General features: G+C 73.3%; 62 protein-coding genes (1 of these 62 cut by a window edge). 20 read left to right on the top strand and 42 right to left on the bottom strand.

The window, feature by feature from the left end:
- Nucleotides 1–91: 91 nt before the first annotated feature.
- Complete coding sequence (locus tag AB0J40_RS46125; protein ID WP_364466800.1) at nucleotides 92–373, bottom strand: hypothetical protein; 282 nt, start codon at nucleotides 371–373, stop codon at nucleotides 92–94.
- Nucleotides 374–429: 56 nt separating this feature from the next.
- Between AB0J40_RS46125 and AB0J40_RS46130 the strand changes: the two genes are divergently transcribed.
- Nucleotides 430–996: a cysteine hydrolase family protein gene (locus AB0J40_RS46130; protein WP_364466802.1), complete on the top strand. Its 567-nt coding sequence runs from the start codon at nucleotides 430–432 to the stop codon at nucleotides 994–996.
- 250 nt (nucleotides 997–1,246) lie between these two features.
- On the opposite strand, the gene AB0J40_RS46135 is transcribed toward AB0J40_RS46130, so the two are convergent.
- The 3 genes from AB0J40_RS46135 to AB0J40_RS46145 are packed head-to-tail and all read right to left on the bottom strand — an operon-like array spanning nucleotide 1,247 to nucleotide 3,235.
- Nucleotides 1,247–1,426 carry a hypothetical protein gene (locus tag AB0J40_RS46135; RefSeq protein WP_364466804.1) on the bottom strand — a complete coding sequence of 60 codons (180 nt, stop codon included), beginning with the start codon at nucleotides 1,424–1,426 and terminating at the stop codon, nucleotides 1,247–1,249.
- 43 nt (nucleotides 1,427–1,469) lie between these two features.
- Entirely contained in the window at nucleotides 1,470–2,372 is a 903-nt protein-coding gene (locus tag AB0J40_RS46140) for a serine hydrolase (protein WP_364466806.1), read from the bottom strand.
- On the bottom strand, nucleotides 2,369–3,235 hold the full coding sequence (locus AB0J40_RS46145) for a LysR family transcriptional regulator (protein ID WP_364466808.1): 867 nt from the start codon (nucleotides 3,233–3,235) through the stop codon (nucleotides 2,369–2,371). Before AB0J40_RS46145 ends, AB0J40_RS46140 begins: the two co-directional genes overlap by 4 nt.
- 108 nt (nucleotides 3,236–3,343) lie before the next feature.
- Between AB0J40_RS46145 and bla the strand changes: the two genes are divergently transcribed.
- Nucleotides 3,344–4,246: a class A beta-lactamase gene (gene bla, locus AB0J40_RS46150; protein WP_364466810.1), complete on the top strand. Its 903-nt coding sequence runs from the start codon at nucleotides 3,344–3,346 to the stop codon at nucleotides 4,244–4,246.
- Here the strand turns inward: bla and rimO are convergent.
- The 5 genes from rimO to AB0J40_RS46175 all read right to left on the bottom strand — a co-directional run bounded on the left by rimO (nucleotide 4,230) and on the right by AB0J40_RS46175 (nucleotide 8,254).
- The gene (rimO, locus tag AB0J40_RS46155; protein WP_364466911.1) at nucleotides 4,230–5,606 is read right to left on the bottom strand and encodes a 30S ribosomal protein S12 methylthiotransferase RimO; all 1,377 of its coding nucleotides are present in this window, start codon (nucleotides 5,604–5,606) and stop codon (nucleotides 4,230–4,232) included. The two genes, bla and rimO, sit on opposite strands and share 17 nt — an antisense overlap.
- Nucleotides 5,603–5,920, bottom strand: coding sequence for a hypothetical protein (locus AB0J40_RS46160; RefSeq protein ID WP_364466811.1), 318 nt, complete (start codon nucleotides 5,918–5,920; stop codon nucleotides 5,603–5,605). The genes rimO and AB0J40_RS46160 overlap by 4 nt, the downstream gene beginning before the upstream one ends.
- 83 nt (nucleotides 5,921–6,003) lie before the next feature.
- Nucleotides 6,004–6,636 carry an NAD(P)H-dependent oxidoreductase gene (locus tag AB0J40_RS46165; protein ID WP_364466813.1) on the bottom strand — a complete coding sequence of 211 codons (633 nt, stop codon included), beginning with the start codon at nucleotides 6,634–6,636 and terminating at the stop codon, nucleotides 6,004–6,006.
- A gap of 30 nt (nucleotides 6,637–6,666) precedes the next feature.
- Nucleotides 6,667–6,918, bottom strand: a complete 252-nt coding sequence (locus AB0J40_RS46170; RefSeq protein WP_364466815.1) for a hypothetical protein — start codon at nucleotides 6,916–6,918, stop codon at nucleotides 6,667–6,669.
- A gap of 85 nt (nucleotides 6,919–7,003) precedes the next feature.
- Entirely contained in the window at nucleotides 7,004–8,254 is a 1,251-nt protein-coding gene (locus AB0J40_RS46175) for a helix-turn-helix domain-containing protein (RefSeq protein ID WP_364466817.1), read from the bottom strand.
- A gap of 246 nt (nucleotides 8,255–8,500) precedes the next feature.
- Between AB0J40_RS46175 and AB0J40_RS46180 the strand changes: the two genes are divergently transcribed.
- Nucleotides 8,501–8,779 (top strand): hypothetical protein, encoded by a 279-nt coding sequence (locus AB0J40_RS46180; protein ID WP_364466819.1) that lies wholly within the window; start codon nucleotides 8,501–8,503, stop codon nucleotides 8,777–8,779.
- A 282-nt stretch (nucleotides 8,780–9,061) separates the two neighbouring features.
- A complete protein-coding gene (locus AB0J40_RS46185; RefSeq protein ID WP_364466821.1) occupies nucleotides 9,062–9,490 on the top strand; it encodes a DoxX family protein in 429 nt (142 codons plus the stop codon).
- Here the strand turns inward: AB0J40_RS46185 and AB0J40_RS46190 are convergent.
- Entirely contained in the window at nucleotides 9,487–9,993 is a 507-nt protein-coding gene (locus AB0J40_RS46190) for a VOC family protein (protein WP_364466823.1), read from the bottom strand. The two genes, AB0J40_RS46185 and AB0J40_RS46190, sit on opposite strands and share 4 nt — an antisense overlap.
- Nucleotides 9,994–10,025: 32 nt before the next feature.
- Entirely contained in the window at nucleotides 10,026–10,496 is a 471-nt protein-coding gene (locus AB0J40_RS46195) for a helix-turn-helix domain-containing protein (RefSeq protein ID WP_364466825.1), read from the bottom strand.
- A 539-nt stretch (nucleotides 10,497–11,035) separates the two neighbouring features.
- Here AB0J40_RS46195 and AB0J40_RS46200 point away from each other — a divergent pair.
- Entirely contained in the window at nucleotides 11,036–11,905 is an 870-nt protein-coding gene (locus tag AB0J40_RS46200) for an alpha/beta hydrolase (protein ID WP_364466826.1), read from the top strand.
- A gap of 4 nt (nucleotides 11,906–11,909) precedes the next feature.
- A complete protein-coding gene (locus AB0J40_RS46205; protein WP_364466828.1) occupies nucleotides 11,910–12,500 on the top strand; it encodes a TetR/AcrR family transcriptional regulator in 591 nt (196 codons plus the stop codon).
- On the opposite strand, the gene AB0J40_RS46210 is transcribed toward AB0J40_RS46205, so the two are convergent.
- Nucleotides 12,497–13,039: a dihydrofolate reductase family protein gene (locus tag AB0J40_RS46210; protein ID WP_364466830.1), complete on the bottom strand. Its 543-nt coding sequence runs from the start codon at nucleotides 13,037–13,039 to the stop codon at nucleotides 12,497–12,499. The two genes, AB0J40_RS46205 and AB0J40_RS46210, sit on opposite strands and share 4 nt — an antisense overlap.
- Nucleotides 13,040–13,140: 101 nt before the next feature.
- A complete protein-coding gene (locus AB0J40_RS46215) occupies nucleotides 13,141–14,262 on the bottom strand; it encodes a S1 family peptidase (protein WP_364466832.1) in 1,122 nt (373 codons plus the stop codon).
- 386 nt (nucleotides 14,263–14,648) lie between these two features.
- Between AB0J40_RS46215 and AB0J40_RS46220 the strand changes: the two genes are divergently transcribed.
- Nucleotides 14,649–15,728 (top strand): mandelate racemase/muconate lactonizing enzyme family protein, encoded by a 1,080-nt coding sequence (locus tag AB0J40_RS46220; RefSeq protein ID WP_364466833.1) that lies wholly within the window; start codon nucleotides 14,649–14,651, stop codon nucleotides 15,726–15,728.
- Nucleotides 15,729–15,730: 2 nt separating this feature from the next.
- On the opposite strand, the gene AB0J40_RS46225 is transcribed toward AB0J40_RS46220, so the two are convergent.
- From AB0J40_RS46225 to AB0J40_RS46245, 5 genes are all read right to left on the bottom strand, one after another.
- A complete protein-coding gene (locus AB0J40_RS46225) occupies nucleotides 15,731–16,060 on the bottom strand; it encodes a hypothetical protein (protein WP_364466835.1) in 330 nt (109 codons plus the stop codon).
- A gap of 166 nt (nucleotides 16,061–16,226) precedes the next feature.
- Complete coding sequence (locus AB0J40_RS46230; protein WP_364466837.1) at nucleotides 16,227–17,420, bottom strand: GGDEF domain-containing protein; 1,194 nt, start codon at nucleotides 17,418–17,420, stop codon at nucleotides 16,227–16,229.
- 110 nt (nucleotides 17,421–17,530) lie between these two features.
- Nucleotides 17,531–19,204: a sulfatase-like hydrolase/transferase gene (locus tag AB0J40_RS46235; protein WP_364466839.1), complete on the bottom strand. Its 1,674-nt coding sequence runs from the start codon at nucleotides 19,202–19,204 to the stop codon at nucleotides 17,531–17,533.
- A 93-nt stretch (nucleotides 19,205–19,297) separates the two neighbouring features.
- On the bottom strand, nucleotides 19,298–19,690 hold the full coding sequence (locus tag AB0J40_RS46240; protein ID WP_364466841.1) for a PPOX class F420-dependent oxidoreductase: 393 nt from the start codon (nucleotides 19,688–19,690) through the stop codon (nucleotides 19,298–19,300).
- Nucleotides 19,687–20,610, bottom strand: a complete 924-nt coding sequence (locus AB0J40_RS46245) for an NmrA/HSCARG family protein (protein ID WP_364466843.1) — start codon at nucleotides 20,608–20,610, stop codon at nucleotides 19,687–19,689. The genes AB0J40_RS46240 and AB0J40_RS46245 overlap by 4 nt, the downstream gene beginning before the upstream one ends.
- A gap of 204 nt (nucleotides 20,611–20,814) precedes the next feature.
- Between AB0J40_RS46245 and AB0J40_RS46250 the strand changes: the two genes are divergently transcribed.
- The 6 genes from AB0J40_RS46250 (at nucleotide 20,815) to AB0J40_RS46275 (ending at nucleotide 25,720) form a co-directional block, all read left to right on the top strand.
- Entirely contained in the window at nucleotides 20,815–21,009 is a 195-nt protein-coding gene (locus tag AB0J40_RS46250) for an antitoxin (RefSeq protein WP_364466844.1), read from the top strand.
- 132 nt (nucleotides 21,010–21,141) lie between these two features.
- Nucleotides 21,142–22,311, top strand: coding sequence for a VanZ family protein (locus AB0J40_RS46255; RefSeq protein WP_364466846.1), 1,170 nt, complete (start codon nucleotides 21,142–21,144; stop codon nucleotides 22,309–22,311).
- 101 nt (nucleotides 22,312–22,412) lie between these two features.
- Complete coding sequence (locus AB0J40_RS46260) at nucleotides 22,413–22,547, top strand: hypothetical protein (protein WP_364466848.1); 135 nt, start codon at nucleotides 22,413–22,415, stop codon at nucleotides 22,545–22,547.
- 92 nt (nucleotides 22,548–22,639) lie between these two features.
- Nucleotides 22,640–23,035 carry an ATP-binding protein gene (locus AB0J40_RS46265; protein ID WP_364466849.1) on the top strand — a complete coding sequence of 132 codons (396 nt, stop codon included), beginning with the start codon at nucleotides 22,640–22,642 and terminating at the stop codon, nucleotides 23,033–23,035.
- A 58-nt stretch (nucleotides 23,036–23,093) separates the two neighbouring features.
- Nucleotides 23,094–24,653 (top strand): PP2C family protein-serine/threonine phosphatase, encoded by a 1,560-nt coding sequence (locus AB0J40_RS46270; protein ID WP_364466913.1) that lies wholly within the window; start codon nucleotides 23,094–23,096, stop codon nucleotides 24,651–24,653.
- Nucleotides 24,650–25,720, top strand: a complete 1,071-nt coding sequence (locus AB0J40_RS46275; protein WP_364466851.1) for a cobalamin-dependent protein — start codon at nucleotides 24,650–24,652, stop codon at nucleotides 25,718–25,720. Before AB0J40_RS46270 ends, AB0J40_RS46275 begins: the two co-directional genes overlap by 4 nt.
- Before the next feature lie 37 nt (nucleotides 25,721–25,757).
- Here AB0J40_RS46275 and AB0J40_RS46280 read toward each other — a convergent pair whose 3' ends face one another.
- Nucleotides 25,758–26,564 carry an MBL fold metallo-hydrolase gene (locus AB0J40_RS46280; RefSeq protein WP_364466853.1) on the bottom strand — a complete coding sequence of 269 codons (807 nt, stop codon included), beginning with the start codon at nucleotides 26,562–26,564 and terminating at the stop codon, nucleotides 25,758–25,760.
- 48 nt (nucleotides 26,565–26,612) lie between these two features.
- On the opposite strand from AB0J40_RS46280, the gene AB0J40_RS46285 reads away from it, so the two are divergent.
- On the top strand, nucleotides 26,613–26,990 hold the full coding sequence (locus AB0J40_RS46285; RefSeq protein ID WP_364466855.1) for a MerR family transcriptional regulator: 378 nt from the start codon (nucleotides 26,613–26,615) through the stop codon (nucleotides 26,988–26,990).
- Here the strand turns inward: AB0J40_RS46285 and AB0J40_RS46290 are convergent.
- Nucleotides 26,971–29,025, bottom strand: coding sequence for an MMPL family transporter (locus tag AB0J40_RS46290; RefSeq protein WP_364466857.1), 2,055 nt, complete (start codon nucleotides 29,023–29,025; stop codon nucleotides 26,971–26,973). The genes AB0J40_RS46285 and AB0J40_RS46290 overlap by 20 nt on opposite strands.
- A 74-nt stretch (nucleotides 29,026–29,099) precedes the next feature.
- On the opposite strand from AB0J40_RS46290, the gene AB0J40_RS46295 reads away from it, so the two are divergent.
- The 3 genes from AB0J40_RS46295 (at nucleotide 29,100) to AB0J40_RS46305 (ending at nucleotide 30,392) form a co-directional block, all read left to right on the top strand.
- Nucleotides 29,100–29,552, top strand: a complete 453-nt coding sequence (locus tag AB0J40_RS46295; protein ID WP_364466859.1) for a MarR family transcriptional regulator — start codon at nucleotides 29,100–29,102, stop codon at nucleotides 29,550–29,552.
- A 123-nt stretch (nucleotides 29,553–29,675) separates the two neighbouring features.
- Nucleotides 29,676–29,798 carry a hypothetical protein gene (locus AB0J40_RS46300; protein ID WP_364466861.1) on the top strand — a complete coding sequence of 41 codons (123 nt, stop codon included), beginning with the start codon at nucleotides 29,676–29,678 and terminating at the stop codon, nucleotides 29,796–29,798.
- 174 nt (nucleotides 29,799–29,972) lie between these two features.
- On the top strand, nucleotides 29,973–30,392 hold the full coding sequence (locus AB0J40_RS46305; protein WP_364466863.1) for a hypothetical protein: 420 nt from the start codon (nucleotides 29,973–29,975) through the stop codon (nucleotides 30,390–30,392).
- A gap of 57 nt (nucleotides 30,393–30,449) precedes the next feature.
- Here AB0J40_RS46305 and AB0J40_RS46310 read toward each other — a convergent pair whose 3' ends face one another.
- The 6 genes from AB0J40_RS46310 to AB0J40_RS46335 all read right to left on the bottom strand — a co-directional run bounded on the left by AB0J40_RS46310 (nucleotide 30,450) and on the right by AB0J40_RS46335 (nucleotide 36,826).
- Nucleotides 30,450–31,076 carry a DUF4360 domain-containing protein gene (locus tag AB0J40_RS46310; protein WP_364466865.1) on the bottom strand — a complete coding sequence of 209 codons (627 nt, stop codon included), beginning with the start codon at nucleotides 31,074–31,076 and terminating at the stop codon, nucleotides 30,450–30,452.
- A gap of 182 nt (nucleotides 31,077–31,258) precedes the next feature.
- Entirely contained in the window at nucleotides 31,259–32,122 is an 864-nt protein-coding gene (locus AB0J40_RS46315) for a spermidine synthase (protein ID WP_364466867.1), read from the bottom strand.
- The gene (gene speD, locus AB0J40_RS46320) at nucleotides 32,122–32,481 is read right to left on the bottom strand and encodes an adenosylmethionine decarboxylase (RefSeq protein WP_364466869.1); all 360 of its coding nucleotides are present in this window, start codon (nucleotides 32,479–32,481) and stop codon (nucleotides 32,122–32,124) included. The genes AB0J40_RS46315 and speD overlap by 1 nt, the downstream gene beginning before the upstream one ends.
- Entirely contained in the window at nucleotides 32,474–33,616 is a 1,143-nt protein-coding gene (locus tag AB0J40_RS46325; RefSeq protein ID WP_364466871.1) for a type III PLP-dependent enzyme, read from the bottom strand. Before AB0J40_RS46325 ends, speD begins: the two co-directional genes overlap by 8 nt.
- A gap of 22 nt (nucleotides 33,617–33,638) precedes the next feature.
- Nucleotides 33,639–36,179 (bottom strand): DUF5127 domain-containing protein, encoded by a 2,541-nt coding sequence (locus AB0J40_RS46330; protein WP_364466873.1) that lies wholly within the window; start codon nucleotides 36,177–36,179, stop codon nucleotides 33,639–33,641.
- Nucleotides 36,180–36,349: 170 nt separating this feature from the next.
- On the bottom strand, nucleotides 36,350–36,826 hold the full coding sequence (locus AB0J40_RS46335; protein WP_364466875.1) for an MSMEG_6728 family protein: 477 nt from the start codon (nucleotides 36,824–36,826) through the stop codon (nucleotides 36,350–36,352).
- A 49-nt stretch (nucleotides 36,827–36,875) separates the two neighbouring features.
- Here AB0J40_RS46335 and AB0J40_RS46340 point away from each other — a divergent pair, with 49 nt between their 5' ends.
- A complete protein-coding gene (locus tag AB0J40_RS46340) occupies nucleotides 36,876–38,471 on the top strand; it encodes an amidohydrolase (protein ID WP_364466877.1) in 1,596 nt (531 codons plus the stop codon).
- Here the strand turns inward: AB0J40_RS46340 and AB0J40_RS46345 are convergent.
- From AB0J40_RS46345 to AB0J40_RS46355, 3 genes are all read right to left on the bottom strand, one after another.
- On the bottom strand, nucleotides 38,440–38,745 hold the full coding sequence (locus tag AB0J40_RS46345; RefSeq protein WP_086685181.1) for a DUF1883 domain-containing protein: 306 nt from the start codon (nucleotides 38,743–38,745) through the stop codon (nucleotides 38,440–38,442). The two genes, AB0J40_RS46340 and AB0J40_RS46345, sit on opposite strands and share 32 nt — an antisense overlap.
- A 96-nt stretch (nucleotides 38,746–38,841) precedes the next feature.
- On the bottom strand, nucleotides 38,842–40,086 hold the full coding sequence (locus AB0J40_RS46350) for a hypothetical protein (RefSeq protein ID WP_364466879.1): 1,245 nt from the start codon (nucleotides 40,084–40,086) through the stop codon (nucleotides 38,842–38,844).
- 172 nt (nucleotides 40,087–40,258) lie between these two features.
- On the bottom strand, nucleotides 40,259–40,747 hold the full coding sequence (locus AB0J40_RS46355) for a MarR family transcriptional regulator (protein ID WP_364466881.1): 489 nt from the start codon (nucleotides 40,745–40,747) through the stop codon (nucleotides 40,259–40,261).
- Nucleotides 40,748–40,776: 29 nt separating this feature from the next.
- Between AB0J40_RS46355 and AB0J40_RS46360 the strand changes: the two genes are divergently transcribed.
- Nucleotides 40,777–42,222 (top strand): phenylacetate--CoA ligase family protein, encoded by a 1,446-nt coding sequence (locus tag AB0J40_RS46360; protein WP_364466883.1) that lies wholly within the window; start codon nucleotides 40,777–40,779, stop codon nucleotides 42,220–42,222.
- Here AB0J40_RS46360 and AB0J40_RS46365 read toward each other — a convergent pair.
- The 3 genes from AB0J40_RS46365 to AB0J40_RS46375 are packed head-to-tail and all read right to left on the bottom strand — an operon-like array spanning nucleotide 42,219 to nucleotide 45,558.
- Nucleotides 42,219–42,626, bottom strand: a complete 408-nt coding sequence (locus AB0J40_RS46365; RefSeq protein WP_364466884.1) for a hypothetical protein — start codon at nucleotides 42,624–42,626, stop codon at nucleotides 42,219–42,221. The two genes, AB0J40_RS46360 and AB0J40_RS46365, sit on opposite strands and share 4 nt — an antisense overlap.
- A gap of 9 nt (nucleotides 42,627–42,635) precedes the next feature.
- Nucleotides 42,636–45,197, bottom strand: coding sequence for a hypothetical protein (locus AB0J40_RS46370; protein WP_364466886.1), 2,562 nt, complete (start codon nucleotides 45,195–45,197; stop codon nucleotides 42,636–42,638).
- A 52-nt stretch (nucleotides 45,198–45,249) separates the two neighbouring features.
- Complete coding sequence (locus AB0J40_RS46375) at nucleotides 45,250–45,558, bottom strand: DUF4326 domain-containing protein (protein WP_364466888.1); 309 nt, start codon at nucleotides 45,556–45,558, stop codon at nucleotides 45,250–45,252.
- A gap of 251 nt (nucleotides 45,559–45,809) precedes the next feature.
- Here AB0J40_RS46375 and AB0J40_RS46380 point away from each other — a divergent pair, with 251 nt between their 5' ends.
- Nucleotides 45,810–46,202, top strand: coding sequence for an STAS domain-containing protein (locus AB0J40_RS46380; RefSeq protein ID WP_364466890.1), 393 nt, complete (start codon nucleotides 45,810–45,812; stop codon nucleotides 46,200–46,202).
- 4 nt (nucleotides 46,203–46,206) lie between these two features.
- On the opposite strand, the gene AB0J40_RS46385 is transcribed toward AB0J40_RS46380, so the two are convergent.
- The 10 genes from AB0J40_RS46385 to AB0J40_RS46430 form a co-directional block, all read right to left on the bottom strand.
- Nucleotides 46,207–46,581: a response regulator transcription factor gene (locus tag AB0J40_RS46385; protein ID WP_364466892.1), complete on the bottom strand. Its 375-nt coding sequence runs from the start codon at nucleotides 46,579–46,581 to the stop codon at nucleotides 46,207–46,209.
- Nucleotides 46,578–48,011: a PAS domain S-box protein gene (locus tag AB0J40_RS46390; protein ID WP_364466894.1), complete on the bottom strand. Its 1,434-nt coding sequence runs from the start codon at nucleotides 48,009–48,011 to the stop codon at nucleotides 46,578–46,580. The genes AB0J40_RS46385 and AB0J40_RS46390 overlap by 4 nt, the downstream gene beginning before the upstream one ends.
- 41 nt (nucleotides 48,012–48,052) lie before the next feature.
- Nucleotides 48,053–48,451: an ATP-binding protein gene (locus AB0J40_RS46395; RefSeq protein WP_364466896.1), complete on the bottom strand. Its 399-nt coding sequence runs from the start codon at nucleotides 48,449–48,451 to the stop codon at nucleotides 48,053–48,055.
- A 72-nt stretch (nucleotides 48,452–48,523) separates the two neighbouring features.
- Nucleotides 48,524–49,168 (bottom strand): response regulator transcription factor, encoded by a 645-nt coding sequence (locus AB0J40_RS46400; protein WP_364466897.1) that lies wholly within the window; start codon nucleotides 49,166–49,168, stop codon nucleotides 48,524–48,526.
- Between the two features lie 46 nt (nucleotides 49,169–49,214).
- The gene (locus AB0J40_RS46405; protein WP_364466899.1) at nucleotides 49,215–49,679 is read right to left on the bottom strand and encodes a DUF6292 family protein; all 465 of its coding nucleotides are present in this window, start codon (nucleotides 49,677–49,679) and stop codon (nucleotides 49,215–49,217) included.
- A 63-nt stretch (nucleotides 49,680–49,742) separates the two neighbouring features.
- The gene (locus AB0J40_RS46410) at nucleotides 49,743–50,444 is read right to left on the bottom strand and encodes an RraA family protein (RefSeq protein WP_364466901.1); all 702 of its coding nucleotides are present in this window, start codon (nucleotides 50,442–50,444) and stop codon (nucleotides 49,743–49,745) included.
- Nucleotides 50,445–50,454: 10 nt separating this feature from the next.
- Nucleotides 50,455–50,778 (bottom strand): divalent-cation tolerance protein CutA, encoded by a 324-nt coding sequence (gene cutA, locus AB0J40_RS46415; RefSeq protein ID WP_364466903.1) that lies wholly within the window; start codon nucleotides 50,776–50,778, stop codon nucleotides 50,455–50,457.
- A 10-nt stretch (nucleotides 50,779–50,788) separates the two neighbouring features.
- On the bottom strand, nucleotides 50,789–51,931 hold the full coding sequence (locus AB0J40_RS46420; protein ID WP_364466905.1) for an MFS transporter: 1,143 nt from the start codon (nucleotides 51,929–51,931) through the stop codon (nucleotides 50,789–50,791).
- Between the two features lie 525 nt (nucleotides 51,932–52,456).
- A complete protein-coding gene (locus tag AB0J40_RS46425) occupies nucleotides 52,457–54,010 on the bottom strand; it encodes an Hsp70 family protein (protein WP_364466907.1) in 1,554 nt (517 codons plus the stop codon).
- A gap of 3 nt (nucleotides 54,011–54,013) precedes the next feature.
- A protein-coding gene (locus tag AB0J40_RS46430; RefSeq protein ID WP_364466909.1) for a hypothetical protein crosses the window boundary here: on the bottom strand, nucleotides 54,014–54,127 show its 3' portion. 1,140 nt of this gene lie beyond the right edge of the window; 114 of the gene's 1,254 nt are visible here — the last part of the coding sequence; the start codon falls outside the window, past its right edge; it ends in the stop codon at nucleotides 54,014–54,016.

The following is a 54,127-nucleotide window of genomic DNA, read 5'->3' on the forward strand; positions in this document are numbered from 1 at the left end:
TCGCAATCCACACCGAACCCGGAGGCCCTCCCTCACACCAAGATCATCCGATCACGTGTCACCACGATCGCAACCTCCCCGGGCAGTACACCTAGGCGAGCCGCTCCACGGCGTCGCGGGCTTCCTTGAGGTCCGCGCCGGTGTTCTCGCGGTAGAGCTTGATCGCCTGGATCTTCTTCCCTTCGCGCAGCAGCGCGGTGACCTCGGCGAGCCCCGGCTCTTCGACGGTCACCCCGAGCTGGGCGACGATGGCGTCCAGCTTCCGTTCCATCCGGCCGAGCCGGCGGCTGAGCCTGCGTTCGGTGGCCGAGGAGCCCAGCCCGACGACCGCGACGAGCAGGACGACCCCGAGCAGCAGCATCCCGTAGTCCATGGCGGGTCATGCTACGTGCGCCGAAACCGTCGGTGCCCGCGGTTAAGGTGGCCCGCATGACGACTTTGCCGGATCGCCCCAACACCGCCCTGCTCGTGGTCGACGTCCAGAACGGCGTGATGAAGGAGGCCCACGACCGCGCGGCGGTCCTGGCGAACCTCGTCGCGCTGGTGGAGAAGGCCCGCGCTCGCGAGGTTCCGATCGTGTGGGTGCAGCACACGAGCGACGAGCTGCCGCGCGGGAGCGAGGTGTGGGAGTACGTGCCGGAGCTGGTGCGCCGCGAGTCGGAACCCTTGGTGCACAAGGAGTACGGTGACTCGTTCGAGGACACGGACCTGGAGTCGGTGCTGGCCGCGCGGGGCATCGGGAGGTTGGTCGTGGCGGGGGCGCAGACGGACGCTTGCATCAGGTCGACGTTGCATGGGGCGTTCGCTCGGGGTTACGACGCTACTTTGGTGGCGGACGCGCACACGACGGAGGATTTGTCCGCGTACGGGGCTCCCTCGCCTGGGGCGGTTATCGCGCACACCAATTTGTATTGGGAGTACCAGACCGCTCCGGGGCGGACCGCTGGGACCGTCAAGACCGCTGATGTGGACTTTGGGGTGGCTGCTTCGGTTTGAGGTTGGGCCGGGGGGCCGGGGGGCCGGGGGGCCGGGGGGGGAGGTTAGCGGAGCGGGCGTTGGTTGGTCCGGTGTGCCCGGCGGGTGCCTGAACCGTTGCCGGCACCGGCCGAACTCGCGCGCGAGTTGCTTCCCGGCGCGCCGGCGCGGTGCGGCGAGCGCAACCTCGCCTGGACGGCCTTCGGCACTCGCCGAACTCCCGCGCGCGAGTCACTGCCCCTTTGCGCCACCGGACTCACCCGCGGCCGCGTCACTGGGCCTCCAGGTGCTCCGGATGACGCTGCCACCGGGAAATCGACTCGGCGTCGCGGTCGTACCGGACCGTCAGCTCGCGCCCGTCGGCGCCGATCCGGGACTCGCGCCCCAGGTAACCCGGCTGGGCGCGACCGAGCTCGCCGATCCGCGAGTCCACCTCCGCGGAGCCGGACACCGGCGGAGCCCAGGTGCGCCCGGCCGGAAGCCCCAAGCCGATTTCACGCTCCGCGCAGGTGGTCGCGCAGCTCCCGGGCCACCCGGGCCATCAGCACGTCCGCCTCCGGCTGCAGCACCGCCGGGACCCGCGACTCCGTCAGCGCCACCACGCCGAACACCCGGCCGTCCGCGTGCTCGACCACGCCGGCCTCGTGGCGCAGGTTCAGCAGCGTCCCCGTCTTCGACGACCAGCGCGCCGCGTCCGAGGCGAAGTCCGGGGTCAGCCGGTGGCGGATCACGTTGTGCGCCATCAGCTCCCGCACGCCCGCCGCGACCGCCGGGTCGATCCGGGACGGCGTCCACAGCGCCTGCAGCAGGTCGAGCACCGCCCGCGCCGACGCCGCGTTCGCGCGCGTCACGTCCAGCTGGGCCAGCCGGTGCCCGCGGCCGGCCGTGCCCGCGCCGATCGCCAGTGCGTGCGCCAGGTCCACCTCGCCCGCGTCGAAGCGCTCGGCCGGGGTGTCGACGAGGTCCGCCATCAGGTGGCGCACGGCGATCCCGGACAGTCCCCACCCCTCGAGCGTCCGCATGACGGCGGCCGGCGGGGTCAGGCCGAACAGGACGTCGGCCGCCACGCCGTCGCTCAGCGCCGTGCTCAGGTACAGCAGGTCGTCGACGGCGATCCGGGCCGGGTGGCGGAACCGCGTCAGCCCGATCGGCCCGGGCGTGGTGACCCCGCCGGGCGCGACCTCCAGCTGCGTAGCGCCGTCCAGCTCGCCCCGGCGGATGCGCTCCAGGGTCGCCGCCGCCAGCGGGACCTTCACCAGGGACGCGATCGGGTACACCCGGTCCGGGTCGATGCCCAGCTCGTGCCCGGACCGCAGGTCGCGGACCAGGAACGACCCGCGCAGCCCGCCGTCGTCCAGCTCGGCCCGCAGCTGCCGGACCAGCGCTTCCGCGCTCACGCCTCCGCTCCCAGGCACCGGCCGACGGCGGCGGTGAGGCCATGCAGCCGACCGGCGTCCTCTCCCAGCGCCGCCGCGACGGCGAACCCGCGCGCCAATGCGACCTCGCCGACCGGCCGCCAGTGCAGCCCCAGCTCCGCGGCCTGCGCCCGCGAGCACAGCAGGAGGTCCGCCGAGCCGAACACCGCCGCGGCCGCCGCCGTCAGCGATCCGGCCACCGCCACCTGGGCGGGCCGCAGCCCCACGGCGTCGCGGGCCCGCAGCAGCGGATCGCGCACGTGCGGGACGTCGTCCTCCGGCTGGATCCGGACGTGCCGGCGCGGGCCGCCGGTCCGGCCGGTGCGCAGCGTCTCCAGGTGCACGACCCGCGCCTTCGGGGCGACCACCCCGGCCAGGCCCAGCGGCACGGACCACGCGCCCTCCTCGGCCGGGACGGCGACGAGCGCCGCCCGCACCTCCTGCGTGCGGACGAGCTCGGCCCGCTCCCCCGGCGGCGCGACGCGGAATTCCAGGTGGACCTCCAGCGCGCGGGCCTCGGCGGCGAGCTCCGCCAGCTCGCGCACCCCGCAGGTGTCCGGGACGGCGACGCGCATCGGCCGCAGCCGCGCCCGCCGGGCGTCGTGTTCGAGGGTGTCGGCCAGCTGCACCAGCCGTTTCGCCGACGGCAGGACGTCCCGGCCGAACGGCGTCAGCCGCGCCCGCCGGGTCGAGCGGTCGAAGAGCCGCTCGCCGAAGTGCCGTTCCAGCGCGGCGATCCGCCGGCTGGCCACCGGCTGCGGGATGCGCGCGACCGCCGCGCCCGCCGTGAAGCTCCCCGCCTCGCTCACGCTCACGAACGCTCTGCAGCCGCCGACCAGGTCCACGACCGCACTTTATGCGAATCCGGCATCGAATCGCACGTTTCCGTCTTGGACAGCATGAGCGAAGCCGGTGAAACTGCGGAGGTCGTCCAAGATCGGAAAGGGTGTCCCGTGCCGTTGTCCTCCCTCCGCCGGACCGCGCTCGCCGCGCTGGTCCTCGTCACGCTCACCGCCTGCGCCGCCGAAGCACCGGCTCCGGCAGCGACGCCGGCACCGGCACCGGCCACCGCCGCCGCTGCGCAGGCGGACTTCGCGCCGCTGGAGCGGGAGTTCGACGCGCGCCTCGGCGTGTACGCCGTCGACACCGGCTCCGGCCGCGAACTCGTCCACCGCGCCGACGAACGCTTCGGCTACGCCTCGACGCACAAGGCCTTCTCGGCCGCCGCCGTGCTCCAGCGCACGAGCCTCGACGGGCTCGCGAAGGTGCTGAAGTACACCCGCGCCGACCTCCAGGAGAACTCCCCGGTCACCGAAAAGCACGTCGGCACCGGCATTTCCCTGCGCGACGCGATCGACGCCGCCCTGCGCTACAGCGACAACACCGCGGCGAACCTGCTGTTCCGGGAGCTCGGCGGGCCGCAGGGGCTCGCCGCCGCGCTGCGCGGGATCGGCGACACGACCACGCACGTGGACCGGATCGAGCCCGGCCTCAACGACCTGGCGCCGGGCGACATCCGCGACACCAGCACCCCGCGGGCGATGGCCACGACCCTGCGCGCCTTCACCCTCGGGAGCGCGCTGCCGCCGGAGAAGCGGACCGTGCTGACGGACATGATGCGCGCCAACCTGACCGGCGCGGCGCTGATCCGCGCGAGCGCCCCGGCGGGGTGGACAGTCGCCGACAAGACCGGCACCGGCGAATACGCGACGCGCAACGACATCGCCGTCGTCTGGCCGCCCGGGCGCGCGCCGATCGTGCTGGTGATCATGTCCGACCGGAAGACCGAGCACGCCGACCACGACGACCGGCTGATCGCCGCGGCGGCGAAACTCGCGTTCAGCGCTCTTCGGTGAGGACGCGCGCCCGCAGGTCGACGCCGTGGGTGCCGACGATCTCCGCCCGGACGAGCGAGCCCGGTTCGGGTGCCTCGTCCGGGAACGTCACGTGCCCATCGACCTCGGGGCCCTGGTGCGCGGCCCACCCGCGCGCGCCGGTTCCGACGACCACCTCGGCGACGCTGCCGACCCGCTCCGCCGCGCGGCGGGAGACCACTTCGTCGGCCAGCAGCGACAGCTCCTCGACGCGCTCGGCGAGCACCGGGGCCGGCACCTTGTCCGGCAGGCCCGCGGCCTCGGTGCCGTCCTCGTCCGAGTAGCCGAAGACCCCGGCCGCGTCCAGCCGGGCCTGCTCCAGGAACCGCTTGAGCTCGGCGAAGTCGGCGTCGGTCTCGCCGGGGAAGCCGGCGATGAAGTTGGAGCGCACCCCGGCGTCCGGCGCCAGCGCCCGGATCCGGTCGAGCAGCTGCAGGAACCGTTCGCGGTCGCCGAACCGGCGCATCCGGCGCAGCACCGGCCCGCTCGCGTGCTGGAACGACAGGTCGAAGTACGGCGCGACCCCCGGTGTGCCGGCGATCGCCTCGAGCAGCGTCGGGCGCAGCTCGGCGGGCTGCAGGTAGCTGACCCGGACGCGGTCGGCGACGCCGGCGAGTTTGGGCAGCAGCTTCTCCAGCGCCTGCAGGTCGCCGAGGTCCTTGCCGTACGACGTCGAGTTTTCGCTGACCAGCACCAGTTCCCGCACGCCGTGGCCGGCCAGCCACTCGGCTTCGGCGAGGATCTCGGCGGGCGGCCGCGAGACGAACGCCCCGCGAAAGCTCGGGATCGCGCAGAACGTGCACCGCCGGTCGCAGCCCGACGCCAGTTTCAGCGACGCGATCGGGCCGCCGCCGAGCCGGTGCCGCAGCACCCGCGGGCCGCTCGCCGGCCCGTGCCCCGGCACGTGGGCCACGGTCGCGGCCGGCCGCTGCGCCGGGGTGATCGGCAGCAGCGTCCGCCGGTCACGCGGGGTGTGCGCGGGCCGCGTCCGGCCATTGAGGACGTCCTCGATGCGGGCGCCGATCTCGGGGTAGTCGTCGAACGACAGGACGGCGTCGGCCTCCGGGAGCGCGTCGGCGAGTTCGCGGCCGTAGCGCTCGGCCATGCAGCCGACGGCCACGACCTTCGCGCCCTTGCCGGACGCGGCGAGGACCGTGTCGATCGACTCCTTCTTCGCGGCTTCGATGAAGCCGCACGTGTTCACCACGACGACGTCGGCTTCGGCGCCGGGTTCGGCGAGCTGCCAGCCCGAGCCGCCGAGCCGGGCGGCGAGCTCGTCCGAGTCGACCTCGTTGCGCGCGCAGCCCAGGGTGACCAGGGAAACCGTGCGCACGGCGATCAGTACGCGACGATGGCGACGGTCGGCGGGTTCGAGTCCCCGATCGCGGAGACGATGTCGCCCCGGCCGGGCCCCGGGTCGCCGATCGCCCGGGTCTGCACCAGCACCGGCGCGTCGACGGCCGGTGCGACGGCGTTCAGGGGCAGGTAGGCGGTGACGACCAGGCCGCTCGCGAGCAGCACCCGGGCGATCTTGCGGCGCCGGTCGCCGGAGTCCCCGACGCTGACGCAGGTACCCCACTGCTGCCCGGCGGGCGCTTCCGGAGTGCTTTCCTGACGGCGACGGCGTTCTTCGGCCATCCGCTCGAGCATGCTCACGACTTCCCCCTGGAATCCGGTGCCGGGTCGGCCCGAGAATCGCACGCCGCGCGAAACCGCCTCAAGACCTTGGCCGGAAGCGGTCAGTGACCACCGAACAGCTGCCGGACCTCGGTTTCGACGTCGTCGAGCCAGCCGGATCGCTGCTGTTGGTCCGCATCGGCGACCACCCGCAGGACGAGCCGGCGCACGGACGGCTCGCCGAGGTAGGGCGCGAGGCACCGCCGCCAGATCGCGTCGAGCGGGTCGCCGAAGAGCGTCCGCTCGCGCTCTTCGGTCGTGTCCGAGGTGTTCACGACGAGCAGCCGGCGCACCGAGAGCAACGGCTCCGGCGCGCCGCCGGCGTCGTCGAGGCGGTAGGCCACGCCGGGGACGAGGATCCGGTCGAGCCAGCCGCTCAGGATGGCGGGCGGCTTGCCCCACCAGTTCGGGTGGACCGCGACGAGCCCGCCCGCGTCCCGCAGCTCCGCGCGGTGGCGGCGCACCAGCGGGTCCGGTTCGGCGGCGAGGAACTCCTCCGCGCGCGTCCCGCTGGTGTAGGCCTCTTCGGCCCGGAGCACCGGGTCGAAGCCCTCGGCGTACAGGTCGTGGAAGCACACCTTCCGCCCGGCGCGGGCCAGCGTGTCGCGGACCCGTCCGGCGAGCGCGTGGTTGAAGCTCCCTGGCCGGGGGTGGGCCAGCAGGACCACCACCGGCCGGGACTCGTCGTCGATCACCGCGTCAGCTTGCCACGGCGGCCGGGCGGTTCAGCCGGCGTTCGCCAGCAGGCCCGGCCCCGCGGGCGCGCTCTCCATCAGGCAGCGGTGGCACGGCATCCCGCGCAGCCCGTCGAGCACTTCGGCATCGCCGGGGTAGATCGCTTCACCGCACAACGCGGTCAACCGGGCGGGCACCGCGCCCGCGGCGGGAACGGGGATCAGGTGGCAGACGCGTCTGCTCTCGCCGACGACGCCTCGGCGTAGCCGCACCAACGCGAGCATCCCACCGTTCTCACCCATAGCCGAAAGGTAGGCCGAACGGCTCATCCCGGCTTCGTGCCCGCGCACCAACGATCTTCGCGACCGGTGGTCCGGGATACCAAAGTCAGGCCGGCGACAGCACCGCCGCGCCCAGCCGGTGGCTCAGGTTCAGCGCGAGCTCGACGTCCAAGCGGCTCTCCGCGAGCTCGCGCGGCAGCAGCTCCTGCGCCTTGCGGACGCGGTACTGCACCGAGTTCTTGTGCATCGTCAGCTCGCCGGCGGCCGCGGTGTAGCTGCCGCCGGACGCGAGGAACACGCGCAGGGTGTCGCGCAGCCGCCCGCAGTTCTCGTCGTCGGCGCTCAGCGGCCCGAGCGTGCTCGCGACCCACAGCCGGGCCGCGTTGAGATCGGTCGTCATCAGCGCCACCGTGCCGACCTCCCGGAAGGTCAGCACGCGATCGCAGTGCTCGCCGGCGGCCAGCGCCAGCGCGTGCACCCGGCGGGCCTGCTGGTGGGTGTCGCGGAAGCCGGCGACGCCGGTGCCGGGATCGCCGACCGTCACGCGCACGCCCGGGTCGGCCTCCGCGAGCACCGCGTCGAGGTGCTCGCGAGCGACCGACGCGACCGGCAGCCACGCCCAGGCGCCCGCTTCGTCGCGGGGCACGAACAGCGGCCGCCCGTGCCCGCCGGCGCGCTCGAGCACCGCCCCGGCGACCGACTCCAGGTGCGACAGCACGTCGTGGGCTTCGGAGGCGTGCCAGACGACCATCCCGACGTGCGTGCCGCGCAGCCGGTAGCCGATGACCGCCTCCGCCGCGTCGACGTCGGCCGGGCCGCCGTTCTCGCCCAGCAGGTCCAGCACCTTGGCCGCCCGCGCGGCGCTCCGGTTGAGCAGCCACTTGTCGCGTTCGTCCTGGTAGACGCTCACCAGCTGGCGCACCACCCGCGTGATGAACTCGTAGGCGACCTTGAGCAGCCGCCGCATCATGGCCCCGAGCAGGGCGGCGTCGTCGACGTACCGGATGCACTCCTGGAACCCGAAGTCGAGCATCGCGGCCTGCCCGAGGTCGTACGCCCGGATCAGGTCGAACACCGGGGTGCCGCGCTGGGCCAGCCGGCGCGCGTACTCCACGGCCGCGGCCGGCGGCTCGACGTTGGCGGGATCGATGCCGTGCTGGAAGATCTGCAGCGCGGTCTCGATGTTCTGGTAGACGCTCGCCGACAGCAGGCTCACCATGCGCTCGTCGTCGTTGACCAGCTGCGGGAGGTCGGCCGCGTACAGCTGCACCAGCTCCCCGGCCAGCTCGGTCGCCCGCTCCGCCAGGGTGGCCGCGATGTGCCGGATGCGCTCGGAGACGGCTTCTTCGTCCACCATGGAGCCACTCTACGGGGTGATCGATCAAGCTCGGCCGAGGAACTCGTGGATCAAGGCGGACGTTTCGGCCGGGGCCTGAACGTGCGGTCCGGGAGGACGTCATGCACCCGCTTCAGGACGGCGAACGGCTGCTGTGGTCGGGCCGGCCGCAGCGCCCGCGACGCTGGTTTCCCGAGCACACCGTCATGCTGGTCGGCACCGTGCCTGCAGACCCGCCGCGCCCGTGCCTTCGCGACCACCTACCTGGTGACCGATCAGCGGATCATCTTCGCGGCGCAGTGGCCGAGCGGGGCCGAGTACCGCTGGGTGTGGCTCGGCCGGCTCGGCCCACCGCGGGTCGAGGCGGACGACCGGGGCGTTGGGACGATCACCTTCGGCACGAGCCGGTGGACCCGCCGGCAGCCGGCGAACAACCCGCAGACCGGCGCCTGGGCCCCGTTCGCGCCGGACCTGCACGCGATCGCGGACGCGCCGCGGGTCGCCGAGCTGATCGCCGCGGCCCGCAGCGCACTGCCCCGCCATTAATCCGAAAAGAATCGGAAACAATCACGAAACCCGGACCACGGAACCAGCTGGTCTGGACCACCGGTCGAAGATCACCCGGATGGCGGTTTCCGCTTTCCTCGCAGGGCAAATCAATAGGTCCAGACCACTGAGTCAACCCCGGTTCCGCATTTGATTCGGAAAACCGGTTAAGCAACTTTCGGGGGGTGTGTGACCTTCTCACGGGCGGTATATCTGGTGCCACCGAATCCGCACCGGCCGGCCGCACCAGCGGCCGGCTCGATGCCGCCCCCGGAGGCTCCCATGCACCGCCTGGACCCGGCCCGCGACCACGTCATCGGGCTCTACCGGATCGTGATCGGCTTCCTGTTCGCCTGCCACGGCGTGAAAACGCTCTTCGGCGTGCTCGGCGCCAAGGCGCCCGCCGCGGTCGGCGCGTGGCCGGGCTGGTGGGCCGCCCTCATCCAGCTCGTCTGCGGCGCCCTGATCTGCCTCGGCCTCGGCGCCCGCGCGGCGGCGGTGCTCGGCTCCGGCTCGATGGCCTTCGCGTACTTCACCGTGCACCTGCCGACCGGCCTGCTTCCCATCCAGAACGGCGGCGAGGCGGCGACCCTGTTCTGCTGGGGCCTGCTGGTCGTGGCGTTCGTCGGCCCGGGCCGCTTCGCACTGGGCAACCTGCCGGCCCTGCGCCGAACCCCGCCGGAACCGGCGCGAGCCCGCGTCACGGCCTAGGGGCGCGAGATCCCGACGCCGCTGCGCGCGTCGGCGCCGTACTTCGCCAGCTCCCGCGCGAGGTCGAGCGGTCCGCTCTTCGCCCGGTCCTCTTCGGTCAGCAGGTCGCGCGGGATGATCCAGACGACTTCGAACTCGAGCCCGCTGGGATCCTTGGCGTACAACGACTTCGTGGTGCCGTGGTCGGACGAGCCGACCAGCGCGCCCGCCTCCCGGAGGCGGCCGGCGAGCCGCTCGAGGTCGCCGAGGGTGTCGACCTCCCACGCCAGGTGGTACAGCCCCACCGACGTCTGGCCCGCGCCCGAGTCCGCGGCGTGCGCACCGAGCTCGAACAGGCCGAGGTCGTGGTCGTTGGTCGAGCCGGGCGCCCGCAGGAACGCCGCGCCGCGGTGGATGTCGCCGTCCTCGATGTAGTCGAAGCCCAGCACGTCGCGGTAGAAGGCGACGCTTTCGGCGAGGTTCCGGACGTACAGGACCGCGTGGTTGAGACGGAAGATCGACATCGACGGCCCCCGCGCGCAACTCGGTTGAAGTTTCAACCGAAGGGTAGCACGAAGGACGCCACCCAAAGCCGGCCGAGCCAGGCCGCGTACCGCTCGTCGGACCACCCGAGCCGCTCGACGAGCTGGTGCCACAACGTCCCGTCCGTCGTGGCGAACAGCACGTCCCGGCACTCCTGCTCGCCGACGTCCGGCTGCACGGCGGCCGCGGCCTCGCGCGCGTGCCCGCCCATGCTCTCCAGCCGCTGCCGGTCGATCTCGGCGAACAGGGCCCGCGGCTCCGGGCGCTCGAGCATCGGCACGTCCTCGTCGTCGCCGCCGACGGTCACGTCCCAGGTCCGGTGCAGCAGCGCCGGCTTGTGCTTGAAGGCCGAGTAGACGGTCTCCGGCGCGACGCCCGCCTCGGCGGCGACGTCCGCGATGGTCGTCCGGCCGTAACCCTTGGTGACGAACAGGGTGTGCGCGGCGGCCAGGATGCGCCGCCGGGTCTCCCTCGCCTGCGCCATGCCATCACCCACCGAAGAGTTCCTGGCCGAACCGGCGCCCGATGCTCCGCTCAACTCTCGGTAGGTCCGGTGACCGACCGGGCGACAAACCTTCGACACCGGATCGAGGCCCTGGTCAGGCGGGCCGGCGGTTCGTAGGGTGAGTCCACCGCAGGGCACCGTGTCAGCTGTCCCGCGGGCGGTGATGCCCCCGGATCCGACCTTTCCCCGAAGCCAAGTCCCGGGGCATCACCGCAACCACCCCCTTTAGCCCTCCGGTGGCCGAGTCGCGGGCGGACTCGCGACGGCCACCCGCTCCGAGCCGCGCCCGCACTGCCGAGCCTCGAGCAGCCCGGCGCGCCGACGGCCGAGCCAGCCCCCGTACCGCCGAGCGCGAGCAGCCGGGCCACCGCCGGCGAGCCGGCACCGTCCGCCGCCCCGCAAGCCCCCGGCCACCGCCCGAACCGCTTCCGGCAGCCAATCCAGCCCACCGAGCACTTTCGCCCGAACCCACCTCACGCTCATTTACATACATACACCATGTATGTATCCTCACTCGCATGACAACACGCAGCGAATCCCTGGGCCAGGAGCGCCGAATCCGGCTGCCGGCCGGCGAGGTGCGGTACTTCGAGCGGGGCGAAGGCGCCCCCGTCGTGTTCGTCCACGGCGTCCTGACGAACGCCGAACTCTGGCGGAAGGTCGTCCCGGACGTCGCCGCGGCCGGGTTCCGGTGCATTGCCCCGGATCTGCCGCTCGGCTCGCACGACCTGCCGATGCGCGCGGACGCCGACCTGTCCCCCACCGGCGCCGCCGACCTCATCGCGGACTTCCTCGACGCGCTCGGCCTGCGGGACGTCACGCTCGTCGCGAACGACACCGGCGGCGCGCTGACGCAGATCATGCTCAGCCGCCGCCCGGACCGGGTCGCGCGGGTCGTGCTCACGCCGTCCGACTGCTTCGAGTACTTCTTCCCGCCCATCTTCAAGGCGCTGCCGCCGATCGCGCGGATCCCCGGGTCGATGGCGGTGCTCGGGCAGCTGCTGCGGATCCGCGCGCTGTACCCGCTGCCACTGCTGTTCGGCTGGGTGACCAAGCGGCCGCTGCCGGACGCCGTCGCGCGGGCCTACCTCGGGCAGCTGCGGAAGTCGGCCGGGGTGCGCCGGGACCTGCGCAAGCTGCTGCGGGACGTCCACCCGCGCCACACCCTCGCCGCCGCCGGAGCACTGCGGACCTTCGACCGGCCGGTGCTGCTCGCGTGGGCCACCGAGGACAAGCTGTTCCCGATCCGCCTGGCCCACCGGCTCGCGGCGCTGCTGCCGGACGCGAAGCTCGTCGAGATCGCGGACGCCTACACGTTCGTGTCCGAGGACCAGCCCGCCGCGCTGGCCGGGCACATCGTCGAGTTCGCGGGCGTCATGGCAGATTAGGCGGGTGCGACGTACCCAGCAGGACCGTTCCGCCGGCACGAAAGCCGCACTCGTCGCCGCCGCGCGCGAACTGTTCGCCGCCCGCGGTTACCAGGCCGTGCCGGCGGACGAGATCACCCGCGCCGCCGGTGTCACCCGCGGCGCGCTGTACCACCACTACGCCGACAAGCAGGGCTTGTTCCGCGCCGTCGTCGAAGAGCTGGAACGCGAACTGACCGAAGAGATCCGGGCCGCGTTCGCCGGCGGCGCCGACCCGCTGACCGGCATGCTGCAGGGCCTCGGCGTCTTCCTCGACGCGTGCCTGCGCGAAGAGGTCCGCCGCATCTCGCTCACCGACGCGCCCGCCGTGCTCGGCTGGGACGTGTGGCGCGAGATCGAGGCGGAATACGGCCTCGGCCTGATCGTCAGCGTGCTGGAGCAGGCCAGGGCGGACGGGCTGATCGTGGAGCTGCCCGTCCGGGCCCTGGCCCAGCTGGTGCTCAGCGCGGTGATGGAGGCGGCCAGGATGATCGCCGCCTCCGACGACCCTGCCCGGACCCGCGCCGAGGTCCAGCAGGTCCTCGGCGGCTGGCTCGCGAGCCTGCTGCGGACCTAGCGCGTCCGGTAGGTGCTGAGGATCGCGGACCCGACCGGGGTGGTCGACACGAGGTCGAGGTCGGCGGGCGTGTCGAAGAGCCGCCGGCCGGTGCCGGCGACGCTCGGGAAGACGAGCACGCGGTACTCGTCGACGAGGCCGTGGCGGGCGAGGGTCTGGGCGATCCCGACCGAGCCGATGACGACGACGTCCCGTTCCTCGCGCTCGACCGCGTCGACGAGATCTCCCCGCAGCAGCACGGAGTTCTGCCACGCGGACACGTCCTGGAGGGTCCGCGACGCGACCAGCTTGGCCGCGGCGTTGAGGCGGTCGGGGAACTCGCCCGAACGGCCCGGCCACAGCTTCGCGAACAGCTCCCACGTCGTCCGGCCGAGCAGGAGGACGCCGGTGTCGAGCAGCGTCCCGAGCCGGAACTTGTCCCCGGCCACGGCCTCCGGCCCGTGCCGGAAGGCCCAGCCGCCGGTGGCGGTGCCGCCGGAGCCGTCCGGGTCCTCGGCGACGCCGTCCAGGGTGAGGAACTCGGCGACGATCACGCTCATGACTGCTCCCGGTGTTGTGCGCCGCGCCCTGGTGGCGCGGCCTCACCGGTACCTACCGGCGGCGGCCGCCGGATTCATCGGCCGCCGCCGGATCGGTTTCGCTACGCCGTGACGAGGGACAGGCCGTAGGTCTGCAGGATCTCGTTCACCGGCTGGAACCACGTCTCGCCGCCGGAGCCGCAGTTGCCCCAGCCGCCGGAGGTGACGCCCTGGGCCTGGTCGCCCGTGATGAACGAGCCGCCCGAGTCGCCCGGTTCGGCGCAGACGTTGGTGCGGGTCATCTGGTAGACGGCACCCTGGGAGTAGTTGACCGTCTCGTTGAGCCCTTCGACGACACCGCAGTGCCAGTGCGTCGTCGACCCCGAGCGGCACACCGACGTGCCGACCGGCGCGACCCACGAGCCGCGGACGAGCGCGTCGCTCACCGTGCCCCAGCCGAGCACCACCGGGGCGGTCCACCAGCCGTTGCCGATGCGGATGAACGAGTAGTCGTTGCCCGGGAAGGACGAACCGGCGAAGCTGCCCATGGCCGAGCCGTCCCAGCCGACCACCGAGCTGCCCACGCCGCCGCAGTGCCCGGCGCTGACGAAGCCGCCCTGCACGGAGAAGCCGATCGAGCAGCGGGTGTTGCCGTTGATGTAGTACGGGTCGCCGCCGACGGTCCCCGCCGAGAACGGCTCGGCGGCCGGCGCGGTCGCGACGGTCACCGGGCCGGCTTCGCGGGCTTTCGCGAGGAAGGCGTCGACGTCGGCGCCGTGCGCGCCCGGCCGCAGGGTGACGACGACGCTGCCGGCGCGCGGGTCGGTGCGCCAGCCGCTGACGGCCGCCGGGGCGGGGTTCGCCTTGGCGGCGGCGTCGATCGCGGCCTTCGCGGCGTCGAGCTTGGCCGCGCTGACCTTCGCCGGCACGGCTTCGGCACCGGCCTGCCGGACGGCCCGCGCCGCGGCCGGGTCGGTCACGCCGACGACCAGCTTGCCGAGCGCGGGATCGAACCACGCACCGCCGAACGCGGCCCCGGCGGCCCGCTGGGCGGCCGGCATGACCCGGGCGGCGGTGACTTCCTGGCCGAGCCGGGTTTCGGCCTGGGCGGCGGTCAGGCCGAAGTCCCGCTGCATGGCGGCGATCAGCCCGGGCGACGCGACGGCCGGGCTCAGGGAGGAGGAAGCGAGGGACGCGGTCAGGACGGCGGCGCCGCCGAGGGCGAGGGCGATTCTTCGACGCATGAGGTCTCCTTCGGGCAGGGGGAAAGAAACACACCGTGCGCCGAGTGTGCGGGCGCCCGCGGAGGTGGTCCAGAAATGTCCGGTCTTCTGTCCGGAATTCGCGGAGGCGAACGACTGTCCATTGCGGACTACCGACATGGATGCGTTGGGAGGCAAGGGGTTTTCGGCGCGCGAAGGAAGCGCGAACCGGTGTCACCGTCCGCGCCGACGAAGGTCTGGACCAAGTACAGCACGCGACCGGCGGCCGCGAGGGGAACCAGAGTCTGCCGGGCAGCAGACGTGCATGACCGTCCCCCGGCGCCGGCTCGGCGAGGGGCGCCGTTGACAGCCTGGCGCCGCCACCGCCAGAATCGTATTTCCTATAGGATTACGCACCAGGGGGAACGTTGACCGTCGTCACGCACGCCGAAGCCTTTCTCGTCGACGTGGAGGTCGAACAGACCCGGACCGACGCCGTGCAGGCGTTCACCTCGCAGGAGACCGTCTTCGTCGAGCTGACCACCGCCGACGGGAACACCGGGCTCGGCTACTCCTACACGATCGGCACCGGCGGCAGCTCCGTCGTCGCCCTGCTGCGGGACCACCTGCTCCCCCGGCTCACGGGCCGCGATTCACGGCTCGTCGAAGCGCTGTGGCGCGACCTCTTCGCCGCGACGCGGGCGACAGCCGTCGGTGCCATCACCTCGCTCGCCCTCGCCGCCATCGACACCGCACTGTGGGACCTCAAGTGCCGGCGGGCGGGCGAACCCCTGTGGCGCGTCGCCGGCGGGTGCCGGCCGCGCGTTCCCCTCTACGACACCGAAGGCGGCTGGCTGCACCTGAGCACCGAAGAGCTCGTCGCGGGCGCGAAAGCCGCCGCGACCGCGGGCTGGGGCGGAGCCAAGGTGAAGATCGGCAGGCCCGACGACCTCGAGCGGCTCACGGCGGTCCGCGAGGCCGCCGGGCCGCGGTTCGACCTGATGGTGGACGCGAACCAGTCGATGACGGCCGCCGACGCCGTCCGGCGGGCCGCCGCGTTCGCCCCGCTCGGCCTGTTCTGGCTCGAGGAGCCGCTGCCGGCCGACGACGTCAGCGGGCACGCCCGGCTCGCCGCGGCCACCGCGATCCCGGTCGCCGTCGGCGAGTCGCTGTACTCGGTCGCGCAGTTCCGCGAGTACCTGCACCGCGGCGCCGCGTCGGTCGTGCAGCCCGACGTGGCCCGGGTCGGCGGCATCACGCCGTGGCTCAAGGTCGCGCACCTGGCCGAGGCCTTCACCGTCGACGTCTGCCCGCACTTCCTCATGGAACTGCACGTGAGCCTCGCGGCGGCCGTGCCGAACGGCCGGTACGTCGAGCACATCCCGCAGCTGCGCGCGATCACGCGGACCGAGCTGACCGTCGAAAACGGGCACGCGGTTCCTCCGGAAACCCCCGGGCTCGGAATCGACTGGGACCGCGACGCGATGGACGACCGCCGCACCTTCTGAAATCAGATTTCGTCGACCTGGTAGGCCACCACCCGCGCCGGAACCAGCAGCGCGCCCGAGCATTCCGCGACGGCGGGACCGAATCCGTAGGGCACGAAATCACCGGCCACGAACCAGAACGCACTGCCGTTCGCGCAGTGCGCGATCACGCGGTAGCCGTACCCTTCACCGGGCAAGCAGCTGACCGAAACGCCCTGGCCGAAGAGGGTTCCGTACCGCTCGCCGAAACAACCGGGTGGCGCGAAGTCGCCGCCGGCCGCGGCCGCGGGCACGACCGACAACCCGAACAGCGAAAACACCGCAACCCCGAGAACCGCCAATTTCCTTCGCATGAACACTCCTCAGCACACCGGACCTGACATTATGCAGCGTAGAAGCGCGGAAGAATTACCGGCAATTCATCGGGCCAGTGAATACGCGCGCAGCGGAAAGTCACCACACTGCTCCATCCGGGCTAGCCCGCGACCCTGGACGGATGGCGGACGGGGTCGCAATTCCTCAGTGGCTGACGCAAACCCGATCGCGGCCGGCTTTCTTCGCCGCGTAAACGGCCTTGTCCGCGGCGCCGAGCACCTCGTCCACCCCACGACCCGCGGCCGGGTGCACGGCCACCCCGATCGACACCGAAAGCCCGGTGATCCGCGTCCCGTCCGCGGCCACCACGGCCAGCGCCGCCACCGCGTCGCGGATCCGCTCGGCGACCGCGACGGAGTGCACCCGCCCGATGCCCGGCAGCAGCACGACGAACTCCTCCCCGCCGAACCGGCCGACCGAGTCGTAGACCCGCACCTCGTGCCGGACGGCATCGGCGACCGCCCGCAGGACGTCGTCGCCCGCCAGGTGCCCGTACGTGTCGTTGACGCGCTTGAAGTGGTCCAGGTCGAGCATCAGAATCCCGCAGTCGCCACCGGCGCCCGCCGCCCGGCCCAGCTCGGCTTCGGCCCGCGCCCGCCACTCCGCGATCGCCAGCAGGCCGGTCTTGGGGTCGCGGGCCCGCAGCTCCAGCCGCCGTCCCAGCTCGCCGCGGTGCAGCAGCACGACCGGCAGCACCAGCAGCGGGACCAGCCACGGCCGGTCCGGCAGCAGCGCCGCCACCGCCAGGCCGAGGCACAGCGTCGCCGCGTCGAGCAGGTTCTCCGACAGCGACCCCGCGAGGGACAGGAACGGGCGGCCCGGGTCGTGGAGCTTGAACCCGATCATCACGAGCAGCGTGTTGACCAGCGCGAACGCGCCGGCGGCCGCGACCGGCCCGGCCACGGCGGCGACCGAACCGGCCGCGAAGACGGTGATCACGTAGGTCGCGGCCGAGCAGGTCGCCCGGTACACCCTGCTGCCGGGCACCCCGCCCGCCGTGCGCAGCCAAAGGTGCCCGTAGACGAGCACCGTGAGAACGGCGGCCAGCACGGCCGGCAGCACCAGTGCCGCGGCGAAGAACCACACCGACGCGACGCTGACGTGCGGGTTCCGAGCGAGGAACCGGCGCATCCGTTCGGCCTTCGCCGACAGCTCGGTCTGCGCGACCGCCGAAGCGAGCAGGACGGCGAAGAAGCGCCACTCCCGCGGAGCCGGTTCCGTCGCGGGCACGGCCAGGAGCAGCAGCGCGACGGCGGTGACCTCGACCGCCAGGTAGTAGGGCACGACCCCGGGCGGCGCGGCGCGGTAGGCGAAACGAGACTCCCCCTGCTGATCCACTTACCCTCCCGTGACCGTGGATCGGCCGGGCTCCCCCGCCCGGCGGCTCCAGGATAGGCGCACCGGGCGCGTCCCCGGAAGCCTCCGGCCGGAGTGTCCTCAGTGGACGGTCAGCGGGCGAACGCGGTCAGGAAGCGGTCGCGGAAGGAGTCCATCTTCCAGACCGGCGCGTGCGCCGCCGGGTGCAGGCCCTCGGTCCAGCCCCAGCCGGAGATGCGGTCCAGCACCTTCGGGTCCTTGGCGACGATCGTGATCGGCACGTCGTGCACCGCGCCCTGCGGGGTGACGACCGGCGGCTGGTGGTCGCCGAGGAACACCAGGACCGTGTTCTCGTCGCCGTAGTGCTGCATGAACGAGATGAGCGTCTTCAGCGAGTAGTCGGTGGCGTCGCGGTAGGCGTCGCGGATCTTCGCCGGGTCCTTCCAGACCGACTCCGGCGCCTCGCCCGCGGCCGGCTGCGGCGCGAAGACCGAGCCGTCGCCGACCTGGTTCCAGTCCACCAGCCAGGGCCGCGGCGACCAGGGCGCGTGGCTCGAGACGAGGTCCACCTCGGCCATCACCGGCTTCTGCGCGGACTTCGCGAGCTCGGTGCGCTGCAGCATCGAGAGCGTGAACTGGTCGGGCATGGTGGCGTAGGCGTAGCCGGGCCCCTGGTAGCCGACGTGGTGGGCGTCGTAGTAGGCGTCCGGGTGGTAGAACTTCTGGCCCTCCGGCCAGTCCTTGGTGTGCGCCGGGACGTCCCACACGGTCTTCCAGCCGGCTCGCTGGAACGCGCCGCCGAGGGTCAGCCGGTCGCTGCCGAGGAGGTCGTTGTAGCGCTGCTGGTTGTCGATCCACATGCCCGACTGCACCGTCGAGTGGGCCAGCCAGCTGCCGCCGCCGAACGTCGAGGAGGAGAGGAACGCGCTGCGGGCGCCGATGCCCGCGGCGCGCAGTTCGGCCGTTCCCGCGTCGAGCGTCGCGCCGATCTTCGTACCGATGGCGGGGTCGTCCAGCGCGACCCGGCCGTAGCTCTCGACGAAGGTGAGCACGACGTTCTTCCCGCGCAGGCCGCCCAGCAGCCGGTCACCGGGGGTGGTGCGGAACGCGTCCTCGGCGGCGACCTCGCCGAACGGCCGCTGCTCGCGCAGGTCGGCGCCGACCTGGCGCAGGTCGCCGTAAGCCAGCGCGGCGGCGCTCTGCGCGGCGAACGGCTGGCCCGGCGCGATCTCGACCCCGAACACCGCGCACACGATCCAGACCACGCCGAGCACGGCCACCACGCGCGTCGCGCCGGTCCGGCGCCCGGCCGCGAGCCGGCTCAGCCGCAGCATCGCCAGCACCATGAGCACCACGACGGCGACCGCGAGCACCCCGGCGCCGGCGAGCGCGGCCATCGCGCCGGCTTCGCCGATCTGCCCGGCGAGGAACTCGACGCCGGCGCTGAAGAAGCTCCAGTCGTAGACCGGGTCGAACGGCTTCTCCAGCGTCGCGTAGAAGCCCGTGTCCAGCGCCTTGAGCACGACGAGCAGGCCCAGCGCCAGCCCGGTGAGCACCGCCACGACCCGCCGCGGCCGCGGCGGCAGCACCAGCACGAACGCGGCGATGACGATCCCCTCGACCGGCACCCGCACCAGCGCTTCGGCGGAGAAGGAGCTGAGGTCGTCCGGCGCGAGGAGCGCGAACAGCACCAGCAGCGCGGCGAGCGCGGTCACGACCACGCCGGCGACGGCGTGCCGCCGCCCGGTCCGGGGCAACCCGAAGTCGGGCAGCGGCGCGACGGCTGGGACGGACTTTCCAAGCATGCGGGCCTCACGTCGTTCGCGGCGGTGACCGACCGGCCCGTGCGGCGGGACCGGCGATCCTCACCCGGTATACGGGCTCCGGTCCCGCGTGGTTCAAGCGGGCGGCCAGTCGTACAGCTTTTCCGGGACGATCCGGACGATCAGCCGCTGCGCGTCCGGTTCCGGCGGCGGCGTCTTCCCGCCCATGTACCGGTCGTACATTTCGTGCAGCAGCACCTTTTCCGGGTCGTCGGTGATCTCGACGGTCCCCCGGATCTCGGCGTACCGGCCGGGGTGGCTCGACACGAGCAGGCTGACCCGCGGGTCGCGTTCCATGTTCCGGGTCTTCAGCCGCCCCTTGATGGTGCTGAAGACGACGGTGTCGCCGTCGCGCTTGACGAAGATCACCGAGGACTGCGGCCGCCCGTCGGCGTTCGCCGTGGCGAGCACCGCCGTGTGCGGGCCGTCGAGCACTTCGCGGGCGGCGTCGGTCAGGGGCACGCTCATCGGGACGTCCTTTCGGGGGTTTCGGACAGCCACTGCCGGAAGGTCAGCAGGCCGGGGTGCAGTTCGCGGACTTCGGCGGGATCGCGGGCTCCCGCATACGCGGTTTCGAACTCGCGGGTGAACCGGAACATGTTGGCCAGCGCTTCGGGGAAAGCGTCCAGGGGGACGTCCTGGAATCGCACGGGTTCGCCGAGCGATTCGGCGAACCCGGCCGCGAGTTCGGTGCCGGTCAGGTTTTCGCCGGTGATGCTCACCGTTTTCCCGGCCAGTTCCGGGCGCCGGAGGATCGCGTGGGCGCAGCGGCCGATGTCGGCCACCGCGATGCCGGGCAGCCGCGCGGACCCCAGCGGCAGCGCCAGCACGCGGACCCCGTCCTCGCCCCGGCGCGGGCCGCCGCCGTCGAGGAGGTTCTCCCAGTAGAACGCGGTGCGCAGGAACGTGGCCGGCACGCCGGCGAACTCCGCGTCGGCGGCGCCCTTGGCGTCGTAGTGCGGGACCAGATAGCCCCCGGGCAGCACCGGGAAACGCTCGTCGCCGGGTGCCACGAACGTCCGGGTGTCCTCGAACGTCGACCACACCACGTGCGCGACCCCGGCCCGGCGGGCCGCCGCGGCCATCGTGGCGGCGTGGGCGGTCTCCCGTTCCGGTGGGTGTTCCTGGGCGGCGGTGACGCAGAAAGCGCCGTACGCACCGGTGAACGCCGCCTCGACGGAGGCGGGGTCGTCGAGGTCCGCGGTCACGACCTCGGCGCCCAGCCCGGCCAGTTCCTTCGCGCGCGGCGAGCCCGCGTCGCGCGTGAGGGCCCGGACGGTGAAGCGGCTGTCCGGGTCCGCGGCGATCGAGCGGACCAGCCCGCCGCCCTGCCGCCCGGTGGCGCCGACGACGGCGACCACGCGTTTCTCTTTCGGGGAAATGCTCATGCCCGTACCGACCCGGCCCGGGCGGCAAAGGAATCGGTCGCTACCCGAACTCCCCGGTTCCAAACCCGGGCGGGCGGCTTTCACCCGGGAAAGGGGCGGTAATACCCACGACAGGTGAGTGGATACGGCCATTCGGTTGCGGGCCGCCCGGGCCGGTGTTCTCCTCGGGGTGTCCGAAGATCGGATTCCGAACGGAGGCACCCGATGAACCTGTTCGACAAGGCCAAGGAAGCGCTCGGCAAGCACCCGGACCAGGCCGACCAGGGTGTGGACAAGGCCGCCGACGCCGCCAAGCAGCGGTTCGGCGAGCACGCCGACAAGATCGACCAGGGCTCGGAGAAGGTGAAGGACTACCTGCACAACCAGGGCGGCGGGCAGCAGGACGCGCCCCCGCAGTGAGCCGCGCCGGCCGTCGCCGCCGCACCGGACCCGGCGCGGCGGCGGACCGGCCGGACCGGGGCCGGGTGATCCCGCCCAGCCGTCCGGGGGAAGCACGCTTCGCTCCCCGCCCGGCTGGGTACCACCGGCTCCGTGGTCGCCACCTACCTCGTCCCCGTCCGGACGGCCCTCATCCTCTTCCCGTTCCTCGTGCTGGCCGTCATGCTGCCCGCCGCGTTCGTCAGCTACCGCCGGCGCGGCCGCGCGGGCGGGTGGCCGACGTTCGTCTTCTACGCGTTCCTCTTCTACCTGCTGGCGATCGCGACGCAGACGGTGCTGCCGCTGCCCGCCGACCCGGCGTACTGCGCGGGGCACACGTACGCGAGTTCTCCGCAGTTGCGGCCTTTCTACTTCGTCGAAGTCGTCTCGCAACGCGCCCGCGGGCACTGGAGCCCCGGCGCGCTGCTGCACAACCCGGCGGTCTGGACCACCGCGCTCAACGTCGTGATGCTGGCGCCGCTGGGGTTCTACGTCCGCTACGCGCGGCGGATGCGGCTCGTGCCCACGACCCTGATCGGCTTCGGTGTCTCGCTGTTCTTCGAGCTGACGCAGCTGACCGGCCTGTGGTTCGTCTACCCCTGCCCGTACCGGCTCTTCAGCGTCGACGACCTGATCCTCAACACCGCCGGCGTCGTCGTCGGCTGGCTCGTGGCCGGTCCGCTCGGCAGGCTGCTGCCTTCCCCGGAGCCGGAGCACGACCGGCGCCGCTACGCCGCGAGGGTCACGTTCACCCGGCGGCTCTTCGCGCTGGCCACCGACCTGCTCGGGTTCGCCGCGCTGCTCGGCTTCCTGTTCGGCCTGCTCACGCTGTTCGGCGAGGACCTGAACCACCGCGACACGCCGGTCGTGATCCTCGCCCTCGTGTGGTTCGTGGTGCTGCCCGCGGTGACCGGGTCGACGCCCGGGAAGCGGGCGGTGCTGCTGCGCGTGGTGCGGCGGGGACGGCGCCGGGCCGGGCCGATCGCGCTGCTGGTCCGCAACGGGATCCTGCTGTCCCCCCTGTGGCTGGGCTGGCTGGTGCTGGACCTGGACCACTGGGACCTCGGCCACCACCCCGAGCGGCTGCTCCTGCCGGTCGCGCTGGCCGCGTCGGTGTTCGTCGTCGGGGTCTGGACGCCGCTGGCGGTGCTGCTCGACAGCGAGCACCGGGCGCCCTACGAACGGCTCACCCGCACGGTCAACACCGCCATCGTGCCCGCCGGTCCCGAGCCCGGCCCGGCCGCCGAACCGGCCCGGCGGGAAGAAGTCCTTAAAGGACGGTGACGGGGGCACCGGGCTGCCCGGGACCGGCGGCGCTGGTAGATTGCGTCGGGAGCAGGTTGAGCCGCCAGCCCGCGTTCCCGTTCCCCGTTCCTGGAGCCCGCATGACGACCGACGCAACGCGGCCACGGCAGCGGTACTCCGGTGCGGGCCGGTCGCTCCTGCTGCGCCTCGGCGACGTCGTGCCGGTGCACCCGAGCGGCGCCGCGGTCCGCGCTTCCCGGGGCGAAGAATCATGACCTCCTCCGATATCCGTGTCGGCGGGCCCGGATCCGGGCATGAAGAAGGGGAGGGCTTCGCCACGGGGCCCGGCACGGACAGGGAGGCGGACGTGAACCTGAGAACGATCCGGCACGAGCTCGGCATCACCGCCGAGCTCACGGAGCTGGCGAAAGTCCGCCACTGGGTCCGCACCGTCCTGCGGGAGTTCCCGGCCACCGTGGTCAGCACCGCGGTGATGGTGGTCGACGAGCTCACTTCGAACGCGCTGCGCCACGGCCGCGCGCCCTACCACGTGCGCCTGCTGTCCGGTGCCGCGAAGCTGCGCATCGAGGTCGACGACGGCGGCGGCGAACCGGCCCGCCGCCGGGCGCCGTCCGACCAGGGGGGCCGGGGGCTGCTGCTGGTGGAGCGCTGCGCGGCGGCCTGGGGCCAGCTGCGCCGGCCCAGCGGCAAGACCCTGTGGGCCGAGCTGACCACCGACGACCCCGCAGGCGCCCGTGGCTGATCCGGCGCGCACCGCGCCCGCCGTCCCGGACACCGACCGGGACTGGACCGCCGCCCCCGTGGCCGCCATCCGCGCCGACGACGCCGGGGTCGTCCGCTCCCTCAACGAAGCCGCCCACACGCTCTTCCCGGGCGCCGAGCCGGGCCGTCCGCTGTCCGAGTGCGCGCCGGACTGGCTGGTGACCGCACACGACGCCAGTGGCGACGAAGTCGTCCGCGGTGACGTCGGCGCGCGGTCCTTCGCGGCCCACCCCATCCCCCACGGCGAGGCCGTCACGTGGTGGCTGGTCGACGAGACCGACGCCCGGGCCGCCCGGCTCGCCCTGGTCCGCGAGCAGGAGCGGACCGCGTTCCTCGGCGACGCCTCCGCCGCGCTGCTGGGCTCGCTCAACCTCGAACGCTGCATGGAGGTCGCCGCCCGGCTCGCCGCGCAGCACCTCGCCGACGCCGCCCTGGTGCTGGCGCCCGCCGCGGGCGGGGACTACCCCGCCGTCACCTGCGTGCGCGGCGGGGAACCGGCGCGGTCCCGGCTGAACATCGACCCCGACGACCTGCCCGGCCTCGGCGAGGCGCTGCAGGGCTTCCCGCCGGTGCCCTCGCGCTGGCTCGACCCGGACGCGGCACCCGGCTGGGTGCTGCCCGCGGGCTTCGGCCCGGTCGGCTCGATCGTCGTCACGCCGCTGCCCGGCCACGGCGTCCCGGCCGGCGCGCTGGTGCTGCTGCGCCGCGGCGACCGGGCGTCGTTCACCGCCTCCGAAGAGCTCTTCGCCCGGCTGTTCGCGGCGCGCGCCGGCGCGGCGATGTCGGCCGCGCGCGTGTTCGCGCTGCAGGCGTCGATCACCGACACGCTGATGCGCGAGCTGCTCCCGCCGACGCTCGAACAGCTCGGTGGCGTCGAGTTCGCCGGCCGCTACCGCCCGGCGCGCGACGGCGAGCGCATCGGCGGCGACTTCTACGACGTACATTCGGCGATCACGACCGGGAGCGACGAGTCGCTGGCCGTGCTCGGCGACGTCTGCGGCAAGGGCCTCGACGCCGCGGTCCTGACCGGGAAGATCCGCACCACGCTGCGCGCGCTGCTGCCGATGGCCGGCGACCACCGCGCCCTGCTGGAGGTGCTGAACCGCACGCTCGCCGACCGGCGTGACGCGCGGTTCGTCACGCTGGTGCTGGCCTCGGTCCGCCGCGAGGGCGCCACCGTCCGGCTGCGCGTGACCAGCGCGGGCCACCCGCCGCCCCTGATCGTGCGGGCCGACGGCCGGGTGGCGGAGGCCGACACCCACGGGAGCCTGATCGGGGTGCTGCCGGAGATCGAGTCGTCCGGCACGGACGTCACGCTCGACCCGGGCGAGACGTGCCTGCTCTACACCGACGGGATCGTCGAGGCGCGGGGCGGCCCGCTCGGGGACGCGATGTTCGGCGAGGACCGGCTCCGGCAGTCCCTCGCGGAGTGCGCGAACATGCCCGCCGACGCCGTCGTCGAGCGGATCCAGATGCTCGCGTCGCAGTGGATCGGCCGCGGCACCCACGACGACATGGCCGTCCTGGCGATCACCGCGCCGCGCGGCCGGCACCTGGCCGCCGTCGACGGCCCCGGGCACGGGAGGTACCCGGCTTGAGCACCACCACCCACACCGCCGCGGCGGCCGAGCACGCCGACCGGCTTTGGCAGGCCGTCACGACCGGCGACGAGTACGCCGCCGGCGACGTCGTGGTCCAGGCGCTCGGCGACGGCGCCGACCCGGAGAGCCTGCTGCTCGACGTGATCGGCGCGGTGCAGCGCAAGGTCGGCCGGGAATGGGCGGCGAACCGCCTCACCGTGGCGCAGGAGCACGCCGCGACCGCGATCAACGACCGCGTCATCGCGACCTTCGCCTACGTGCTGAAGCGGCCGGAACCGCACCTCGGCCGCGTGACCGTCGCCTGCGTCGACGGCGAGTGGCACGCGATGCCCGCCCGGCTGCTCGCCGAAGTGCTGCGGCTGCGCGGGTTCCGGGTCGACTACCTCGGCGCGCAGGTGCCCGCCCCGCACCTGGTCGCCCACCTGCACCGCACGGGGCCGGACGCGGTCGCGTTGTCCGGATCGATCGCGACCCGGCTCCCGACCGCGCACGCCACGATCACCGCGTGCCAGGCGGCCGCGACGCCGGTCATCGCCGGCGGCGCGGCGTTCGGGCCGGACGGCCGGTACGCCCGGCTGCTCGGCGCCGAGGCGTGGGCGCCGGACGCGCGTGCGGCAGCCGACCGGCTGGCCGAGCCGCTCCCCTCCCCGACCGCCGCGCACCAGCCGCTCGACGACCTGCCGCACCTGGCCGACCAGGAGTACACGCTCGTCACGCGCAACGCCGGCCGGCTGGTCAAGGCGGTGCTGGCCGGGCTGGCGGACCGCATCCCGGCCGTGCGGACCTACACCGAGCCGCAACGCGAGCACACCGCCGAGGACCTCGCGCACATCGTCGAGTTCCTGGCGACGGCGCTGTACGTCGGCGACGAAGAGCTGTTCACCGGCTTCCTGAGCTGGACCGCCGGCATCCTCACCGCGCGCGGCGTCCCGGCCGCCTCGCTGGTTCCCGCCCTCGAACTGCTCGAGGCGGAGCTGCGCGACTTCCCGCGGGCCACCGGCCTGCTCCGCGCGGCACGCACGCACGTGGCGGACCCGGCCGCCGGCTCGGGGCTGTCGGCCTAGCTCGACCTGCACGTGGACCGCGCCGGACGGCGAAGCGTCACGCGCCCGCCGCGACTCGCAGCCGGTCCAGCTCCCACGGGTCGTGGGCGCTGAAGACCGTCACCTCCTCGCCGTGCCGGCGCACCAGCTCCCGAAGCCGCGCCTGCGTGCCCAAGCGCAGGTCGTGGTGGAGTTCCGAGCGGGTCTGGACGACGTCGAGGACCGGGTGCGGCTCGGGGACGACGTCGAGCTCCCGGTGGTAGTAGTACGCGTCGCCGCAGTGCAGGAGCCAGCGGGTGCCGTCGTGGAGCGCGACCCCGGCGTGGCCCGCGGTGTGCCCGCCGAGCGGGACGAGCCGGATGTCGGCCTCGATCCCCCGCAGCGGGATCGACGCGAACCCGAACCAGTCGTCGCCCGACGGCGGCTCGTAGACCTCCCACTTCGGCCCGTGCGCCCAGTGCGCGGGCCGGTAGCGGAAGCTCGGTGCCCCGGCCAGCGCCGCGTCCCGCTCGGCGGTGAGGACGTGGACCCGCGCGTCCGGGAAGTCGGGCAGGCCGCCGCAGTGGTCGACGTCGAGGTGCGTGACGACGACGTGCCGCACGTCTTCGGGCGCGAAGCCGAGCCGCGCGACCTGCCGGACGGCGGTTTCGTCTTCGGACAGCAGCGGCTGGGCCATCGTGACCCAGTCACCACCCAGCGTCGCCGCGGGATCGCGGACGTCGTCGAGGCCGAGGCCGGTTTCGACGAGCACCAGGCCGTCGTGGCCGGTCTCGGCGAGCAGGCAGTGGTTGACCGCGGGCGCGGGCGGCAGGCCGGGGGCTTCGATCTGCCGCACGGACCCGCAGTTGAGGTGGTGGATCTTCATGGCCGCCATCGTCTGACTTGAACTACGCTTCAAGTCAAGGAGGCCACGATGACCCTGCTCGACATCGCCGAAGTCGCCGAGAAGTCCGGGCTGGCCCCGTCGGCGCTGCGGTTCTACGAAAAGCGCGGGCTCGTCGAGCCGGCCGGCCGCAACGGCCTGCGCCGCACGTACCACCCGGACGTCCTGCAGCGCCTCGACCTGGTCGCCTGCGCGCGCGGGGCGGGGTTCACGATCGCGGAGATCGCCCGGTTCCTGGTGGCCACGCCGAGCGACGACGCCCTGCGCGAGCGGATGGCGGTCAAGGCGGCCGAGCTCGACGACACGATCGACCGGCTGACGAGGATGCGTGACAGCCTGCGGCACGCGGCTACCTGCGACCACGTGCCGCTCGTCGAGTGCCCGGACTTCAAGCAGGCGATTTCGTAGCCTTCGCCAGCTTCGACGGCCACCAGACGCGGCGCCCGACGTCGACCGTCAGCGCCGGCACCAGCAGCGACCGCACCAGGAACGTGTCCAGCAGGACGCCGAACGCCACGATGAACGCGATCTGGGCGAGGAACAGGATCGGGATCACCGCGAGCGCGGAGAACGTGGCAGCGAGCACCACCCCTGCCGACGTGATCACCCCGCCGGTCAGCGACAGCCCGCGCAGCGTGCCGTCGCGCGTGCCGCGGGTGAGCGCCTCTTCGCGGACCCGCGTCATCAGGAAGATGTTGTAGTCGATCCCGAGCGCCACCAGGAAGACGAACCCGAACAGCGGCACGACCGGGTCCGCGCCCGGGAAGTCCAGGACGTGGTTGAACACCACGGCGGAGACGCCCATCGTCGCGGCGAACGAGAGCACGACCGTCGCGATCAGCAGCAGCGGCGCGAGCAGCGACCGCAGCAGCAGCGCCAGCACCAGGAAGATGACCAGCAGCACGATCGGGATGATCAGGGCGCGGTCGTGCTCCGACGTCTTCTGCGTGTCGAGCTGGATCGCCGTCGGGCCGCCGACCTTCGCGTTCGCGCCGGGGATCGCGTGCACGGCGTCGCGCAGCCGCCCGACCGTCGCGACCGCCGCCTCGGAGTCGGCCGGGTCGGTCAGCACGGACAGGATCCGGACGCGGCCGTTCACCTCCTTGGGCAACGGCACCGACTGCGCCACTCCGGCCATGGTGGCCGCCTTGAGCACCGCGGGCACCGCGTCCGCGTCGGCGATCGTGACGGCGGGCGCGCCGAGGCCGCCCGGGAAGTGCCTGCCGAGGACGTCCTGCCCGGTCCCGGATTCGACCTGGGTCAGGAAGACGTCGGACTGCGCGGTGCCGGACGCCTTGAGCTGCGGCAGGAACGCGACACCGACGCCGAGGACGAGCGCCGTCACCACCCAGACCACCCGCGGGCGCCGGCCGACCAGGCGGGCCACGCGGCCCCAGACGCCGGACGTCTCGGGGTGCGGCGACCCCAGCGCCGGCTTGAACGGCCAGAACGCGCCGCGGCCGCACAGGGCCAGCACGGCGGGCAGGAACGTGGTGGACGCCAGCAGCGCGGCGCCGATGCCGATCGCCGCGACCGGCCCGAGGCCCTTGTTGGAGTTCAGGTCGCTGAACAGCAGGCACAGCACCCCGAGGATCACGGTGCCCGCCGACGCGGCGATCGGTTCGAGCGTCGCGCGCCACGCGAGTTTCAGCGCCTCGAACCGGCTCGGCGTGTCGCGCAGCTGTTCCCGGAAGCGGGCGACGAGCAGCAGCGCGTAGTCCGTCGCCGCGCCGAACACGAGGATGGAGAGGATGCCCTGGCTCTGGCCGTTGAGCGCGAGGACGTCGTGCTTCGCCAGCAGGTAGACGACGAGGCTGGCGAGCCCGAGCGCGAGCACCGCCGACAACAGGACGAGGAACGGCAGCAGCGGGCTCCGGTAGACGGCGACGAGGATCAGCGCGACGACGCCACCGGCGACGAGCAGCAGGATGCCGTCGATGCCGCCGAAGGCCGTCACCAGGTCCGCGATCTGCCCGGCGGGCCCGGTGACCAGCACGGTGAGCCCCGGCGGCGCGCCGGCGAGCTTCGCGCGGACCTCCTTGACGACGTCGGCGGGGTTGCCGTCGGCGAGGATCGGGACGGCCAGCTGCACGGCCTGGTCGTCGCGGGGCGCCTTCTCGGGTTGCCCGAGCGGGCCGACGACGCCCGGGACGGTGCCCAGCTCCGCGGCCTTGGCGTCGAGGAACCGCCGGTCTTCCGCGGTCAGGCCGGTGGTGCGCTCGGCGACGACGGTCGCGGGCAGCACCTGGCGCGGGGTGAAGGCCTTCTGCTCGTCGGAGACCTCGGTGGCCTCGGCCGAGCGCGGCAGGAAGGCCGCGTTGTCGTTCTTCGCGACCTCGCCGAGCTTCCCGGCGAACGGGCCGCCGAACCCGCCCAGGCCGAGCCAGGCGACCACCAGCAGGGCGGGGATCAGCCAGCGGAGCCGGCGCGGCTTGTCGTTCATGGTCGCTAAGGTCCTTTCGAAGGCGAACACCCCCAATTGTTCAGCAAGCTGAACATTCTGCACGACGACCCGGAGTGACGGTGAGCACAACCCCCGAACCCGACCTGAGCACGTGGCCGACGGGCCGGCTGCTCGCCGTGGCGGCGCGCCTGGTGGAACACCGCTGGACGGCGGTGCTCGAAGGCATGGGGCTCACCCACGCGGGGCTGATCGCGCTGCACACCCTGCGCGACGGGCCGCTCCCCCAGCGGACGCTGGCCCAGCGCTGCCAGGTGACGGACCAGACGATCAGCCGCACGCTGGACCGGCTGGCCAAGTCGGGGTTCGTCACGCGGACCCAGGACCCCGCGGACGCCCGGCGGCACGTCACCCAGCTGACGGCCCAAGGGCGGGCGGTCCACGAACGGGCGGTGCGGGCCGAGCCCGCGGTGCTCGGCGACCTCGGTGCGGACGACGCGTTCCGGGCCGGGTTGCTGCAGGTGATCGCCCGGCTGTCCGCGGCGGATCGAGACCAACCGGTTACCTGACCGGCCGCGCCCAGGCCAGGGCCGGGTTCGCGAGGTGACGGCCGCCGTCGGCGGCCGGAGTCCGGTGAACCGCGCGATTCAGCCGGGGCGAGCCTGGGTAGCTGTTCTGACATGTGGATCGCGGTGAGCACCCCAGTTGCCCTCCTGATCGCCACCGTCCTGATGGAGCGGTTCGAGCGACGATGCACGCTGGCGCCGGCGAAGCGGGAACCGGCCGAGCTGCCGATGTCGGGCGCGCTCGACTGACCTGCCCCATCAGTCCTTTGTGGATGTTCGAGCGGCACCACCCCTCCGGCACGGCCGCCCGGCACTCCCGCATGTGATCCACGTCTCACTCCCCTTCGTCGAGAACCCCGCGCCCACCCCGCGGCGACTGACGAAGCAGATCCGGCCAACCCCGGGTCCAGGGAGGAGAACACCATGCGCAGCAAGACCACCCGCACCGTGACCGGGCTGGCCGCCGCGGCCGGGCTCGTCACGGCGGTGAGCATCGGGATCGCCGGCGGGGCGTCGGCGGACCAAGGGACCACGGAGGGGACCATGACCACTCAGCCGCCCAAGGGCGCACGCGCCACCGTCGAAGTGACACCGAACCCGACGACGCACCGCGGCCAGGAAGTGACCATCACCGGCAGCTGCGGCGGGGGCACCGGCCTGAGGTCCGTGCTCGGCGGCTTCCCGGAGCACCCGGCACTGGAGAACATCCGCATCCTCGACGCGGGGCCGGACCACTACGTCGCCAAGGCGACGGTGGCGCAGCACATCGGCAACGGCGTCGGACCGGTCTTCGTCGACTGCGGCGGCGAAGCGGGAGTGACACTCCTGGTCACCCACGTCTAGCGCGAACCGGCCCGCTCACCGGACGGGTTCCGGTGAGCGGGCCGTGGTTCGCGCAATTCAGCAGGTCTTCCACGCGAAGTGGTAAATCGTGTCCACGCTCGCGTGTTCGGAATCCATTTCGATGTAACTCGTTCCCGCCGATCCGCCCGCGTCCGCCCGCAGTTCCGCATTGATGTTCAGGTTGCGGTCCTCGCCGCACGGGGCGAACACGAGCGCCGCCACGTCGGTGGTGTCCGTCGCCCGCCACACGCCGTGGAACGGACCCGGGTAGGTGTGGCGCACCCGGGCGGTCGGCGCCGTGCCCGTGAAGTAGTAGTTGGCCTGCTCGAGCGCGCTCGCCCCGCTCTCGATGTGCGCGAAACCGCGGTACTCCGCCTCGGCGATCGCGTAGGTGAACCCTTGCGGCACATGGACGAGCACGTTGATCTGGCAGTTCTTCCTGGCGTCGAGCGCGGACGCGCCACCGCCGGCCTTGGCCGTGAAGTTCGTGTAGTGCACCGTGAACGACGTGTTGTCGGACGCGACGTCCGCCGTCGCCGTGGCCGTGCCCGCCGGGCAGCCCGAGCCGTTGATGGTCTTGACGTCGAGCGTGATCTTTTCGGTCGGAGCCGATGTCGCCGGGGAATCGACGGGTGCGGCGAGGGTGGACAGAACCATTCCGGCTACGACCAACATACCGAGCATGACGCTCCTCCAAATGGGCCACGGTGCCTTTTGATCACGATGATCGCGCGCGGAACGGATCGTAGCGCGATCGCAACCTTTTCGACGGCCACTGAACGGAGTAACACGACAACGCGGAGTGCGGGAAATCCATTTCCCGGTTATTCAGTCCTCAATAGTTGCGCACGTCGCACAATCGACGGTTATTTCTGGTCCGGACCACTGGCGTGCCGGAGCGAATACGGCGGGGTCGTCCCGCCGAGCAGCGCTTCGGCGTCCAGTGTGGCCGCGCCGCTCCCCCGCTCCGCGAACCGCCGCGCCACCAGCGCGCCCGGCTCGTCGACGACGTCGGCGCGGCCGGTCAGGAACGCCCACTCGTGCTCGTCGGACCCGAAGTACAGCACCGTCCCGAACACTTCGCGGAACCGCCGCCAGGAGGCGAGCAGCGTCTCGTTGCGCCACAACGTCGGGCAGCCCGCCTGGCAGGTCACCACGCCGCCGGGGGCGAGGACGCGCGCGCACCGGCCGAGGAAGTCCGTTCCGTACAAGCGGTTGTGCTGCGCGGCCGGATCGGTGTTCTCGTCCGGCAGGTCGATCACGACGACGTCGTAGGTGTCGCCGCGGGCTTCGGCCGCGGCCAGGAACGCCCAGCCGTCCTCATAGGACACTCGCACCGGCCCGCCGCCGCGGGCGAGGTCCGCGGTCGTGTAGCCGTAGGGCAGGTGCTCGGCGCAGGCCCGCACGGCCTGCTCGTCGATGTCGACGTGGTCGACGAGCGTGGCGCCCGCCGCGACCGCCAGCTGGGAGGCGACGCCCTCGCTCGCCCCGATGATCAGCACCCGCCGCACCCGCTCCGCCAGCAGGAGCGCCGGCACCATCAGCGCCTCGTGGTAGACGAGCTGGCTCGCCTCGGTGCTTTGGCGTTCGCCGTCGCAGAACAGCGAAACCCCCTGCGCGGTCGTCCCGATCAGCACTTCCTGGTACGGCGTGCGCGCGTGGAACCGCACGTCGCCGATCTCCCACACGCGGGTGAGGCCGGCGCCGACCGGTTCGTGGATCAGGGGCATCAGCGTTCTCCCCGGTGCAGGACGGACAGGTGGACCGAGGCGGCGTCCAGCGATTTCGCCAGCAGCCGCAGCGCGTGCTCGGGGTCGGCCCGCGAGCCGCAGGTGAACACGTCGGCGAACAGCGAGCCGTGCTCGGGGTAGGTGTGCACGGACGCGTGCGACTCGGCCAGCAGCGCGATCACCGTGGCCCCCTGTGGCACGAACCGCTTGGCCACGACGTCGACGACCGTCGCACCGGCCTCCGTCACCGCCGCCCGCAGCAGTTCGCCGAGCCGCGCGGCGTCGTTGAGCAGGCCCGGGTCGACGCCGTGCAGCTCGGCGAGGACGTGGCGCCCGGTGAACCGGCCGATCTCAGGCATCGCCCCACCGCCCGACGCAGCAGGTGCGCAGCGGCTCGATGCCGTTGAACCCGACCGACGCATAGCTCGCGGTGTAGGCGCCGGTGCCCGGCAGGTCGAGCCGGTCGCCGGGGGTCAGCGACAGCGGCAGCTCGTACGGCGTCCGCTGGTAGAGGACGTCGTCGCCGTCGCAGGTCGGCCCGGCGAGCACCACCGGCCCGCTCGGCCCGCCGTGCGCCGCCACCGGCTCGAACCGGTACGCGATGGCCTCGTTCTCGGCCTCGGCGAGCCCGTTGTAGCGCCCGATGTCGAGGTAGACCCAGCGCCGATCGCCGCGCCACGCGACGAGCACCACCTCGGTCCGGAGCAGGCCGGCGTCGGCGACGAGCACCCGGCCCGGCTCCAGCATCAGCTCGGGCCGCTCGCCGGGGAAGTGCGTGTCGAGGGCGGACGCGATCGTCGCCGCGTACGCGGCCAACGCCGGCACCGCGGTCCGGTGGGCGGTCGCGAAGCCGCCGCCCAGGTTGAGCCGCGTCATCGCGACGCCCTGCGCCGCGGCTTCGGCGAACAGCTTCGCCGCCGTGGCGATCCCGATCTCCCACGCGCCGGCGTCCGGCTGCTGCGATCCCACGTGGAACGCGATGCCCGGCCGCAGCCCCAGCGCGGCCGCGCGCAGCACGAGGTCGAGGGCCTCGGCGGGCTCGCAGCCGAACTTCCGGCCGAACGGCGTCACCGAGTCCGGCGCGTCGAGCAGCACGCGGATCGACACGGCCGAACCGGGCGCGTGCTCGGCCAGGTGGTCGACGTCGGCGGCGGCGTCCGAAGTGAACTCGCGGACGCCGACCTCGAAGGCGTACGCGATGTCCCGGGGCTTCTTGATCGGGTTGCCGTAGGCGAGGTCCGCCGGGGCCGCGCCGCGCTCCAGGCACAGCGCCAGCTCGGCGGGCCCGGCGACGTCGAAGCCGATCCCGGCCGCCACCAGCGCGTCGAGCACCGGCGGCGCCGGGTTGGCCTTGACCGCGTACCGGATCAGCGCGCCCGGGAACGCCGCGCGGACCTCGCGCGCCCGGGCGGCGACGGCGTCGGTGTCGACGACGAGGCACGGGGTCGGCGGGTCCCGTTCGTCGAGGAACCGGCGGAGGGGGTCGGCGCACACGGCGCCAGTGTCGCAAACGGCGTCAGACGAACCGCCACAGGTGGTCCGGTGTCCCGTTGTCGTCCCACTGGGTCACCTGCGCGCCGTCCGCCGTGGACTGCTGGTCGACCGCCATCACCTTGCCGCTGCGGACGTTGACCAGCTTCGACCAGCCGCCACCGGCGTCGACGATCCGCCAGTTGTGGTCGGGGGTGCCGTTGTCCTGGAACTGCTGGACGTGGGCGCCGTTGTCGAGGCTCTGGTCGTGCACCGCGAGGACCTTGCCGCTGTTGCGGTTGACGATCCGGACCGTGCCGTCGCCGTTGTCCACGACGGCCCAGAGGTGGTCGGCGGTGCCGTTGTCCGTCCACTGCGTCACCTCCGCGGTGTCGGCCAGCGACATGTTCGACACGGCGAGGACCTTGCCCGAGCGCTGGTTCTGCAGCTTCCGCCACACCGTCGTCGACGCCGCCGGACGCGTCAGCAGGGCGAGGTAGCCGCCGGCGACCGGGCGGGCCTGGAAGCCGCGCTGGGTGGCGTCGGCGACGACGTACCAGTCGCTGAACGGCACCCGTTGCGGCGTGACGTTCGCGTAGCTGTACACGCCCTCGACCAGCGAGGTGCGGATGTTCGGCTGGTCGGCGAGCCAGGCCGCGGTCCACAGCTCCCAGTCGGCCTTCGTGTAGTTGTTGCGCGGGTCGAGCACCACTCCGTGGGCGCCGACGCGCCCCTGGTACCAAGCCGCCTCCTGCGCCGCGACGCCGAGCGGGACCAGGTCGAGGCCGAGCACGCGGTCGGCGAAGCCGTTGTACTTCAGGCTCCACGTGCCGGGCTGGTCGTAGGCGAGCTTCAGGTGCTGGCCGTCCTCGGCGAGCGTCACCCATTGGCTGATGTAGCCGCGCGACGTGGAGCGGTACCGCTGAGCGTCGGCGGTGTTGCCGACCGCGGTGGCGATGATCCCCATGGCGCCGACGCCGATGATGCCCTTGAGCGCGAGGTTGGCGCTGTGGGCGATGAAGCCGGTGAAGTCGTCGGTCTGGTTCTGGAAGCCGGGGTCCAGGGTGGTGCCGACCAGGTACTCGGCCCACTGCCGCAGGATCCGGTAGTGGGTGTTCGCGAAGGCGGCGGCGTCCGCCGAGGGCAGCCGCTGGACCAGGGCGGCGGCCATGATCAGCAGGTTGGCCGACTCCTCGACCGGCATGCTCTCCTCGTTGCCGTCGTTGTGCCCGGTCGCGTCCGGGTAGTGCGTGCCGAGGTCGTGTTCGGCGAACTGCATCGGCCAGCCGCCGCGCTCGGCGTAGTCGAGCAGCGGCTCCAGGATCAGCCGCAGGTAGGCCGGGGACAGGTAGAGGTAGGCGGGGAACGCCGGGTAGGTGACGTCCACTGTGGACATGTTGCCGTTGGAGGAGATCTCCTTGAGGAAGCCCCAGGGCGCACCGCCGCGGTCGACGAGTTCGGTGCCGCCGAAGGCCTGGCGCAGCGCGAGCGCGCAGATCCCGGCGTAGTGCTCGCCGGTGATGCCGCCGCCGGCCGCGGCGACGGCGTCGTCGTGCAGCCGCTGGTCGATCGCGGTCGCGGCGGACAGGGCGGAGGCGTAGTCGTCGGCGAACCAGACGGCCATGTCCGGCCAGCTGCCCCAGTAGTGCGTCCACCAGGGGTTCAGCGGGGTGCCGAGGTAGCGGACGGCGGGTGTGCGGACGTGCCCGATCGAGAGCGTGAACGGTGCCGACGAGCCGCCGGCCGCGATCGTGCCGAGGTTCTTGTTGAAGGCCAGCACCGGCCAGCGGTCGTTGATCGCGCGCGGCTGAGCGGTGTCGCTGGTGTTGTTCAGGGTGCCTTGGCCCGCCGAAGCGGCGCGCACGACGGTGTCCTGCCCGATCTGCCAGCTGGTCCCGGACGTGGGCGCGGCGAGCACGAGCCGGCCCCAGCTCGCCTGGTCGCCGTTCTCCTGCAGGACGCCCGGGCTCGCCGGGGTGCAGCTGAGGAGGGTGTAGCCACCCGACTGCTGCCGGGTCCAGGTGACCGGGGTCGAGGTGTCGCCGTGCACCCACTCGGCGGAGGTGTCGAAGTGCAGGTCGACGGCGTGGGCGCGGCCGTCGGCGCTGGCGGCCTGGATCGTCACGTAGCCGAAGGGGACGCACTGGCGCTGCAGGTTCGCCGGGTCGACGGGCGAGAAGAACGTGACGGTGAGGTTGACGCCGCCGCCGGTGAGGACGTAGGTCGAGCGGGTGCCGGTGACCTGCAGGCTGACCTGCGTCATCGGGGTGAGCGCGGGTCCGCCCGGCAGCGCTGGCTGACCGGCGAAGACGTAGGCGGCGCCGTCGATGCGGGCGAGGCCGCAGAGCGCGGTGATGTGCCCGGTCCAGAAGCTCGACCAGGTGCCGGCCAGGTTGTCGGCGGGCTGCCAGGTGGACAGGTAGGGCGAGCGGACGATGAGCGGGGTGGCGGGCGGCCGGATCGGGCTGAAGGTACCGGCGGCGGCGGTTCCGGGCAGCCAGAGCGCGGCGGCCACGGCGGCGGTGGTGCCGCCGGCGAGCCGGAGCAGGTCCCGGCGGGTCAGGTGAGCGCGTTCTCGGGAGGACATCGGTGGCCCCTTCCACGGCGGGCGAGCTCGTGCGGGGATAACTTTTACATCGTTGGTACAACGTTGTAAATCCGCCGTTGGTCGGTGTGGTGAATGGTTTACGGACCACTAGGCACGCAGGTCCGGTGCACTTTTTCGACCCGTCCGCGGCCGAGGTCTGCCGGAGCGGATCAGGCGGCGCGGGGCGGCCGGTCCGACGGCGGCCAGACGTACGGCAAGTCGGCCGGCACCCCCGGGAACCGGGCCGCGTAGTGGTCCGGGTCCTTCCGCACCAGCGCGGACTGGTGGCTCCGGTGCAGGGCTTCCTCCCCCAGCCACGGTGGGAGGTCGCCGGTGGCCGCCAGCTCGGCCTGGGTGCGCACGTCGCCGCGACCGATCGCCCGCGTGAACTCGTCGGTCAGCTTCACCGCGCACGTGTCCGCCGCGCCCAGCTCGCACCACACCGCGCACACCTCGAGGCCGTAGCGCGTCAACGCCTCTTCGTACCCCGTCCACATCTTCGCCGCCGGGTGGTGGCGCCAGCCGTAGCCCGGGATCACCAGCGCGCGCAGCACCTGGAGCGTCTCCACGCGCTGCTTGCCCAGCCGGCGGCGGTCGAGCGCGCGGGCGCTCGCGGTGAAGTCGGCGCACGGGAGGAACGTCTGCATCCCCGCCGGGTACCCCTGGAACGGCCCGCCGATGCGGGAAGATCGGAGGATGCACGCCGACCTCGTCTTCACCGGCGGCCCCGTGCTCACCCCCGGCGGCCGGGCCGGGTTCGCGGCCGTCCGCGGCGGCCGGATCACCGCCGTCGGCACCGATCCCGCCCCGGTCATCGGCCCGGGCACCGAGGTCGTGGACCTGCACGGTGGCCTGCTGCTGCCCGGCTTCCAGGACGCGCACGTCCACGCCGTCGGCGGCGGCGTCGAACTCGGCCGGTGCGACCTCACCGGCGCCACCAGCGTCGTGAGCTGCCTCGACACCGTCGCCGCGTACGCGCGGGCCAACCCGCGGCTCGAGTGGCTCACCGGCAGCGGCTGGTCGATGGACACCTTCGCGGGCGGCCTCCCCCACCGCCGGCTGCTCGACGCCGTCGTCGCGGACCGGCCGGTCGTCCTGGTCAACCGGGACCACCACGGCGCCTGGCTGAACAGCGCCGCGCTCGCCCGCGCGCGCATCACCGCGGACACGCCGGACCCACCGGACGGCCGCGTCGAGCGCGACGCCGACGGCCCCACCGGCGTCCTGCAGGAAGGCGCGATGGACCTCGTCACCCGGCTGCTGCCGCCGGTCACCGAGGTCGACGAGCTGGCCGGCCTCCTGCGGGCGCAGCGGCTGCTGCACTCGCTCGGCGTCACCGCCTGGCAGGACGCGCTGCTCGGCGAGTACGGCGGCATGCCGGACCCGTCGCGGGCGTACGCGACCGCGGCGGAACGCGGGCTGCTGACCGCCCGGGTCACCGGCGCGCTCTGGTGGGACCGCGCCCGCGGCGCCGAGCAGCTCCCCGACCTCCTGGAGCGCCGGGAGTCGTTGCGGCGCAGCGGTTTCCGCGCCGACACCGTCAAGATCATGCTGGACGGCGTCGCCGAGAACCACACCGCGGCCCTGCTCGCCCCCTACCGGTGCACCGGCCACAGTGGACTCAGCTTCGTCGGCGCGACGGCGTTGCGCGAGTACGTGACACTCCTGGACGCGCACGGCTTCCAGGTGCACTTCCACGCGCTGGGCGACCGCGCGGTGCGGGACGCGCTCGACGCCGTCGAAGCCGCCCGCGCGGCCAACGGCGACGGCCGGCGCCACCACCTCGCGCACCTGCAGGTGGTGCACCCCGACGACGTCCCGCGCTTCGGGCGGCTCGGCGCGACCGCGACGATCCAGCCGTTGTGGGCCGTGCACGAGCCCCAGATGGACGAGCTGACCATCCCCTTCCTCGGCGCCGAACGGGCGGCGTGGCAGTACCCGTTCGGCGCCCTGCTGCGGGCCGGGGCCACCCTGGCCGCCGGCAGCGACTGGCCGGTGAGCAGCCCCGACCCGCTGCAGGGCATCCACGTCGCGGTCAACCGGATCCCGTACGGCGAAGACGTCCCCGCGTTCCTGCCGGACCAGCGGATCGGCCTGGCCGCGGCGATCACCGCGTACACGGCGGGCTCGGCCTACGTCAACCACCTCGACGACACGGGCGCGATCCGGCCCGGCCACCGCGCCGACCTGGTGGTGCTCGACCGCGACCCCTTCGCCGGCCCCGACCGCGAGATCGGGGCCGCGAAGGTCGCGATGACGTTCACCGGGGGCCGGTGCGTCCACGAGCCATGACGGCCGGCTCCGGCTCGACGCTCACCCGGGGCCGCAACGGCAGGTTCTCCAGCCCCTCGACGTCGAGCACGAGGAACCAGTGCGCGTTGGCCGGGATGTGGATCTTGAACATCGGTGCGGTGGCCACCCCGCCGTGCATCCGGTAGTACTGCCGGCGCCGGTAGGCCTGGAAGTTGACCTCCGTCAGGAGCCTGACGTTGGCCATCGCGTCCAGCCGGATGGTGACCACCGCGTCTCTTCGCACTTTCCCGAGATCGAACACATTCGCTTCCATTTCGCCCCTCTTGACAAGTGAGTTGTGGTTGTGGCGGGTCGCGGGCAGCGCGGAACACGCCGCGCACCGCGACGGCGAAGTCGATCGGGGCGGTGGTCAGCCGGGGCCGGTACCCGGTTTGCAGGGCTGCCAGAGCGGCACGAAGTCCCCGTGCGACCGCGTGAACTCCGGGCTCGCGCCGGGTCCGTGGCCGGGGGTGAGGAAAGCGGGCGGGATCGTGGGGGCGGTCCCGCAGGCGGCATCGGCGGGGGCCGGGGCCCGGGGTGCCGGGGCGTGGCCGGGAGCACGGTCCGGGTGCTCGGCGGTGTGCCGCGCGGGGTGTGTCGTGGCGGCTTCGGGGTTCCGGCCGGGGCGTGGGCAGTCTCCCGCTCGGGTGGCCGGGTGGACGGTGGTCAGTCGTTCGGCGGGGGTGATGGCTGCCGTCGGTTCGAGGTTTGCCGTCGGTGGCGCGGTTTTCGCTCGGAGTGCCGGGGTGAAGAGCGGTCTGGTGGCGGGCGGTGTGGCGGGCGGGTCGACGACGGTCCCGGTGATCGGCTCGCCGACGGGCTCGACGGCTTGCACGACGGGAGCCACGGCGCGAACGACCGGATCGACCACGGGTTCGAGGGTGCGCACGACTTGGGAGACCGGCCGGAGGACCGGCTCGACAGAACGCACCACGGGCTCGACCACCGGAGCCGCGGCGCGCACCAACCTCGACACCGGTTCGAGGACGGGCGCGGTCGCATGCACAATTCGCGACACCGGCTCCACCACGGGGGCCGCCGCCCGCACAACTTGCGAAACCGGCTCCACCACGGGGACGGCCGCCCGCACAACCCGCGACACCGGCTCAACCACAGGAGCAGCCGCCCGAGCAACCTGCGAAACCGGCTCCACCACGGGGACGGCCGACTGCACAACCCGCGACACTGGCTCAACCACCGGCCCAGCCGCCTGCACAACCCGCGACACCGGCTCAACCACAGGCCCAGCCGCACGCACAACCTGCGAAACCGGCTCCACCACAGGGAGCGCCGCCCGCACAACCCGCGAGAGCGGCTCCACCACCGGCGCGGCAACCCGCGGCGCCGGCTTGGCCACCTCGTCCGCAGCGCGAACCGTGCGCGAAACCGGCACAACCACCGAAGCCGCCGAGACCACCGGGCCGCCACCACCGGAAGGCGGCTCCCCCAGCACCCCGGCCACCACAGCACCGACCGGATCCGAAGCCCGCTCCGCGGCCTCCGCGTGCTCCGACAGCGCCCACGACACCAGCCACAAACCCGCCGCCGCGCCGGCGACCAGCAGTGCGCGCCGGGCGGTGGCTCTCAGGCCACCCCTGTCGCGAGCACTGGTCACGGTCGGTTTACCTCCGGATGCGGAAAAGCAGGTCTGGGACGTACCCCCCAACGGCCTTCCCCACACCCCGGGAACGCGCCACCCGGCGCTACCACTCGACCGGACTAGCCTTTTTCGCCAGCGAGCCCGAGTAACTCCGCCACCTGGCGGAGACCGGTCCCCCAGGCGCAGGTCAGCCTTCGTGAGAACGCCGCTGGGACGACAATGCACCCAGCGCGAGCACCCCGTGCTGGAGCCCCTCGCGGAACGTCGCGCGCTGGCCCGGGCTCAGGTCCGCCAGCAGCGCGCCCTCCACCTCCGCGATCGCCGGGGCGCAGCCGGCCAGCACGGCGCGGCCCTCGTCCGTCAGGCCGGCGAGCAGGACGCGGCGGTTGTCCGGCTTCGGCGTCCGCGCGATCAGCCCGCGCTTCTCCAGCGCCAGCACCATTTCGTGCATCGTCTGCGGGCGCAGGAACGACCGGCGGGCCAGCTGCGCCGACGACAGGGCGCCGCTGGCCTCCAGCACCGTCAGCGCCGTGTACTGCAACGTCGTGAGCCCGACCGGCCGGAGCGCGTCGTCCAGCAGGGCCCTGATCGCCAGCTCGAGCCGTTTGACCAGGTAAAGGGTCAACGGCGAGCCGGCGGGCTGCTGCTCGGCGGACGTGCTCACGCCGCCCATCATGACACGTGCGCCCGCTATGCTCGCCGATCATGGACCTCGGCCGGCAGACCCGCGTGCGGCAAGCGTTCGACACCTTCTTCGGCCCGCCGGAACCACCGGCGGCGGACCACGTCCTGGACCTCTTCCACCGCACGGCGGAAACCGTGCCCGCGTACCGGAAGTTCCTGCGCGACCACGGCGTCGAACCCGGCGGAATCCGGACCATGGCGGACTTCCGGACGCTGCCGCTGCTCGACAAGGACGGCTACCACCGCAAGTACCCGCTGCCCGAGCTGTGCCGCGGCGGCTCGTTCGACGGGCTCGACATGATCGCCGTCTCCTCCGGCTCCAGCGGTCGTCCGACGATCTGGCCGCGCGCCCTCGAAGACGAGCTGCACGTCGCCCGCCGGTTCGAAACCGTGCTGGTGGACGCCTTCGAAGCCGACCGGCGCAGCACGCTGGCCGTCGTCTGCTTCCCGCTCGGCACCTGGGTCGGCGGCCTCTTCACCACGGCGTGCGTGCGCCACCTCGCGGCCAAGGGATGCCCGGTCACCGTCGTCGCGCCGGGCAACAACAAGGCCGAGATCCTGCGCGTGCTGCCCGAACTCGCGCCGCACTTCGAGCAGGTCGTGCTGCTGGGCTACCCGCCGTTCGTCAAGGACGTCGTCGACACCGGCCTCGCCGAAGGCGTCGACTGGCCCGCGTACGCGATCAAGCTCGTGCTGGCCGGCGAGGTCTTCAGCGAGCAGTGGCGCGAACTCGTGGCCCGGCGGGCCGGGGTGACCGACCCGGTGCGGCACATCGCGTCGCTGTACGGCACGGCCGACGCCGGCGTCCTCGGCACCGAAACCCCGCTGTCGGCCGGCATCCGCCGCTTCTTCGCCGACCGCCCCGGACCGGCGCGGGAGGTCTTCGGCGACGCCCGGCTCCCGACGCTGGTGCAGTACGACCCGGCGAGCCGCTTCTTCGAGGTGCACGAGGGCACGCTCGTCTTCACCGGCGACGGCGGGATCCCCCTGATCCGCTACCACATCGCCGACGACGGCGGGATCCTGCCGCACGCCGAGCTGCTGGCACTCTGCGCCCGCCACGGCTTCACGCCGCCGCCCGGGCCGGAGCTGCCGTTCGTGTACGTGTTCGGCCGGTCGCTGTTCACGGTGTCGTTCTTCGGCGCGAACGTCTACCCGGAGAACGTGACCGTCGGGCTGGAGCAGCCGGGCATCAGCGACACCGTGACGGGCAAGTTCGTCATCGAGTCGGCCGAGGACGACGACCACGACCGCCGGCTGCGGATCACCGTCGAGACGGCACCGGGCGCGACCGCCGACGCCGACGCGATCGCCGACGCGGTCCGCGAGCAGCTGCGGCGGCTCAACAGCGAGTTCGCGCACTACGTGCCGGCCGAGCGGCAGCGGCCGGACGTCGTGCTGCGCCCGGCGGGCGACCCGGAGTACTTCCCGGTCGGCGTGAAGCACCGCTACACGCGGCGGTCCTAGGCCTCGGCCGCCCGGTTGACCCGCGCGGTCGGGTCCGGCGCGTGCGGGTCGCGGACGCGGTCGGTGAGCAGGAAGCCCGGCAGCTCCAGCCCGTGGTGTTCGGTGAGGCGGAAGGTGCCGCCCAGCGCGCCGGGGTCCCAGCCGAGGGTCAGCGCGTGCTCGACGAGGAACCGGACGTCGGCGGCCGCCGGGTAGGACCCGTCGGTCTCGGCCGGGCTCCAGCCCACGCTCGTGGCCTTCGAAAGCAGGTCGGCCTCCAGCGCGCGGCCGTTCTTCCCGGCGCCCCAGACGCGCACGCGGACGCACCGGTGGCGGTCGGCGCCGTCGCCGGCGACCTGGCCGATCGCCGCCCGCCAGGTGAACGTCTGCTCTCCGACGCGGAGCGTCCGCAGCCTCGTTCGCACCGGATCAGCCTACGGCCGGGCCAGCTTGCGGAACCGCTCACGCCGCTCTTCCGCGGACGAGCCGTCGGCGATGTCGTCGTCGAACCACGCGCTCAGCGCCGTCCACAGGTCCGCGCACGCCGCGAAACCGGTGACCGGCGACTGCTCGGTCAGTTCGGCGATGTCGGCCGCCAGCTGGTCGAGCCGCTGGTCGCACAGGCGGACGTACTCGCGGACGACGATGTTCGCGTCCAGGCCCGTTTTCCCGCGCCGGCCGGCGGCTCCGCGCAGCTGGGCGTGCAGCCGTTCTTCGCTGTAGAGCGGGAAACCCGCGATCGAGCCCGGGTAGCCCGAGTCGGCCGACCACGCGCGGAACGCGCAGATCGCCTGGTAGCGCGTGTACCAGTCCTGCTTGCCGGTCGCGAGCTCGGCGAGCTTGCGCCAGGCGTCGCGGTCGGCCGAACGCCAGCGGTCGAGCGTCCGGTCGTCCGGCTCGGGGTCGGCGGCCTTGGCCCGCCAGAAGTGCGCGCGGCACGCCGCGATCTCGCCGACGAGCCGCCGGACGTAGCCGACCTGCTCCCAGACGTGGACGCGCTGCGGCCGCAGGGGCGCCGCGCGGTCCGGGGAGAACGTGACCATCTCGAACACCCGGAACAGCTCGTGCCCGCGCAGCGCGACGAGGTCGGGGTCCTCCCCCATCACCCACGACCGGCGCTCCGGCAGCCGTCCGCTGTGGCTGATCGTCGCGGCGTGGTAGAGCTCGCGGACCGCGCGGCGAGCCACCTCGTCCCGCGCTTCGCCGACCAGACGCGGGTTGCGCGCGCGGTCGCGCAGGTCGCGCTCGCCGCGCGGGCCGACTTCCAGCATCGCGACGGCGTAGACGCTCGCCGCGTTGTAGCACTCCTCCCACGACTTGCGCGGGCCGGCGGCTTCGACGGTGTCGTCGAGGGCCCGGGGATCCGGCGGCCACCGCCGGTCCGGGCACACGTCGGCCAGCCGCACCCGGCTGGCCGGGTAGGCGGGCTGGGGCACGGGCACCGCGCCCGTCACCGGTTCGACGTCGGCCATCGCGCGGCGCACCACGGCCCAGACCAGGGACAGGTCGAGCGCGCGGTTCGTCAGCTGGTGCCAGCTGCTGCGCCAGCGCCTGCCGAACCGGCGGTAGTCCGCGATGAGCCGTTCGATCTCGTACTGCGACAGCGCGCAGAAGTACGACCGCATCTCGGCGGCGCGCTGGTTGTATTCGGCCAGCCGCTCCGGCGTCGCCTCGTGGACGACGATCTCCTCGACGGGTGCCTTCAGCACGCGGCGGTGCAGTTCGAGGCGTTTCTCCGGCGGGATCGCGTACGGCCGCACCCGCACGTCGAGGTCGACGTAGCGGCGGAAGCGCAGCTCCAGCGCCGTCCGCAGCTCGGCCCGGCGCAGCGCCCGCGCGTCGCCCGGCGCGCCCGCCGTCGTGCGCCGCACCCACCACGAGCCGGCCACGGAGTCGCCGTGGCCGAGGACCAGCGCGTGCCGGTAGCGGGCGATCAGCAGCGCGACGGCACGCCCGCGGCCCGCGTGCCGCGGCTGGCGCGCGAAGTCCGGGCCGATCCACCAGCGGGCCAGCCCCGGGTGGCCCCTGCTGCACACGGTGATCACGTCGTCGTAGGTCGCGAGCGCGTCGAGGTGCAGGTCGAGCTGTTCCTGCAGGGCGGCGATCTCGAGTCTGATGTAGACGTTCGACGGGTCGAGGCTGACCGCGCGGTAGTACTCGGCGAGGGCTTCGTCGTAGCGGCGGTGGGTGACGAAGTGGTTGGCGCGCTGGTAGGCGTCGAACAGCTCGTACGGGATCTTCGCGCCCCGCCAGGCCGCCCAGTGGATGTTCGTGCGGACGTACGCGCTGCGCGGGATGACGAGCGCGGCCACGGCGTTGGCCGCGCGGTGCAGCACGCGCGGCCAGTTCTCGTCTTCGATCACCAGCGGGCTCGCGGCGAACCGCGGGACGCGCACCAGCTCGAGGATCAGCTGGTGGCGGCCGGTCGTGTTGCCCGGGCGGACCGTGCCGGTGACGGTGAACGCCGCGGGCGGCTGGGCGAGCCGGACCAGCTTGGTCGCGGCCTTCCACCAGCCTTCCGCGGCGTCGCCGGCGTGCTCGACGATCTGGATGAAGTCGTAGGAGCCGCCGACCCCGGGCACCGGCGTCGGCGTGTAGAGCCGCGAGTCGTTGAGGATCCGCTTGAACGCGGCGGTCAGCTCCACCGCGGAGTCGATCTCACGGTCGTGGCTGCCTTCGGGGCGCTCGTCGGCGAAGAGCCGGATGTCGATCTGGTTCGCGCGGAAGGCGGCGGCTTCGAGCCGGGCCCGGCCGACGAAGTAGAGCGTCAGCACCGCGGCGATCACCACGACGGACGTCTGGAGGACGGTCCAGGTGATGACGCTCGCGACCTTCGGGTCGCGGACGAACGTCCAGCGCTGGAAGAACGGCAGGTACGGCACGACGGCGAACCCGGTCGCGACGAGTCCCGCCGTGACCGCCGCGACCCACCACCGGATCCGGTGAGCCGCCGGCAGTTCCGCCTGATCGAAGCCTCCGTACCGTCGCGCGGACACCGTCGATCACCCCCTCGTGTCGCCAGGTTACTCGCGGAGGGGGTGCGGTTCGTTACGGCCCGTGATCCGCGAGCTCGGCGATCACCTGTGCGTGGCACGGTTCGGGGACACACCAGCACCCGAGCCGCTTCCCGCGCAGGTCCGGCAGGAGCGCGAGCAGGTCCGGCCGGGACAGCAGGTGCTCGCGGTACTTGGCCAGGACCTCCTGGCGAGTGCCGTCGGGGCCCGGCCGGAACGGGCTGGCGAGCTTCGAACCCGCCAGGTGCCAGCCGCCGCGGTGCATCGGCCGCCCGACGTAGACGACGTCGGCGTACCGCGGGTCGTCGCGGTGGCCCTTCAGGTTGACGACGGTGGTGGGCATGCGCGCTCCTTCCTCGCCGGTCAGCCTGGCACGCCGGAGACGCCGGCGGGGCTCGTGCCCGTCCCCCATTGCGGTCGGCAAAGTGCACCCCGGTGGTCGGCCTAGTGCATCTGCACTATCATGAAGGCTCACGGTTGAGCCGTCAGCCGCTGCCGGACGTTCCGCGCCCGGGCCGGCAGGCTGCCTTGACCGGCACCCTTTTCGGCCCGCGTCCGGCTCGCTCCCGCCGTCTGACGAAAGGGTGTGCCGCGATGGTTCCCGAACCTCGCCCGGCCGACCACGAGCTCATCTCCGCCCCCGGCTGGATCGACGCCGGTCGCATGACCCTGCACGTCGCGCGCCCGGCCCCGCGCACCGTCCTCGTCCGGGTGAGCGGCGAGGTCGATCTGAGCACCGCGCGCCGGCTCGACGAGCTCCTGCAGTCCCGCATCCGCGGCGAGGTCGCGGAGGTCGTCGTCGACCTCTCCGGCGTCACGTTCATCTCCGTCGCCGGGCTGAACTCGCTGCTGCGCGCGCAGCTGCTCGCCGACGCCTCCGGCGCGCACCTCACGGTGGACCCCGGCCGCTCGCGCGCCGTGCGGCGGCTGTTCACGGTGCTGCCGATGGACTTCTACGGGGTGATGCGCCCGCGACCGGTCGGCTGACCGGTCACGACGCCCGCCCGAGCCGCCGGACGGCCTCGACGATCTTCGCGTTCGGCACGCCCTTCACGAGGTATTCGGTGACGCCGGCCGCGGCCAGCCCGGCCATCGAGGCCCGGTCGGCGTAGGCGGAGAAGGCGAGGATGGCGGTGTCCGGGCTGCACCGGGCGATCTCGCGCGCCGCCCTGGCCCCGCCGCCGCCCGGCATCCGGACGTCGAGGACCGCGACGGCGGGCCGGTGGCGCTCGGCGAGCCGGATCGCCTCGTCGGCGTCTTCGGCGACCGCGACCACGGCGATGTCGGCCTCGGAGTCGAGCACCTCCTTGAGGACCGACCGGATCATCTCGTCGTCGTCGGAGATCAGCACCCGCACCTCGGTCATGGTTCCAGCCCCGGCGCGTCGGGCAGCATCGGCAGCCAGAACTCCACGGTCGTGCCGCCGCCGGGGGTGCTCGTCACCGACAGCCAGCCGTGCGCCGCTTCGGCGCGTTCGTACATCTCGACCATCCCGAAGTGGCCCGCCGCGACGTCGCCGGTGGCCATGCCGACGCCGTCGTCGGTGATCCGCACGAGCGTCCCGTTGTCCACTGTGGACAACAGGAGGTCGACGCGGGTGGCGCGGGCGTGCTTGTGGACGTTGCTGAGCGCTTCCTGGCAGATCCGGTAGACGGTGATCGCGGCCTCCGGCGACGGCTCGGCGGTGAGCTCGTCGGACACCGAGTGCGCCAGTCCCCAGCGGCCCGCGACGTCGTCGACGTAGCCCGACACCGCCTCCACCAGACCGTGGCGGTCGAGCTCCGGCGGCCGCAGCCGGGACACCAGGCCGCGCAGCCTGCCGATGGCCGCCTGCACGGACTCGTCCAGTCCCGCGACCGCGCTCGCGTGCGGCTCCGGCAGCCGCGAGGCGAGCAGCTGCAGGCGCATGCCGACGGCGACCATGGACTGGATCGACTCGTCGTGGACGTCCCAGGCGATCCGGCGCCGCTCGACCTCTTGGGCGTCGACGAGGTGGCCGACGAGCCGGCGGCGTTCGCGCAGGGCCTGCTCGGCGTTGCGGCGCTCGGTCATGTCGCGGGTGACCTTCCCGAAGCCCTGCAGCCGGCGGTGTTCGTCGAACAGGGCCGTGATCACGACGTTCGCCCAGAACCGGGTGCCGTCCTTGCGGACCCGCCAGCCCTCGTCCTCCAGCCTGCCGTCCCGGGCGGCGACTTCCAGCTCCCGCGCGGGCTTGCCCGCCGCCACCTCCTCCGGCGGGTAGAACACCGAAAAGTGCCGCCCGATGACCTCCTCCGCCGTCCAGCCCTTGATCCGCTCGGCACCGGCGTTCCAGCTCGAGATGTGCCCGCCCGGGTCGAGCATGAAGATGCCGTAGTCCTGCACGTTCTGCACGAGGAGCCGGAACCGCTCCTCGCTCTCGCGCAGGGCCTCCTCGGCCGTGCGGCGTTCCGTCATGTCGCGGGTGACCTTCCCGAAACCCTCGAGCCGGTGGTGTTCGTCGAACAACGCCGTGATCACCACGTTCGCCCAGAACCGGGTCCCGTCCTTGCGGACCCGCCAGCCCTCGTCCTCCAGCCGCCCCTCGGCGGTGGCGACCTCCAGCTCCCACGCCGGCTTACCCGCCGCCACCTCCTCCGGCGGGTAGAACACCGAAAAGTGCCGCCCGATGATCTCCTCGGCGGTCCAGCCCTTGATCCGCTCCGCGCCCAGGTTCCAGCTCGCGATGCGGCCCTCGGGGTCGAGCAGGAAGATCGCGTAGTCCTGGACACTGCGCACCAGCAGCCGGAAGCGGTCTTCGCGCCCGTCGTCGTCCATGCGCCAACTCTGCCGGATCGCCGCCCCGCCGGCACAGCGCGTCAGCCGGCGAACTCGGCCGACGGCGCGGACAGCGCACACCAGACCACCTTCCCCAGGCCGTGGCGCGTGGTTCCCCAGGCCAGCGACAGCCGCTCGACCAGTGCCAGGCCCCAGCCGCCGTCGGCGCCGGGCGCGCGCCGTACGGGCGGCGCCGGGTCGTCGTCGAACACCTCGATGCGCACGTGCCCGGCCCCGACGCTCAGCCGCAGGACCGGGTGGCCGGCACCGTGCTGCAGGGCGTTGGTCGCGAGCTCGGTGAGCAGCAGCAGCGCGTCGTCCACGATGGACTCGCACGCCCAGGCCGTCAGCGTGAGCCGGGCGAACCGGCGCACGACGGCCAGGCCGCCCGCCGGATCGGTCAGGGCGCACTCTGCCGTGAGCGGCGCCGGGATGTCCACGGCGTCCAGCCTGCCGGTCGGCGCGCGGGCGGACGAGATGCAAACCCCGGCCGCGTCACTGGTGCAGGTGCATCAGCCGAGCAGGCCTTCGCGGCGGGCGACGGCCACCGCTTCGAGTTTCGACCGCGCGCCGAGCTTCTCCAGCACGCGCTGGACGTGGTTGCGCGTGGTGTTGCGGGAGATGCCCAGCCGTTCGCAGATCTCTTCGGTCGTGGCGCCTTCCGCGAGCAGGTCGAGGGTTTCGCGCTCCCGCGCGGTCAGTTCGGCGCCGCGGGCGGGCGCCCGGCCGGTGAGCCGGTCGAAGATGTCGGGCAGCAGCTCGGGGTCGAAGACCACGCCGCCGGCGGCGACGTCGCGCACCGCGGACTCCAGCAAGCCGAGCTGCGACGACTTCAGCAGGAGGCCGGCCCCACCCGCCTTCGCGACCTGCACGGCGACCGACGGCGTCGCGTCCCCGGTCAGCACCAGCACCCGCGCGCCGGTCTCGCCGAGCTGCGCGACGACGCCGAGCGCGTCCCCGTCGGCGAGGCGCCGGTCGAGCAGGATGACGTCCGGCTCGTGCTCGTGCGCGTCGGCGACGGCTTCGGCCCGGGAGCGGGCGCGGCCGACGACGGTGATCCCGTCGGCGCGGTCGAGGGCCAGCTGCAGCGCCTCGGCCACCATGTCGTGGTCCTCCACCAGGAGGACGCGGACGGGACTGGGTTCGGCGCTGGTCACGGGGTTCCCTCGGTGGACGGGGTCGCTGCCGGCCCCATCCTAGGCGTCACCACGCCGGCGAGCTCGGCCGCAACAGGCCTTCGGGTCCGGTGACCGGCAGCCAGTCGACGAGGTCCTCGTGGCGCCCGGCCGCCCGGAACACCGGCGGCCGGAACGAGCCGGCGGGCGGGCCGGCGAGCCGCAGCACGTCCAGGAACCGCGCGACCGCGGGCGGGGGCGGCAGGACCTCCGACCCGCCGAGGTAGGCGAGCACCTTCGGCGCGCCGCCACCCGCCGGCTCGACGACGGCGGACCAGCCGTGCACCTCGTCCCAGATCAGCGCCAGGTCGTGGCCCGGCAGGTCCGGGAGCGCGCGGTCGAGCGCCACGTAGCCGGAGGTGGGCACGTCGAGGTCGAGCGAGCACGACTCGAACCCGACGCCGACGGCGCGGGCGACCCGGGCGAGGTAGGCCCGCAGGCCGCGGGCGAAGTGGTATTCGATGTCCCTGCCGAAGTCGATGAGGGTGTTCATGATCCGCCTCCCACGCCGCCGCAGCGCGGGATACCCCCTTTGGGCGAAGATCACACTTCCGGGTTACTCCTCGATCGCGCCGCCGACGGCCCGCAGGTGCGCGCGGAAGGTCAGCGCCGGATCCGCTTCGCGCGCGGCGAGGAAGTCGGCGAAGCGGACCTGCTGCCGCAGCGGCTCGCCGGCCCGGATCCGGTCGGCCTGGCGGCGTTCGGTGTCGCGGATGCCTTCGGCGAGGGTGAAGAGCTCGCCCGCGCGGTCCAGCGGGAGGAAGACGACGCCGTCGTCGTCGCCGGCCACCAGGTCCCGCGGTCCGATGCGCCAGGTCCCGACGATCGCCTCGTCGAGGCCGCCGTCGACGCGCGGGCCGAGGCTGAGCGGGCCGGTGGGGATCGACCCGAGGCTGAAGACCGGCAGCCCGATCGCGCGGACGTCGGCGGTGTCGCGGTGCAGGCCCCAGATCACGACCCCGGCCAGCCCGGCCGCGCGCGCTTCGAGGACGACGAGGTCGCCGACGCAGCTTTCGTCGAGGCGCCCGCCGTTGTCGACCACCAGGACGCCACCGGGGGCGGCGTGCTCGAAGGCCTCCAGGAAGACGTCGACGCTGCCGACGTGCCGGGCCGGGATCGCGGGCCCGAGCAGGCGGGTGCCGGGCACCACCGCGCGCGTCGGCGCCGGGGCGCAGCGCACCGGCAGGCCGGCGCGGATGCAGGCGTCGGCGAGGTGGGCGGTGGTGAGGGTTTCGAAACGCGCGCGAAGGTCTTCCATACCCCCGAATCTAGCCAGCGGTTTCGGTGCCGAGCCAGGACAGGTACGCGGCGCTGCCGCCGACGATCGGCGTGGCGATCACCTCCGGCAGGTCGTAGCCGTGCAGCTGCCCGATGCGCTCGGTCAGCGCGGGCACCCGGCCGGCCGTCGTCTTGATTTCGACGCGCCACTCCTGGTCGGTCCGCACCTCGCCGTCCCAGCGGTAGACGCTGGTCACGGGGCCGACGACCTGCGCGCAGGCGCCCAGCCGTTCTTCGACAGCCGTGGCAGCCAGCTCGCGGGCCGCGGTTTCGGAGTCGGTCGTGGACGTCACGATCACGTGCTCTGCCGCCATGTCCGCGAGGCTACCGGCGGCGCAGGGCGAGTGCGCCGAGCACGGGGCCGGCCGCGAGCGCGGGGAACGCGGCACGCCAGCCGACGGCGTCCGCGGCGAGCGGCAGCAGCTGGATGGTGCCGGCGCCGAGCAGGAACCCGAGCGCGGTCATCGCGGTGAGCGCGGTGCCGACGTACCGCGGATCGGCCGTCTCCGCCAGGGCGGCGGAGAACTGACCGGAGTCGGCGATGACGGCGACCCCCCAGACCAGCAGCACCGGCAACAGCAGGCCGGTGCCGCTCGCGGGGAAGGACAGGAGCGCGCAGCCGGCGCTGCCGAGCATCGCGGCCGTCGCGACGACGACGCGGCCGCAGCGGTCCGAGAGCACGCCGCCCAGGAGGCACCCGGCGGCGCCGCACACGCCGATCACGACGAAGGCGGTCGGTCCCTGCGGGCCTCCGGTGGCGGCGAGGTAGGCCGGGAGCCAGGCCCAGAACGCGTAAAGCTCCCACATGTGGCCCAAGTAGCCGAGGCAGATGCTCCGTTGCCGGCGGTCCTTCGCCATCGTCAGGAGGTAGCGGGGTCGCCAGGGCGGTGCGGGGGCCTTGTCCGGGCCGGCTTCGACGAAGGCCGCGGCGAGGGCGGCACCGAGCGTGGCGAGGAGGGCGCTCGCGAGCAGGACGGCTCGCCACGGGAGGGCGTGCAGGAGGCTGGGCAGGGCGGACCCGACGGTCAGCGAGGCGAGGAGCACGCCGAGCGCGAGGCCGCGCTTGCGCGGGAACCAGGAGACGACGACTTTCATGCCGACGGGGTAGACACCGGCGAGGGCGAACCCGGTGAGGAACCGCAAGGGGGCGGCGAGGCCGTGCGGACACCACGGCAGGAGCCCGGTCGCGACGGCGGCGAGCAGCGCGCTGCCGGCGACGAGGCGCCGCGGAGAGAGCCGGTCGGCGAGGTTGAGCGCGGCGGAGCAGACGGCCCCGGTGGCGAACCCGGCCTGGACGGTGACGGTCAGCAGGATCGCGAGTTCGCGGGAGAGTCCCCATTCGGCGCGAAGGGCGGGGACGACGGCGGAGGCGGAGAACCACAGGCTCATGGCGCACACCTGCACGGCGGCGAGAAGGGCGAGCTGACGGCGGCCGGTGGTGGGCCGCCGCGCCGGGATGGTGATCACACGGTTCAGTTGCGGGGATGGGACTGGCGGGGTCAACGGTGGTGGGTGGGGCTTCACCTCTTGGGCTGGAAAACCTCTCACATCCTGGGCGCGGGGATGGGGTTTCGGTGACGACCGGCCTCGGGGTTCGGGTGGATGCCGGGCCGGCCCCCGAACCGCACGTGCCGCCGGCCCGGCACCTCCGGGGCTGCCAAGCCCGCCTCTGGTGGCCGCGCACCTCGGCGATGAATGCCGCCGGCTCGCTTCGCCGCGAACCCATATCGGCTGCAGGGCCAGACCTCCGTGGCCCTTGGCTCCCCGCCACCCTATGTCGGTCGCCAGGCCAGACCCCGGCGGCCCTCGCTTACCCGCCAACCCATACCGGCCGCCAGGCCAGGCCCCGGCGGCCCTCGCTTCCCCGCCAACCCCGCCCCCCGGCGAACCCCCACGAACCCAACCCACCCTCGGCGCCGGCCGGGCTGCCGGTGCTGCTCGCGCCGGCGGGTGTCGTTGTGGGCGCACCGGCGTAGGAGCCGGAACGCACCCTCAAGTCGTCGGCTTCGCTGTCGTCGTGGTCGTCGGGGTCGTGGTCGTCGTCGGGGTGGTCGTGTGCGTCGGCGTCGAAGTCCGCGGGGGTGTCTTCCTCCTCGTCGTCGCCGGGGGGTTCGTGTGCGGGGCCGCCGCCGTCGCGTGCGTTGTCTGCGGTTCCTCCGGTGATGGCAGCGTCACCAGCGTCGGCGTCTCCGTCGCCGAACTCGAGGCCGGTGGGGCGCTTCCCGGACCGCTTCCGCCCGCACTGCTCACCGCCACCGCCACGCCGCCGATCGCCACCACCGCCACCGCGCACAGCCCCACGACCACTCCTCGGCGCGATGCCCGGCGGCCCGGGCTCGCTTCGGGCTTCGCCCGCCCCAACGCCGGCGGCGGTGCGCCCGCGCCGAACCCCGCGGTCGTCGGCTCGGTGCGGGGCGCCGGCACCCGCGGGACCGGGAGCGGGGGCGGCGGCACCGGCTGGGCGCGCGTCGCCTGGACCAGCCCCGACCGGCCCGACGCCAGCGCCGCCGCGCCGAGGGCCACCCCGTACTTCGGGTGGATGTCCACCGCCGTCGGGCGGCCGAGCTCCGCCGACACCAGCTGGGACACCAGCGGGATCCGGGACGAGCCGCCGACCAGCAGGACCGCCCCGAGGTCCGCCGGGCGGAGGTTCGCCGAGCGCAGTGCCCGGTGCAGCGAACCGATCGTCGCCGTGATCGACGGGCGGATCATCTCCTCGAACTCGCCGCGCGTCAGCCGGACCTCCGTCTGCACCGACGGCAGCAGCACCGGGACCGCCGCCTCCGTGTCGGCCGACAACGCCTCCTTCGCCAGCACGCACTCCTGGCGCAACCGCACCACCGCCGCCACCGCACCCGGGTCGTCCGGGTCGATCTGCGACAGCTTCCCGTCCAGCGCCCGGTCGACGTGCCCGAACACGGCCTCGTCGAAGTCGACGCCGCCGAGCCCCTCGATGCCCTCCGGCGAACCGAGGATCTCGAACCCGCTGCCGCGCTTGCGCAGCACCGTCGCGTCGAACGTGCCGCCGCCGAGGTCGTACACCGCGACGACCGCGCCGTCGTCCAGCCGCTCCTGCGCCGCGTAGTGCGCCGCCGCCGCTTCGGGCTCGGTGATCAGGCCGACCCGGTCGATCCCGGTCAGCCGCGGCACCTGCTCGAACAGCTCCCGCTTGTACGGCCCCCAGTTCGCCGGGTGCGTCAGCGTGATCCGGTCCGGCCGGCCGCCCTGCTGCCCGGCGACCGTCCGCACCACGTAGCCGAGCAGGTGCGCCATCAGCGACGCCACCGAATGTGGCGCGCCGCCGAGCAGCACCGGCGTCGGGTCGCCGAGGCGCCGCTTGAACTCGCGCGCGACGCGGTCCGGCTCGACCGCCGCGCGCCGGCTCGCCGCGTCGCCGACCAGCACACCTCCGTCGGCCCGCAGCAGCACCACCGACGGGATGGCCGCCGTGCGGTCGCCGAGCGACACCATTTCGACATGGCCGGCGCTGTCGACGGCGGCGGCCGTGAAGGTCGTGCCGAGGTCGATGCCCAGTCCGTAGCCCATTTGTCAGCCTCCGCCGTGCGTGTGCTCGAAAGTCGGGTGATCGCCGGGAACCGGCTCGGGTTCCGCGAGGTGCTCTTCGTGCTCCGGCGGACCGGGCGGCTCGAGCGGAGGCGGATC

Origin of the sequence: Amycolatopsis sp. NPDC049691, from assembly GCF_040675005.1 — a bacterium.
Classification (GTDB): Bacteria; Actinomycetota; Actinomycetes; order Mycobacteriales; family Pseudonocardiaceae; genus Amycolatopsis.

Coding starts and splice junctions, on each gene's coding strand:
- AB0J40_RS46125 (WP_364466800.1), bottom strand. CDS start 373: ATGGACTACGGGATGCTGCTGCTCGGGGTCGTCCTGCTCGTCGCGGTC.
- AB0J40_RS46130 (WP_364466802.1), top strand. CDS start 430: ATGACGACTTTGCCGGATCGCCCCAACACCGCCCTGCTCGTGGTCGAC.
- AB0J40_RS46170 (WP_364466815.1), bottom strand. CDS start 6,918: ATGGGTGAGAACGGTGGGATGCTCGCGTTGGTGCGGCTACGCCGAGGC.
- AB0J40_RS46175 (WP_364466817.1), bottom strand. CDS start 8,254: ATGGTGGACGAAGAAGCCGTCTCCGAGCGCATCCGGCACATCGCGGCC.
- AB0J40_RS46185 (WP_364466821.1), top strand. CDS start 9,062: ATGCACCGCCTGGACCCGGCCCGCGACCACGTCATCGGGCTCTACCGG.
- AB0J40_RS46190 (WP_364466823.1), bottom strand. CDS start 9,993: ATGTCGATCTTCCGTCTCAACCACGCGGTCCTGTACGTCCGGAACCTC.
- AB0J40_RS46195 (WP_364466825.1), bottom strand. CDS start 10,496: ATGGCGCAGGCGAGGGAGACCCGGCGGCGCATCCTGGCCGCCGCGCAC.
- AB0J40_RS46200 (WP_364466826.1), top strand. CDS start 11,036: ATGACAACACGCAGCGAATCCCTGGGCCAGGAGCGCCGAATCCGGCTG.
- AB0J40_RS46210 (WP_364466830.1), bottom strand. CDS start 13,039: ATGAGCGTGATCGTCGCCGAGTTCCTCACCCTGGACGGCGTCGCCGAG.
- AB0J40_RS46215 (WP_364466832.1), bottom strand. CDS start 14,262: ATGCGTCGAAGAATCGCCCTCGCCCTCGGCGGCGCCGCCGTCCTGACC.
- AB0J40_RS46225 (WP_364466835.1), bottom strand. CDS start 16,060: ATGCGAAGGAAATTGGCGGTTCTCGGGGTTGCGGTGTTTTCGCTGTTC.
- AB0J40_RS46235 (WP_364466839.1), bottom strand. CDS start 19,204: ATGCTTGGAAAGTCCGTCCCAGCCGTCGCGCCGCTGCCCGACTTCGGG.
- AB0J40_RS46240 (WP_364466841.1), bottom strand. CDS start 19,690: ATGAGCGTGCCCCTGACCGACGCCGCCCGCGAAGTGCTCGACGGCCCG.
- AB0J40_RS46245 (WP_364466843.1), bottom strand. CDS start 20,610: ATGAGCATTTCCCCGAAAGAGAAACGCGTGGTCGCCGTCGTCGGCGCC.
- AB0J40_RS46250 (WP_364466844.1), top strand. CDS start 20,815: ATGAACCTGTTCGACAAGGCCAAGGAAGCGCTCGGCAAGCACCCGGAC.
- AB0J40_RS46260 (WP_364466848.1), top strand. CDS start 22,413: ATGACGACCGACGCAACGCGGCCACGGCAGCGGTACTCCGGTGCGGGC.
- AB0J40_RS46280 (WP_364466853.1), bottom strand. CDS start 26,564: ATGAAGATCCACCACCTCAACTGCGGGTCCGTGCGGCAGATCGAAGCC.
- AB0J40_RS46285 (WP_364466855.1), top strand. CDS start 26,613: ATGACCCTGCTCGACATCGCCGAAGTCGCCGAGAAGTCCGGGCTGGCC.
- AB0J40_RS46290 (WP_364466857.1), bottom strand. CDS start 29,025: ATGAACGACAAGCCGCGCCGGCTCCGCTGGCTGATCCCCGCCCTGCTG.
- AB0J40_RS46305 (WP_364466863.1), top strand. CDS start 29,973: ATGCGCAGCAAGACCACCCGCACCGTGACCGGGCTGGCCGCCGCGGCC.
- AB0J40_RS46310 (WP_364466865.1), bottom strand. CDS start 31,076: ATGCTCGGTATGTTGGTCGTAGCCGGAATGGTTCTGTCCACCCTCGCC.
- AB0J40_RS46315 (WP_364466867.1), bottom strand. CDS start 32,122: ATGCCCCTGATCCACGAACCGGTCGGCGCCGGCCTCACCCGCGTGTGG.
- speD (WP_364466869.1), bottom strand. CDS start 32,481: ATGCCTGAGATCGGCCGGTTCACCGGGCGCCACGTCCTCGCCGAGCTG.
- AB0J40_RS46330 (WP_364466873.1), bottom strand. CDS start 36,179: ATGTCCTCCCGAGAACGCGCTCACCTGACCCGCCGGGACCTGCTCCGG.
- AB0J40_RS46335 (WP_364466875.1), bottom strand. CDS start 36,826: ATGCAGACGTTCCTCCCGTGCGCCGACTTCACCGCGAGCGCCCGCGCG.
- AB0J40_RS46340 (WP_364466877.1), top strand. CDS start 36,876: ATGCACGCCGACCTCGTCTTCACCGGCGGCCCCGTGCTCACCCCCGGC.
- AB0J40_RS46345 (WP_086685181.1), bottom strand. CDS start 38,745: ATGGAAGCGAATGTGTTCGATCTCGGGAAAGTGCGAAGAGACGCGGTG.
- AB0J40_RS46355 (WP_364466881.1), bottom strand. CDS start 40,747: ATGATGGGCGGCGTGAGCACGTCCGCCGAGCAGCAGCCCGCCGGCTCG.
- AB0J40_RS46360 (WP_364466883.1), top strand. CDS start 40,777: ATGGACCTCGGCCGGCAGACCCGCGTGCGGCAAGCGTTCGACACCTTC.
- AB0J40_RS46375 (WP_364466888.1), bottom strand. CDS start 45,558: ATGCCCACCACCGTCGTCAACCTGAAGGGCCACCGCGACGACCCGCGG.
- AB0J40_RS46380 (WP_364466890.1), top strand. CDS start 45,810: ATGGTTCCCGAACCTCGCCCGGCCGACCACGAGCTCATCTCCGCCCCC.
- AB0J40_RS46385 (WP_364466892.1), bottom strand. CDS start 46,581: ATGACCGAGGTGCGGGTGCTGATCTCCGACGACGACGAGATGATCCGG.
- AB0J40_RS46390 (WP_364466894.1), bottom strand. CDS start 48,011: ATGGACGACGACGGGCGCGAAGACCGCTTCCGGCTGCTGGTGCGCAGT.
- AB0J40_RS46405 (WP_364466899.1), bottom strand. CDS start 49,679: ATGAACACCCTCATCGACTTCGGCAGGGACATCGAATACCACTTCGCC.
- AB0J40_RS46410 (WP_364466901.1), bottom strand. CDS start 50,444: ATGGAAGACCTTCGCGCGCGTTTCGAAACCCTCACCACCGCCCACCTC.
- cutA (WP_364466903.1), bottom strand. CDS start 50,778: ATGGCGGCAGAGCACGTGATCGTGACGTCCACGACCGACTCCGAAACC.
- AB0J40_RS46425 (WP_364466907.1), bottom strand. CDS start 54,010: ATGGGCTACGGACTGGGCATCGACCTCGGCACGACCTTCACGGCCGCC.